This is a genomic window from Sphingobacterium endophyticum, assembly GCF_009733535.1.
GTDB lineage: Bacteria > Bacteroidota > Bacteroidia > Sphingobacteriales > Sphingobacteriaceae > Sphingobacterium > Sphingobacterium endophyticum.
Map to the genome: position 1 here is coordinate 230686 of NZ_SMMI01000005.1, position 51435 is coordinate 282120.

General features: G+C 34.8%; 38 protein-coding genes (1 of these 38 only partly in view). 12 read left to right on the plus strand and 26 right to left on the minus strand.

What is annotated here, in order from left to right; all coding sequences use genetic code 11:
• From E0Y80_RS08990 to E0Y80_RS09000, 3 genes are all read right to left on the minus strand, one after another.
• Nucleotides 1-1243, minus strand: partial view of an IlvD/Edd family dehydratase gene (locus E0Y80_RS08990; protein WP_156307330.1) — the 5' portion only. 464 nt of this gene lie to the left of the window's left edge; the window shows 1243 of its 1707 coding nt (coding positions 1-1243); it begins with the start codon at nucleotides 1241-1243; its stop codon lies beyond the left edge, outside the window.
• A 102-nt stretch (nucleotides 1244-1345) separates the two neighbouring features.
• A complete protein-coding gene (locus E0Y80_RS08995; RefSeq protein WP_156307331.1) occupies nucleotides 1346-2221 on the minus strand; it encodes a sugar phosphate isomerase/epimerase family protein in 876 nt (291 codons plus the stop codon).
• A gap of 262 nt (nucleotides 2222-2483) precedes the next feature.
• Complete coding sequence (locus E0Y80_RS09000) at nucleotides 2484-3806, minus strand: MutS-related protein (RefSeq protein WP_156307332.1); 1323 nt, start codon at nucleotides 3804-3806, stop codon at nucleotides 2484-2486.
• Nucleotides 3807-4175: 369 nt separating this feature from the next.
• On the opposite strand from E0Y80_RS09000, the gene E0Y80_RS09005 reads away from it, so the two are divergent.
• Nucleotides 4176-5042, plus strand: coding sequence for a mechanosensitive ion channel family protein (locus E0Y80_RS09005; RefSeq protein WP_197091529.1), 867 nt, complete (start codon nucleotides 4176-4178; stop codon nucleotides 5040-5042).
• 45 nt (nucleotides 5043-5087) lie between these two features.
• On the opposite strand, the gene E0Y80_RS09010 is transcribed toward E0Y80_RS09005, so the two are convergent.
• Nucleotides 5088-5987 carry a helix-turn-helix domain-containing protein gene (locus E0Y80_RS09010; RefSeq protein WP_156307333.1) on the minus strand — a complete coding sequence of 300 codons (900 nt, stop codon included), beginning with the start codon at nucleotides 5985-5987 and terminating at the stop codon, nucleotides 5088-5090.
• A gap of 136 nt (nucleotides 5988-6123) precedes the next feature.
• Between E0Y80_RS09010 and E0Y80_RS09015 the strand changes: the two genes are divergently transcribed.
• From E0Y80_RS09015 to E0Y80_RS09030, 4 genes are all read left to right on the plus strand, one after another.
• Nucleotides 6124-6525: a GlcG/HbpS family heme-binding protein gene (locus E0Y80_RS09015; RefSeq protein ID WP_156307334.1), complete on the plus strand. Its 402-nt coding sequence runs from the start codon at nucleotides 6124-6126 to the stop codon at nucleotides 6523-6525.
• A 38-nt stretch (nucleotides 6526-6563) separates the two neighbouring features.
• Complete coding sequence (gene fdhA / locus E0Y80_RS09020; protein WP_156307335.1) at nucleotides 6564-7757, plus strand: formaldehyde dehydrogenase, glutathione-independent; 1194 nt, start codon at nucleotides 6564-6566, stop codon at nucleotides 7755-7757.
• A 363-nt stretch (nucleotides 7758-8120) separates the two neighbouring features.
• On the plus strand, nucleotides 8121-10031 hold the full coding sequence (locus E0Y80_RS09025; protein WP_156307336.1) for an FUSC family protein: 1911 nt from the start codon (nucleotides 8121-8123) through the stop codon (nucleotides 10029-10031).
• A 65-nt stretch (nucleotides 10032-10096) separates the two neighbouring features.
• Entirely contained in the window at nucleotides 10097-10597 is a 501-nt protein-coding gene (locus E0Y80_RS09030; RefSeq protein ID WP_156307337.1) for a DinB family protein, read from the plus strand.
• A 28-nt stretch (nucleotides 10598-10625) separates the two neighbouring features.
• Here the strand turns inward: E0Y80_RS09030 and E0Y80_RS09035 are convergent, their stop codons facing one another.
• Nucleotides 10626-12119, minus strand: coding sequence for a sulfatase (locus E0Y80_RS09035; RefSeq protein WP_156307338.1), 1494 nt, complete (start codon nucleotides 12117-12119; stop codon nucleotides 10626-10628).
• A gap of 88 nt (nucleotides 12120-12207) precedes the next feature.
• Here E0Y80_RS09035 and E0Y80_RS09040 point away from each other — a divergent pair, with 88 nt between their 5' ends.
• Both E0Y80_RS09040 and E0Y80_RS09045 read left to right on the plus strand, forming a co-directional pair.
• Nucleotides 12208-13128 (plus strand): hypothetical protein, encoded by a 921-nt coding sequence (locus E0Y80_RS09040; RefSeq protein ID WP_156307339.1) that lies wholly within the window; start codon nucleotides 12208-12210, stop codon nucleotides 13126-13128.
• A 240-nt stretch (nucleotides 13129-13368) separates the two neighbouring features.
• Nucleotides 13369-13686 carry a hypothetical protein gene (locus tag E0Y80_RS09045; RefSeq protein ID WP_156307340.1) on the plus strand — a complete coding sequence of 106 codons (318 nt, stop codon included), beginning with the start codon at nucleotides 13369-13371 and terminating at the stop codon, nucleotides 13684-13686.
• 79 nt (nucleotides 13687-13765) lie between these two features.
• Here E0Y80_RS09045 and E0Y80_RS09050 read toward each other — a convergent pair whose 3' ends face one another.
• Together E0Y80_RS09050 and E0Y80_RS09055 are read right to left on the minus strand one after the other, a co-directional pair.
• Entirely contained in the window at nucleotides 13766-15760 is a 1995-nt protein-coding gene (locus E0Y80_RS09050; RefSeq protein ID WP_156307341.1) for a hypothetical protein, read from the minus strand.
• A 30-nt stretch (nucleotides 15761-15790) separates the two neighbouring features.
• A complete protein-coding gene (locus E0Y80_RS09055; protein ID WP_156307342.1) occupies nucleotides 15791-16732 on the minus strand; it encodes a glycoside hydrolase family 43 protein in 942 nt (313 codons plus the stop codon).
• A 325-nt stretch (nucleotides 16733-17057) separates the two neighbouring features.
• Here E0Y80_RS09055 and E0Y80_RS09060 point away from each other — a divergent pair, with 325 nt between their 5' ends.
• Entirely contained in the window at nucleotides 17058-17348 is a 291-nt protein-coding gene (locus E0Y80_RS09060; RefSeq protein WP_156307343.1) for a hypothetical protein, read from the plus strand.
• Between the two features lie 270 nt (nucleotides 17349-17618).
• Here E0Y80_RS09060 and E0Y80_RS09065 read toward each other — a convergent pair whose 3' ends face one another.
• From E0Y80_RS09065 to E0Y80_RS09130, 14 genes are all read right to left on the minus strand, one after another.
• Complete coding sequence (locus tag E0Y80_RS09065) at nucleotides 17619-18188, minus strand: hypothetical protein (protein ID WP_197091531.1); 570 nt, start codon at nucleotides 18186-18188, stop codon at nucleotides 17619-17621.
• Nucleotides 18185-20899 (minus strand): GH116 family glycosyl hydrolase, encoded by a 2715-nt coding sequence (locus tag E0Y80_RS09070; protein ID WP_156307345.1) that lies wholly within the window; start codon nucleotides 20897-20899, stop codon nucleotides 18185-18187. The genes E0Y80_RS09065 and E0Y80_RS09070 overlap by 4 nt, the downstream gene beginning before the upstream one ends.
• A gap of 19 nt (nucleotides 20900-20918) precedes the next feature.
• Nucleotides 20919-21128: a RagB/SusD family nutrient uptake outer membrane protein gene (locus E0Y80_RS20990; RefSeq protein ID WP_156307373.1), complete on the minus strand. Its 210-nt coding sequence runs from the start codon at nucleotides 21126-21128 to the stop codon at nucleotides 20919-20921.
• Nucleotides 21129-21226: 98 nt separating this feature from the next.
• A complete protein-coding gene (locus E0Y80_RS09080; RefSeq protein WP_156307346.1) occupies nucleotides 21227-22837 on the minus strand; it encodes a RagB/SusD family nutrient uptake outer membrane protein in 1611 nt (536 codons plus the stop codon).
• Between the two features lie 45 nt (nucleotides 22838-22882).
• Nucleotides 22883-25831, minus strand: coding sequence for a SusC/RagA family TonB-linked outer membrane protein (locus tag E0Y80_RS09085; RefSeq protein ID WP_156307347.1), 2949 nt, complete (start codon nucleotides 25829-25831; stop codon nucleotides 22883-22885).
• 274 nt (nucleotides 25832-26105) lie between these two features.
• Nucleotides 26106-27050: a bifunctional Delta(1)-pyrroline-2-carboxylate/Delta(1)-piperideine-2-carboxylate reductase gene (locus tag E0Y80_RS09090; RefSeq protein WP_197091532.1), complete on the minus strand. Its 945-nt coding sequence runs from the start codon at nucleotides 27048-27050 to the stop codon at nucleotides 26106-26108.
• A 34-nt stretch (nucleotides 27051-27084) separates the two neighbouring features.
• Nucleotides 27085-29319 (minus strand): S9 family peptidase, encoded by a 2235-nt coding sequence (locus E0Y80_RS09095; RefSeq protein ID WP_156307348.1) that lies wholly within the window; start codon nucleotides 29317-29319, stop codon nucleotides 27085-27087.
• Between the two features lie 3 nt (nucleotides 29320-29322).
• Complete coding sequence (locus tag E0Y80_RS09100) at nucleotides 29323-30732, minus strand: APC family permease (RefSeq protein WP_156307349.1); 1410 nt, start codon at nucleotides 30730-30732, stop codon at nucleotides 29323-29325.
• A 17-nt stretch (nucleotides 30733-30749) separates the two neighbouring features.
• Complete coding sequence (locus tag E0Y80_RS09105) at nucleotides 30750-32516, minus strand: DUF885 family protein (RefSeq protein ID WP_197091533.1); 1767 nt, start codon at nucleotides 32514-32516, stop codon at nucleotides 30750-30752.
• Nucleotides 32517-32540: 24 nt separating this feature from the next.
• On the minus strand, nucleotides 32541-33800 hold the full coding sequence (locus E0Y80_RS09110) for an NAD(P)/FAD-dependent oxidoreductase (protein ID WP_156307351.1): 1260 nt from the start codon (nucleotides 33798-33800) through the stop codon (nucleotides 32541-32543).
• A 17-nt stretch (nucleotides 33801-33817) separates the two neighbouring features.
• The gene (locus tag E0Y80_RS09115; RefSeq protein WP_156307352.1) at nucleotides 33818-34816 is read right to left on the minus strand and encodes a 4-hydroxyproline epimerase; all 999 of its coding nucleotides are present in this window, start codon (nucleotides 34814-34816) and stop codon (nucleotides 33818-33820) included.
• Nucleotides 34817-34822: 6 nt separating this feature from the next.
• Nucleotides 34823-36319, minus strand: a complete 1497-nt coding sequence (locus tag E0Y80_RS09120) for an aldehyde dehydrogenase (NADP(+)) (RefSeq protein ID WP_156307353.1) — start codon at nucleotides 36317-36319, stop codon at nucleotides 34823-34825.
• 86 nt (nucleotides 36320-36405) lie between these two features.
• Nucleotides 36406-37308 (minus strand): dihydrodipicolinate synthase family protein, encoded by a 903-nt coding sequence (locus E0Y80_RS09125; protein ID WP_156307354.1) that lies wholly within the window; start codon nucleotides 37306-37308, stop codon nucleotides 36406-36408.
• Between the two features lie 108 nt (nucleotides 37309-37416).
• Nucleotides 37417-38283, minus strand: coding sequence for an AraC family transcriptional regulator (locus tag E0Y80_RS09130; RefSeq protein ID WP_156307355.1), 867 nt, complete (start codon nucleotides 38281-38283; stop codon nucleotides 37417-37419).
• Nucleotides 38284-38515: 232 nt separating this feature from the next.
• Between E0Y80_RS09130 and E0Y80_RS09135 the strand changes: the two genes are divergently transcribed.
• The 3 genes from E0Y80_RS09135 to E0Y80_RS09145 all read left to right on the plus strand — a co-directional run bounded on the left by E0Y80_RS09135 (nucleotide 38516) and on the right by E0Y80_RS09145 (nucleotide 43917).
• Nucleotides 38516-41245 (plus strand): DUF5695 domain-containing protein, encoded by a 2730-nt coding sequence (locus E0Y80_RS09135; protein WP_156307356.1) that lies wholly within the window; start codon nucleotides 38516-38518, stop codon nucleotides 41243-41245.
• Between the two features lie 99 nt (nucleotides 41246-41344).
• Nucleotides 41345-42739, plus strand: a complete 1395-nt coding sequence (locus E0Y80_RS09140) for an aminopeptidase P family protein (RefSeq protein WP_156307357.1) — start codon at nucleotides 41345-41347, stop codon at nucleotides 42737-42739.
• Between the two features lie 110 nt (nucleotides 42740-42849).
• Nucleotides 42850-43917 carry a fatty acid desaturase family protein gene (locus tag E0Y80_RS09145; protein WP_156307358.1) on the plus strand — a complete coding sequence of 356 codons (1068 nt, stop codon included), beginning with the start codon at nucleotides 42850-42852 and terminating at the stop codon, nucleotides 43915-43917.
• Nucleotides 43918-43993: 76 nt separating this feature from the next.
• On the opposite strand, the gene E0Y80_RS09150 is transcribed toward E0Y80_RS09145, so the two are convergent.
• The gene (locus E0Y80_RS09150; RefSeq protein ID WP_231596002.1) at nucleotides 43994-44422 is read right to left on the minus strand and encodes a cold-shock protein; all 429 of its coding nucleotides are present in this window, start codon (nucleotides 44420-44422) and stop codon (nucleotides 43994-43996) included.
• A gap of 152 nt (nucleotides 44423-44574) precedes the next feature.
• Nucleotides 44575-45312: a GntR family transcriptional regulator gene (locus E0Y80_RS09155; protein ID WP_156307359.1), complete on the minus strand. Its 738-nt coding sequence runs from the start codon at nucleotides 45310-45312 to the stop codon at nucleotides 44575-44577.
• Between the two features lie 124 nt (nucleotides 45313-45436).
• Between E0Y80_RS09155 and E0Y80_RS09160 the strand changes: the two genes are divergently transcribed.
• Complete coding sequence (locus tag E0Y80_RS09160; protein ID WP_156307360.1) at nucleotides 45437-46729, plus strand: glucosidase family protein; 1293 nt, start codon at nucleotides 45437-45439, stop codon at nucleotides 46727-46729.
• Nucleotides 46730-46756: 27 nt separating this feature from the next.
• On the opposite strand, the gene E0Y80_RS09165 is transcribed toward E0Y80_RS09160, so the two are convergent.
• From E0Y80_RS09165 to E0Y80_RS09175, 3 genes are all read right to left on the minus strand, one after another.
• Nucleotides 46757-49093, minus strand: coding sequence for a GH92 family glycosyl hydrolase (locus E0Y80_RS09165; RefSeq protein ID WP_231596003.1), 2337 nt, complete (start codon nucleotides 49091-49093; stop codon nucleotides 46757-46759).
• Nucleotides 49090-50391, minus strand: coding sequence for an MFS transporter (locus E0Y80_RS09170; protein ID WP_231596004.1), 1302 nt, complete (start codon nucleotides 50389-50391; stop codon nucleotides 49090-49092). The genes E0Y80_RS09165 and E0Y80_RS09170 overlap by 4 nt, the downstream gene beginning before the upstream one ends.
• An 18-nt stretch (nucleotides 50392-50409) precedes the next feature.
• A partial coding sequence (locus E0Y80_RS09175; protein ID WP_197091534.1) for a glycoside hydrolase domain-containing protein occupies nucleotides 50410-51435 on the minus strand: 1026 nt, incomplete at its 5' end.

Genomic DNA, 51435 nt, shown 5'->3' on the forward strand with positions numbered 1-51435 from the left:
CAATTTTCTTTTTATAGTCTTCAATATCTTCAAAGACAACAGCCTTTCCTTTATGTTTCATTAATTTAGCGGTAGCAGCGGACGGTTTTATAACCGCACCATTTTCACAAAGGTTTCCTTTTAGGACCACGATTCCTGATTGTTTATTAAAGGGTGTATTCACAGATGAAATTACGTTTTCATTCAAGCTTTTCTGGTTTGCCGAATTTTCATTGATAGTCTTTCCATTAACGGTTAAAGCATCTTTATTTAAAAATTCTTGAATACTATTCATAACTGCGGGAATCCCTCCGGCATAATAAAGATCTTCCATAAAATATTGACCAGAAGGCTGAAGATTAGCTACGAGCGGAATATTTTTAGAATAATGATCAAAATCTTCAAGTTTTAACTCGACTCCGATTCTTCCTGCGATTGCCATTAGATGAATAGCAAAATTTGTAGATCCACCGATTGCCGCATTAACTTTAATGGCATTTTCGAAGGATTCTCGTTTCAAGATTTGGGATATTTTGATATCATCTTTAATCATTTGGACAATTCTTCTTCCGGAGAGTCTCGCTAACACTTTCCGATTGGAGTCTGCTGCAGGTATTGCAGCATTATTAGGTAGAGTGAGTCCCAATGCTTCAACCATGCTAGCCATTGAAGAGGCGGTTCCCATAACTGCGCAATGACCGATACTACGGCACATTCCAGCTTCAGCCAAATTCATTTCCTCCTCAGTAAGTAATCCTTTTTTTGACTCATCAGCAAATCGCCATAAATCACTTGTTCCAATATCCTTTCCTTGATATTTTCCCGTAAGCATGGCGCCCCCAGATACAACAATAGTTGGCAGGTCTACACTGCAGGCTCCCATAACTAAAGAAGGAGTAGTTTTATCGCAGCCGCATAACAAGATAACACCATCAATTGGATTGGCACGAATAGATTCCTCCACGTCCATGCTAGCTAGATTTCGAAACAACATAGCAGTAGGTTTCATTAATGTTTCACCAAGCGACATGACAGGAAACTCTAATGGAAAACCTCCAGCTTCCAATACTCCTTTTTTAACAGCCTCTGCTAAATCGCGAAGGTGTGCATTACAAGGTGTTAATTCCGACCATGTATTACATATTCCAATAACAGGTTTCCCCTCGAACATATCTGCTGGAATACCTTGATTTTTCATCCAGGCACGGTAAATAAAACCATCCTTTCCTTTTCTTGCAAACCATTCCTTGCTTCTTAACTTCATAATGAACTGTTTATTTTTTAATCAATATTTTTATTAATCATTTGGCTAAAAATTTTAAAGAAATTTTATTCCTTTCTAAATCATAGGCTAAATGAAAATTGTTTATTCTTGTGATATTTTGGTTATATAATTTACAGATTCTTGTACATCTTTTAAGTTATTCTCCCAATCATGTTCGCATTCGATAAAGATGTAACCAGAAAAAGCTTGTCGTTTTAATTCTGCCATTACTTTTGGATACTCTATAATTCCATTACTTATATTAACATCCTTGGCATTAATATTTCCGAATGAATCCAAATCTTTCACATGTAGACTGATAATATTCCCTTCCAATTTTTTCAAACATTCTACAGGATCGAGTCCGCTTCGTACCCAATGGCCAATGTCTGCGCAGATTTTTAAATTTCCGCGGTCCTTAATAGCTGATAATGCAGAATCCGGATGCCAATATTTACTGATTCCTTTAGCATGTTCATGGATGGCAAATTTTATATTATTTTCACCCGCAAGCCTATTTATGTCGTCCAAAAATGAAATATCAGGTTCTCCTACTAAAAATTCCAACCCTAAGCGTTTTCCCTGCCTGAATAATTGCTCCCATTCAGCAAGAGTTTTAGCATCTGCATACATGGAAACCATTTTGATTTTATTTGAATCTAAAATCTCCTTTAATTGCAATAGGTCTTGTTCAGGTAAATTAGCAATTCTTTCATTTCTATAAGACTCCCCTAATTCATGAAATGAAAAACCTTCGACATAATTAACGCCTGTAGACTTTGATTTTCTTACTGCCTCTTCGAAAGAAAAATGATTAAATGAATATAAAGCAACCCCAATTTTAACCGATAGGTTTTTTAAAGAATCTGAATTGGTTTCAATCTTTTTATGAGCAGTGGAATGATTGCATGAAATAAAAAAAATGCTTAATACTAATATATTCAATACAATCAGGATGGGGAATATTCGAAATTTCATAAGATAAATTTTTATTACTGATTTAATACATTGAAATAATGAATTATTCAATTTGTTTATATGGTTTAATACTTTTTCAATTGTTTTGAATAAGCATTATTAAAAGATTGAAACTAAATTTAAACAAAAAAAAATACACCCTCACTATGATTGAAGGTGTATTTTTTGAAATAAATATGTTACTGTTTATTATTCTGAACTAATTTTCAATTATTAAATTGAAAGTGTTGTGAAAAAAGACTTTGTTGTAAATTTTTAATTTTTAGGCTTTCAATTTATCGATTGATTCAAAGGCACCACTTTTCTTAAGCAACCACATTCCTAATTTTTCTTCAGCAATTCCTTCTTTTATTTTGTAAGTAAAGATTGGCAATCCATCAGGGTCTGATTCAATATTCATTTTAAAGAATCCAACTGCCGGGATTTTTTTTAATTCATTAGCCAATTCTGTAATATGCGAGGAGACAATAACATAAGGACCGTCCACGTCTGCAAGATTTTCAAGCACTTTTAAAATAGCATTTGAAGCATCCAAATGGTTTGTACCCTTGAACAATTCATCTAAAATAATAACAGCATTGGAATCCTTTGGTAACTGGTCAACAATCGTTTTCAAACGCATAGCTTCCACATAAAAATGGCTGTAACCAAGGTCTAAATTATCTTGAAGATTTATACTTGTAAATACCCCATCTATGATATCAGTTTTAATAGATTCTGCGGGCACAGGAAAACCAATGTGGGTAAGGTAAAGGGCAGTTGATATAGTTTTAATGATGGATGATTTACCTGCCATATTTGCACCAGTAAGAAACCAGACCTTTTTATCTCTGGACATTCTTATATCATTATTAACTGGATTTTTATGGAAAATATGATAAACACCTTTCATCTCAATTGCCCCAGTTTGGTTTTTCGGAAAAACTTCAGGATAGCTAAAACCATTTGCTTTAGAAACTTTGGCTACTGATAGATAAGCATCGATTTGATAAAAAAAAGTAATAATTTTCTTGATCTTAGGTGCTAGGGTATATCTGATCATTTTGTCGAAATTTTCAATATTGAAAATATTAATTCTCAATTTCTCAGCATCATATTTCTTGTTTTTGAAAATCATGGCAAGACAATCTTCAATCAACTGAATAATTTCTTCTACATCGGCATAAGCAACATCATGATTAATTTTTTTATAATAATTTTGGCATTTAATCATAAAGTCACATGCCTCAATGATTGATCTTTTCCGATAGTAGTAAGCAGGGGTTCTTACCCCAACAAAATCCATTAAGGTTAATGAAGCAGTTCTTCCTGAATGTGATGATCGAACATATTTTTCAAGGTCACTTACGATCACTCTATAAAATAAAAAGTCTTCATCTGCGACTGGCTCTAAACGACGTATTTTTATTTGTCTATCTTTTATTTCATTAACATCAACAATAGGATTATAAAATATATCTCTCAGAAAGAACATTCCTCCATCCGTAATGGTATGATCAAAGTATTCCAAAATAGTCCGGCTGTGCCTATCTCGTAATTGAATGTCTTTTAAAGTTTGTTCATCTATCAAAAATTTATCGCTCATAACTATTGTATAATTTAGGTTTTTCAAAGATTGATAAAGCCATCGTATTAAAAATACGATTTTTGCCTAATGAATATTGTTATTTTATTAATATGATGCATTTAAGCGATAAAATGCATATTAAAAAAGCATTTATTCATTAAAATTTTTATTTCATTAATGTTCCAATATTACTAATTCTTTCAATCCATTTATTTCGGATTTTTCCAGTTGACAGACTTATTTGAAATCAACTCTAATGATTATGTTATAACAACTAAAACAGATTTTCTCTTATTATTTAAAATTAGTAGAAATCTATCCACAACCTTTATGTATTGTGGCATGATTATTCTTGATGTGATTTTCAAAATACTACAATACATTATTATGGAATTACTACAAATCAACACTGAAATTGAGGCTTCAAATCAACTTTTAGATCAAGGAGGAATTTGGATGCTAAAAATTAAGGACATGGCTCTAGAATATGCACCTAAGGTTCTTGGCGCTATTTTAGTTTATTTAATTGGTCAATGGATCATTGGTCGAATTGGAATTTTAATTAAAAAGGTTTTATCGAACAAGAAGTTTGACATCTCACTGCAAAAGTTTTTAGTTTCCATTGTCAAAGTAACCTTAACGGTATTAATGTTTTTGGCGATAATTGGCATGTTGGGGGTAAACATTACTAGTTTTGCTGCACTATTAGCGGGAGCTGGATTAGCAATTGGAGCTGCATTAAATGGATCTTTGGGGAATTTGGCTGGAGGAGTCATGCTTATGATTTTCAAACCCTTTAAGGTTGGTGATTTAATTGAAGCACAAGGAAGCGTTGGTTTAGTAACAGAAATTGGAATTTTTAATACAACCCTTTTGTCTCCAGAAAACAAAACGATTATTCTTCCTAATGGAGCTCTATCAACTGGAGTAATCACAAATTTTAACACACATGGAAATTTAAGGGTAGATTTAAAAATGGCGATTGCCTTAGATCAAAACATTGAATATGCACGTGAAGTTGCAATTGGGGCAATGAAGCAACATCCGAATGTATTGAATGAACCTCAACCTGAGGTTAGCGTTTTGGAAGTAGCCAATGGCATGACCACTTTAGCAATAAGACCCTACACTACCCAAGATAATTATTGGAATGTATTTTTTGAAACCCAAGAATTGGTGAAAAATGCTTTTGACCAAAACGGAATTAAGGGTCCGATTCCACATACAGTTATTATAAATAAGTCAAATAATTAATTATTGAAAATGAGATAAAATTGCCCTGACAGAAGTTAGGGCTTTTTATTTACCAAACTTTTTTATGAAATCCCCTGGGGTGCAATTATGAAACGCTTTAAATTGCTTGACGAAATAACTTAAAGAACTAAATCCAGTTTTGTAGGCAACATCTGAAATATTTGAATCCGTCTGTAGAAGTAAATTTCTGGCGTTAACCATTCTTTCTTCCAAAATATAAGTTCCAGGAGTCTTACCACAATATGCTTCGAACATACGATGCAATTTGCTTTTACTACAATTCCCAATTCTCATTAATATTTCCGTATTCAGAGTCTGACCTAGATTTCCCTTAATAAAGTTCTTGATTGCATGCAATTGGCTATTAACTAATATTGGATTCTTAGCTTGGATATGTTCCTTTTGCGATTCAATGATTCTGATTAATAAAGATTTTAATAGAAGATCGCTCAGGGCGATATTGGGTTGCTCCTGTGTAGCAACTTGTAAAAGTTCACTAAATGCCCTAACAAGCCCCGAATTATTATTGAAATGAAAATTGGAAAAATCCAATGACCAGTTTTCACCTTCAGGGTAATTCTGGTTTAAAAATTCCAATTGTTTTTCTATCGATTCTTTAGAGATTAATATAGTAGCACATTGAACTGGGTTTTTTTCATCCGCTTCTGGGAAATCAGCAAAAATAGTTTCTCCTTCTGGAAGTACTAACGACGATCCTGGCATAAACTTAAATTGTTCGGCATCTTTAGTATGAACGGTTTTATATCCTCGAATCATACTTGAAATAGATAGTCCTTCATAAGTGATTTTCACTTTTGTTGAAGATTGGAAGGTTTCAAAGATATTTATTTCAAACTCGCCACAATCGAAACGTGTTTGATTTTCTTGTCCACTCCTCAGATGTTCGGGGGTTTGGATGGACAATAGGTCGATTGTATAACTCATATTTAATCCTGATTAACGCTTTTACTAAGTTAAATTTTATTTTGAAACTATCTTTATACTTAATGAAACTATACTTACACCAATCCAATTTCACATGAGATAACTTTAAGGTATATAAACTTAAAATATCAATACTATGAGTAACATCACATTAGAACAAGCAAGAAAAGTAGTTGATGCAGCTATTAAAAAATCGCAGGAATTAGGTGTAAAAATGAATATCGCAGTAGTTGATTCAGGAACAAATTTAGTGGCCTTTAATAAAATGGATGACGCTTGGCTAGGTTCAATTGACATCTCACAAAAGAAAGCTAGAACAGCTAGGTATTTCAACATGGATACAGGGGAAATCGGGAAATTGTCACAACCGGGAGGATCTTTATATAATATAGAACATTCAAACAATGGATTGATAACTTTTCCTGGAGGAGTTGTAATTAAGGATTCAAGTGGGAATATTATCGGAGCAGTAGGAGTTAGTGGCAGTACGGTCGAGGATGATCATGCGGTAGCTGCTGCGGGAGCATCGGCCGTGTAGGTCCAATATTTCTATTCACCTTATTAAAATTATTCATTATGTGTCAAAATCATGGAGTAGTGTACATGGGGCCGGGTGAGGTTCAGGTACAAGAAATAGATTACCCTAAACTAGCATTAGGGGACAGAAAATGCGAACATGGAGTCATTTTAAAAATCGTATCTACGAATATTTGTGGATCTGACCAACATATGGTCCGAGGTCGAACGACAGCTTCAGCGGGGCTTGTACTTGGTCATGAAATAACAGGCCAGGTAGTTGAGGTTGGGAGAGATGTAGAATTTATAAAGGTTGGAGATATTGTTTCAGTACCCTTCAATATAGCGTGCGGAAGGTGTCGAAATTGCAAGGAAGGCAAAACAGGAATCTGTTTGAATGTAAATCCTTCGCGTCCTGGAGCTGCCTATGGTTATGTAGATATGGGTGGATGGATTGGAGGTCAGGCGGAGTATGTCATGGTTCCTTATGCTGATTTCAATTTATTGAAATTTCCAGATAATGATCAAGCTATAGCATATATCAAAGATCTGACTATGCTTTCTGACATCTTCCCTACTGGATTTCATGGCGCTGTATCCGCTGGTGTAGGCCCAGGATCAATAGTATATGTTGCTGGAGCTGGACCCGTAGGGTTAGCCTGTGCAGCGAGCTGTCATCTTTTAGGGGCAGCTGTTGTCATTGTTGGCGATCTTAATGAGGAAAGATTGGCTCAGGCAAGGAGTTTTGGATGCGAAACAGTAAATCTTAATACTGATGTAGAATTATCAGAACAGATTGCAGCGATTGTAGGTGTGCCTGAAGTTGATTGTTTTGTGGATTGTGTAGGTTTTGAAGCCAGAGCACATTCACATAGTGGGAATTCCGAAGAACAGCCGGCGGTCGTATTAAATCAAGCAATGGAAATCACAAGGGCTGGTGGAGCGATAGGTATTCCAGGACTTTATGTGACAGAAGATCCAGGAGCGGTTGATGGTGCAGCAAAACAAGGAAATCTTAAAATTAGATTTGGGCTAGGTTGGGCAAAATCACATTGTTTCCATACAGGTCAATGCCCGGTAATGAAATATCACAGGCAATTGATGAATGCAATACTATATGATAAAATTAAAATAGCAGACGCAGTCAATGTACAAGTCATTGAATTAAATGAGGCACCAAAAGGTTATGCCGATTTTGATAAGGGGGCAGCAAGAAAATATGTTATCGACCCTCATGGAATGATTCCTGCATAATTTAAGACCACTACATCTACACTTTAAAACATGGCCCCAGCATAAGTTGGGGCTATTTTTTGAATAATTTTATCAATAAAAAACATAAAATCGAAATATAAAAATCAAAACTAAACAGAATTAAATAAAGAAATATAAATGTAATACAAAATATTATTTTGATATAAAAATATTACTCAATATCATATTTCAAAATATGATTGATTTTATTATTTTTGCGCATTAATAAATAAATTCAATTATAAAATATTGGTTTCAGCTTCATTATCAAAGGTTAAGACATTTCTGAAAAGTGAATCAAGCCTTGATGCACTTCGAAATATTTTGGTAATTTTAATTCCAAGCATCCTTATCTTTTATTTTTTGGACGGGCATATCGCTATTGCATTTGCTGTTGGTGTTTTATTGGCTGCATTAACTGATGTTCCAGGAAATAAAAATGATAAATTATCAACAGCCATCTATTGTCTACCTATCTTTTTTATTACTTCAATAACTACTTCATTTGCTCTATTTTATCATTCCTGGACAATCCTATTATTATTGGGGGCGTTTGGTTTTCTCTATACAATCATTGCTGTTTTAGGTTTCAGGGTTAATGTTGTAGGAAATCTAGGGTTAATTGTGGCAAGTTTTACCATAGGATTAAGACCTAATGATCCAATTCAGTTTAGCTTAGCAGTTACTGCTGGGGCATTGTTCTTCTTTATTATTTGTATTATTCAGGTTTATTTGACCCCGAATAGATCATTGAGGTATGCTGTTGAAGGAGGCATTAAAACTATGGGCAACCTAATCCGCTTGAAAGTAGACTGTTATGATGAAAAGGTTTCTTTAAATATTGCCTATAAAGCATTAAGTTCCTTCCATGTCAAGGTAAGTGATCAACTTGAATCTATCCGATTTATTTTATTAAGGGATAAAAAACTTCATTCTAAGCATGATGAAGAGAGCAAAATTTGGCTTGCAAAATTATACCATTTAGTTGATCTCTATGAATTGTTAATGGCGATTGATAATGATTATGAGGAAATTCGAAACACATTGCGGGGAGGAAACACCTTAAAATTAATTCGTCAATCTCTTCATTTACTTTATAAAGAAACTCAAAGATTGACCGCCACCAGCTCAATTAAAAAAAATAGACCAACAAAAAGGTATAAATTAGAGGAATTACTTCTCCAATTAGAGACTGACCAAGCAGATGCAACTCCTCAAAAATGGACATTAATATGTTCCATTAGCACTCAATTAAGGCATGTTTCAGATATTCTCCAAAAATTTGAAGTTCAGCAAGAATATCATGAAAATACCTTGGTGGATAGTAAAAATTACATTGATTTTGTTGCTCCAAAAAGTACTTTAAAAACTATAATCAACAATCTTACCTTTAAATCGCCAATATTTGCTTATGCCATTCGCATGTCTGCACTACTTATGGCAGGTGGTTTGATTGGCTTCTTATTGCCAGAATATCGCTACGCTTCCTGGATACTCTTAACAATTATACTTGTAGCTAGACCGAGTTATACCAATACCCAAAAAAGAAATTATCAAAGAATTATTGGTTCCATAATAGGAATTGCAATTAGTTTATTACTATTAATATGGATTGATAACATCTTGGTTCTAATAAGCATTGCGGCGTTTTGTCTCTATTTATTTTTATTATTCAACAAACCCAATTATCTGATCTGTGTAATTTTTATTACGATCAGTATTCTTTTGGGACAGCATGTTTACGAAGGAGAAATTCAGGACATTCTTGGCAGTAGATTTGTCTTCACTTTATTGGGATCAATATTTGCAGTCCTAGGATGCCTAGCAATTCCAATTAATCATTATCGTTCGGTTCAGCAGAGTACAAATTCATTACTACAACATTTTCAATCTTATTTATTCAAGATTCAAGAAAGCTATGAATCAAAGAATCTGAATTTTTACGATTTAAGGTTGTTTAGGAAATTTACACAATCCTCATTGGCACAATGTTATGATGCATTAGAACAACTAGCCAAAGAACCGCTTAGGGGCAAAAGTTTAAAAGAAGATATTGTTCATTTCCAGAATTTAGTTTATCGCATCAATGCCCTACTCGTTGGATTGTCTGTAAACATGACTAAACTTGGCTTAACATTAAATCCAGAACTAATGGATGAAAAAATAAGGCATATAAATAACTTAATCTTGCAAGCTGAAGAATTATCAAAACAATTTTCAAAGGATAGAAAAGCAAAAAACAGCCTTGCGATACCCTATAAATCTTCGGAATAAATCTTGTCTTAAGACAAGTCATTTATGATCAATAATTAGGAAATTAGTATAAATTATCACTAATTATGGAAATCAATCAGCAAATATCCAAAGTACTAAATGATACATTTGACCAAACCATTAAAATGGTTATGTGTCTATCTGAAGAGCAAATAAATACAATTCCAAAAGATCAAGGCTGGACAGTTGGACAGATTGCAGAACACATACTTATCTGCAGTTCTGGAATTCCCGATAATAAAACTGAAGAAATTAATCGAGCATTTGATGATCAGGTCCCTGCAATAAAACAAATTTTCTTAGATTTTAATGTGAAATATGATGCAGACAAAAGTCTATTACCAAGACAGGATCATTATAAAAAAGAGGAACTTGTTTTGAAGTTAAAAGATTGTAAAACCAATTTACTTATTGATATAAAAGACAAGGACCTCATGCTTTTATGTAAGGATATGGAGTTTCCTCGGATGGGGTTTTTCACAAGATTTGAGTGGTTAAGTTTTATTACCGTCCATGTACAAAGACATAATCATCAAATGGAAGAGGACATAAAAGAGTTGGACTAAATCTTGCTTTTTTCCAGAATTAATCAATTTAATTAATATTCTTTTTTTTCGGCATTGGGGCTTGATTTCTCTCTAAGATAGATTTCAGTTCCAACTTCAATTCTTCTGCCTTTGAAGGCATGCCCGGATTTTGAATGATATTATCTTGTTCGCCCAAATCATTTTGAAGGTCATATAATTCAAAGGAGTCATTTCTTAAGGACCATATTAATTTATACTGTCCTTTTCGTATTGCTGATCTATAATTATATCCATCACCATCCGTTGCTGTCCACTTATTTGGTATATGAAAAACCAATGCACGATCTTTTGTTACTGTCTTCCAATTCTTTAGTCCCTTCAGCATACTTATCCCATCAATGGTTTGAACGGTTTTGGGAATTTTTATACCCGCTATTTCAAGAATAGTAGGAAACATATCTTCAATGATCACAGGATTAGAGTTTCGAACATTTTTTCCATCCTTATTATTTCCTTTAATAATTAAGGGTACTCGAATACCACCTTCATAAATAGATCCTTTACCAGACCTTAGGGGTTTATTATGAGTATATGGTTTTCCATCTCTTGAGGGTACATTGCTAAGCCCGCCATTATCACTGATAAATACTAAATAAGTTTCATCTTCAATCTTATTTTTTTCTAAAAAATCCAACACATCACCTAAACTCTTATCCATTCCTACAATCATAGAAGCATATTTTGCTTCGTTGGAGGACATTCCTTTGTCGATATATTTTTGAATAAAGCGATGATCTTCCATTAAGGGATCATGAAGGGCATAGTGACAGAAATTCAAGAAAAAAGGGATATGGTTTTTGACAGGAAATTCTAAGGTCTTCAGGGCTTCTCTCGTTAATGCTTCTGTAAGGTTAATATTCTGACCAAAATACTCTTGTAGGTTTTCAACAGCATGGTAATCACTTCCAGTTCTACCGAAATTATCTTCTCCCCAATAACTTGCAGGGCGTCCTGTTGAGGTTCCGGCGATATTCACCGTAAAACCTAAAGAATAAGGGTTTGATCCCGGAGTACCTGCAGATGCCCAGTGCGCCTTGCCTGCATGAATTGTAAAATATCCATGGTCTTTTAAAATCTGCGGTAATGCTGTTGCATATATTGTGTGAGGAATATTAGGTTCAGGGCTCATTCCGTTATGGTTCCATACAGGTTCCTGCATTTGATTATCCTGGTTGCCAGTAGGCTTATCTTTCATTGGGGCCGTCCAATTTGTAACATGATGTTTGCTAGCATTCATCCCAGTAATTAAACTGACACGTGTAGGTGTACATACAGGGGTACTATATGCATCAGTAAAAGCTACCCCAATTTTTGCCAATCGCTCCATATTTGGGGTATGATAAAGCTTATTGAAATCACTTTTCTCATTAGCAAATGGATAAGAAGTGTCCTGCCAACCCATATCATCAATCATAAAAATAATAATGTTGGGTTTTTTTTGACCAAATAGCTGAAAAGAAAATAGACAAAGAAATAAAAAAGACAAAAGGTATTTAGGCATAGGATTAGATTGAAATGGGAAGATAAGAAATTTTAAAATAATGAGAAATTCTTTATGCAAATGAGGGAAGATTTGAATCAATATTTATATGAGAACCATTATTGTTATTTTATTTTGTTTTATCATTTTCAAAGGTTTTGGACAAACAGATCCTAAGATTAAGTTTCTTCAGAAGGAATTTGAAAGATATTTTGATGGAAAATTAAAATTGGGAGAAAAAATAACGATAGCTTTCATAATTGATTCCAATAATAATTTAATTGTTAAGGAGAATAATGAATTTCGAAAACTGATAGTTCAAAAGATTAAACCAAATAAAAATATTTTCTTAAAAAATAATTATCATTCCTTTCACCTTTTAAATGACTCGATTAGAAATAGGATATATTCTACCTATTTTTATGAAGGAGTTGGAGATTTTACTCAATATTATATGCAACTTTCATTTTCAGGAGGTTTTAATAGATTTAAGAAATTAATAAATCAGGATTTTAGAAAAAAAATTGATCTTAATAAAATTGATGAATATGATTGGAATAAGCCTTTAAAATTTATTGTTAATGCTGAAGGTAATGTGAAATTTATTGAAAAAAATAATATAGCCACATTAATTGACAGTATGTATTTAAAGAAATGGCATCCTCAAATATATGATGGGTATCCAACATCGTCCTATGTAAAAACTTCAATTATAAAAAAAGTCGAATATATGGAGCATGGTATGATCAATTTTGATATAGAAGAATCCAAGATTGTATTACCATCAATATTTCAAAATAAAATTGTTGCAATTCAGCCTAAAAGATTTGGTAAAATTGATTCCGATGTTATTGTTTCATTTGTAATTACAAATAACTGTATATACTCCCCTCATATAGAACATGGAGATCATGAAATAGCTAAAAATTTAATAAATTTTATTATTTCTGAAAAAAATAAATCGAATAAAATTTTCCAATTGAATTCATTTTATCCTGAAAGGTACTTTTTTTATATTTTGGATATTTGACAAGATAGAAATTCCTTCTTATGTTTCTTTTTTGGATAAAATTTCTAGCTGATTAAAATAGATGAAATAGTAATTTCAGAACAAAATCATATTTATATAGATTATTAATTTTATTAAAGTTCCTTTAATTAACCTAATAAGTTGAAAAGACACTTTTAAAGAAAAAGTGAAATAATAAAATTATTAGCAATATTTAAAAAATTACTATTATATTTAGCATACACTAATTGTTTTAATTTTATGAGAAGGCAAACTTTATTTATTGAAAATTTAGGTTCTATTTTATCTATTCTTATTTCAATTCAGGAATGGATAAATAAAAACTCAAATTTATCACCTAAAGAAGGAAATGATTTTCTATTTAGGATAATTACTTGGATAATAATGCTTGGAGCATTTGTTCCATCTATTGATATAGGAATAAAACTTGTTAATCTATTTAATCATTTAGAATTAAACCCAATTATTTCTTTTGTTTTTGGATTGAGTATACCAGTTGCAGTTTTTTATCCATTAATTTTAATGTATCGAGAAGATAAAGCAGTAAATTATGGTTGATGGGGTAAATTCTGGTTTTTTCAATAAATAATTAAAAAGAAGTTGAATATTAGTTCAACTTCTTTTTAATTATTTTTACTTATCTAAAAAAATCTTCTACCCTATTAGGCGAAAGCATTTGCCAGAGGGATGCGACGGTCCATCCGGGAGCGAATATATCGTTATAAAAACCTTTACCATTCTTTCCATAATCCCAATTTGTATGTTGGACAACCTCTGGGTAATACCCAACTTTTGCAATATTGAACATATGATCTGGTCTAGGCATTAATTGTAGCATTGAAGATTTAATAACCTTTGAAAAATCAGAAAATCTACTTTCCTTTCTCTCCTTCGCTAACCATTCCAATACGGCAGCAAATTCAAAAATAAAAACATCAATATGGTTATTTTCCACTGACACATTCCCCCATCCTCTTGATTGAAATCCAACATCCCCTAGCATTTGTCCCTGAGCGAAAGGAACATCCCAGGTATAATACCAAGTAAGGCAAAAATATGCCGCTTTCATGCTTTGGTCAATATAATGTTGTTTTTCATTTCCTTTTGTTACCATTGCAAGGTAATGCATTGCTGTAGAAGCATATAAAGAAGCCTCTTTATCTTCACAATTGGCATCAAGGGTAGATGAAAAGTAATCTGATTTATTAATGATTTCGTTTTCTAGATAGTTTCCTGATTTCTTTGCGTGAATTAGATAATCTTTATTCTTAAAATATTTATACGCCATGGCTAATGGAAGCGTAGCTGAAGGAGTACTTCCTCCACTTTCATCTTTAACTACAAAATTATCATCAAATTTCCTCGGAAAGCTACCATCTGATTTCTGAAGCTTAGCAAAATTCTCCAGAATAGTTTGTATTCTTTTCTCCCATTGAATATGTTTTCTACCTTTTGTCTTTTCATAATGTAAATAATTCAAAATGGCAAATACTCCCTCAGACTGTCTTCGAATACTTAAATTGGTTTCTTCCTGATTTTTTGTAAAATCAACATATTCTCTGAAAAAACCATTATTTGTAAAACCATGTTTCAGATAACTATCAAAGATCGAATTAGCCTGGTCAATTAATTTTTGATCTCCGTTTTGTTCCGCATATTCCAAGGAATTATAAGCATTCAAGAGTACACGTCCGATAAAACCGACTTCGGTTGCGCCAGTACTCGTACAATCATCAGTCCGCATATGAACTCCTGAATAATACTTCAGGTCAAATTTGCTCATGTAGCTTTCTCGAAAGAAGTTCGACAGAAATTTTTTGGCTTCATCGGTACTTAATTTAGGTGCCAATGGCATTGGTTTTTGGATATCATAGGAATAAGTCCATGTTTTTGACACAAAATCACTGTAATCATGAGCTACACCCTTTGATATCTCCCAGGTCAATCTGCGTGTTTCACCCTTTTCCAATTTTTCAAAGGCTATGATTTCAGGAATTAAAGTTAATTTACGGATATATGATTTCGGGGCTTCATGATAAGGAAAACCAAATACTAAAGCCGAGGATCCGGATTCATTCTTGAAGCCAGTATATCCTAAATCAGTTTTTGAACTTAGTATGACTTCCCCTGATTGATGTTGTGCAATAGCATCTTGGTTTAATTCATCTAACCGAATTACTGAATAATAAGAACCATTCTGCGAACTAAAAATACCAGTCAATGGTGTACTTAACCTATCTTCCCGCACCTGCCAACTATCACTTGTTGCAAATGATGGAGCTTCCTTGGGAGATCTCAGGTTCTTATGATACCAAAACCCAGGCATTAAAAACTCACTTTCTGAGTGTTTATAATCAAGGATTTTATAGCTGTTCTCAAAATTATAATATACTTTCTCCTTGGCTGTAATTATCACTTCAAATCGTGTCTTATTGGTACTTTCAACCATATTCTGTTTAATATCAACAGGCATATTTTGTTGAGCAATAAGGGAGGTTCCATTTGATTGGAGTTCGATTTTTCTTGAAGGATTTCCAGGAGATTTAAAAGTAATAGATTGTTTCATTTCCTGGGAATGTGCTGAATAGCAAAAAGCTAGGGCAAATAAGGCTAGTTTGAGGTTAATATTCATTTTATATAAATGTTATCAAGATTATATCGTTTATTTCAATATAGGGTGCATAATATCAGCAATTTTCATAATTGGTATTTTATCTTGTGAAAAACTTACTTCGGCAATATACATCGCCCTAGGGTGAATTTTATCTTTAGAATGATGGGCATGAAATACGATTTTTAATTTCCCATCCTTATCCTTAAACATAGCACTATGTCCTACACCTACCAATCCATTTGGCATTTGAAGAATAGGGTTCTTATTGTATTTTCTCCAGGGTCCCATGATAGAATTTGAGGTAGCAAAGCCAATTCCATAATACTGACTTTCATAACTGTTTGCAGAATAAGTCATGTAATAAATCCCTTGATGCTTTATTACAAATGACCCCTCATTAACCCTTGGCCAAACAGTTTCCCAATCTTGAGAAACATGTATACTAGGCTTCATTGAATTCGTATCGATAGTTATCAAATCTTTTTGAAGCTTTGCTACCCAGATATTAAGCCCATCGTTAAATCGGTCAAAAAACAAGTAAGGTTTTCCATCAGAATCAATGAACAAAGAATTGTCTATTGCTTTTTCGTGAGGTAACATTGGAACTTTTTTTTGTTGAACAAATGGTCCCAATGGAGAATTTGAAGTACCAACGCAAATATGTTCATTTGCAGAATAATACATAAAGAACTTTTTCTTTTCTTTAATATAATATACTTCAGGAGCCCAAAACCATTTTCCACCCCAAGAGTCCTCAGAAGAAAGTGCCAATTTTGATTCCTTTTTCCATTCTTTAAGATTGTCTGAAGTATAAACTTCAATTCCTTGTGATGAATTTGTGCCATATGCATAATATTTTTCTTTATATAACATTATAAAGGGGTCGCCAAGAGGAACCAGATTATCCTGTTCAAATTCAGTTGAAAAAACTGAATTAGTGAGCAATATGGATGAAATTACCAAACTTAAATAAAGGTATATTCTTTTCATGTATTTAAAATTCAATATTGGTATAGGTGTATCAAATGTAATTTGAATTAAGTTACAAATTATTTAATAATTGTCTATTTCCCAATACAATAAAACCGTAGAAAACAGATTAATAAATTGATGGAAATTATAGGAATTTGAAGAGAATAAACTGCTTCACTTTTTAAATCATCGATAGATGTTTAAACATGTTACCGATTATCAATAACAAAATGAAAAACAGGTATTTATATTCGGTAATTATTGTAACATACATATGGATATATGGGAAACCGTAATGTATTTCTTGTTAAAATATCTACATTAGTTTCATCACACTAACACAATGGAGACTACAGATTTTAACGTTTGGCTAAACCAAAATGTTAAGCTTTCTAACATTAATCAAGTATGGACATTGTACCATGCTGTTCGTACCGAAAGCAATGAATTTTTTTCATTCTCGATTATGAGAGATGAGGACCGATTATTAATAAAATGTGCTAAATCCGAAAATATTCTGATCATTGAAAATCATGAATTAAAAAATCGCTTTCTGCATACTTTAGAATATCCATTTCTTTATCAAGGTGGTATAGATACCGCAAAAGAATTGAGTAAGGATTGGGTATCCTAATAATCATTAATTTCAAAAATAAAATAAATTAGGCATTGCTTACTTGTCAATCTATTGCCTTAAAATTTTGTTTTTAACCTCTAATTGAATCGAAAATAAAAAATATGGAAATGGACATTTTGTCGTTTCTTAGAGTCTTTTTTGATTCTTTTTTCACTAGTTTATTAATTAAAGATTTTTTCTTCAGTTAAAGAAGGAAAAAGCGATCGAAGAAAATTCTTTGATCGCAAAAATACCTAATAAATAAAAGCCTTAATCTTTAGAAGAAGATTATTTCTTGGAAATCATCATTTCTCTCAATTGATTTTCTGAAGTTTCATTCCAATATTTACATTCCAGTTCCATAAATATGGAACTATAAGGAATGGTAGTTTCTGATTTCAAAACAAGAATCTTAAATAAATTTGAAGCTGAATCCATTTTTGAAAATACGTCTTGATGCAAAATAGAGGAATATGCGTTATTTGGATAAATGGTATACAATTCTTCTTTAAATTTATTAGAACCAGGTGATAATTCGTCATTAAGCACATCTAACTCGAGATCTTTATACAAAATCGGTTTTACATGGCTTTGCGAATCTAATTGTGCCTTAACTTCATTTAATACAGATAACAGGGGTTCATTTGTTTCAATTATTTGAATGTTTTCACTGGCAAGTTCAGGAAAAGCCTTATCCACAATAAGCACCCAATTTCGGTGTCCAAGTTTGGGTAATTCTGTTGCTAATTCCACCTTCCAATTTTGTTTATCCTTATTTGCTTTTGGTTCCTTCGTATGTTGCTTACAGGAACCAAGCAAAATAACAACGTAAAATAAATATTGAATTAATCCTTTCATCCTATTTGAATCGTTAGTTCCTCACCCTGATTTATTTGAATTGATTTATTAAATTTAATTTTAGCCTTTCCATTTTCCACGGCCACTTCCTTAACAACAGTATTTTGTCCCATTAGAAGTACTTTAACATCTTGAGTAGGAATTTTAGATTTCCCTATCGCATTCAATGTGATCTCTTCAACCTCTAAGAGCCCTTTCTCTAATTTTAAAATTGCATTTAATTTTTCCGAACTAGATTTTTGAGAATAACTTCCCCAACCTTCAGAACCAGTAAATGCGGCTTTAAAATCTTGAGGATTTATTTTTGGATCAAATCCGATTTGTTTTTTAGGTCCATGGAATGTAAATCCACAGGCATTGATAAAAGTTCCATAACTCGCCATTGCTCTTGCATAATGATCGCTGCATTCAATTTCATTGAAAGGATTTCTTTTAGATGCATGGTATCTTTCATGAATTTTGCGTGTTAGGATTAGGCTTTCATCAATCATCCCCTCTCCCATCATATGTGCGGCAACTTGATGTTCAAATCCACTCATACATTCATGGAAATATCCAAGTTGCCAGGTTTCATTTTCTCCATATGCTTTTTTTTCATTCTTTGGATTAGTATTCATCACCATTCCAGCATCCCCTGCTAATGCATAAGGTCTTCCTTGAAGATGTGTTTTAATATAAGGTCCAACATCCGGTGTGAAATTATAATTCCATAAAGCCCTCAGTGCTGACATTGTTTTTTCTTTCGAGTTGATTCTTGGCAATCCTAACTGAAATGTCCATGCCTGTCCATAAACCTGATCGATATGACATGTGTTATAGGAACCAAGTTTCTTTCTTCCAAATTCCTTGTTGGGACAATGAATATAATACTCGCCATTAAAGAGCTGTTCATCCATATTTCTCGATCCTATTTGGAAATAATCTGCACATACCTTTTGGAAAGAAGAGTCTCCCATTTCTGCTGCCATCCGTTCCGCAGCTTTTACTGCCGCTAAACAAAGTCCAACTATCCATGCAATTTCCCCTTCCCAAACCGCATCTAAGGTATTTTCCATCGGAGTATCAGTCATTCCATCACCGTTCTTATCCTGATTTAAAATAAACTGGGTTGCTTTTTTAATGGATTGCCAATTTTTTTTCAAGAAGGTATTATCTTTACTTGTTTGATGATCACGAAAACATCTTAAGATAACTCCTGCCTGTCCATCAATTGCTGGTCTTGATTCATATTCTGCCCTAAAAATAATTGCGCCTGAATCTGGCTTGAACCCAACTCCAAAATCAGTTTGTTCTCTTAAATTACGTTCAAGTCCAGGAAATATCCTACCCATTGACTGTCCATATTGCCAAACATGTGTGCAAGTACCGGCACAGGCTCCTACTCCTTCCCAACCCCAAAACCTTCCGGTTCCAAAACGCATTGTATTTGCTGTGGCTAGTGTACCTATATTGACAAATGTCCTGTCAATAAACCAATTTGGCAAGGTCGTATCATTCCAGGTTTTCACCCAACTCAATGTATCTGCATCCAATTTTGATTTATTAATTGAATAAAACTTCAATACTTCAGCAGCATCCTTAAACTTTGTCCCATACCAATATCCTTCTTTTGCATCAATTAGATGTTCTCTGAGTTTCGGATGAGGATTATTAAAAAACCAAGAAACGGTATAATCAAAATGCTCTTTGCCTGATCCATTTAACAATCTACTGGAACTAATAGCCGCTATTTGCATGCGCCCAAATTCATCAACATGATTATCAATATTATTTTCAACAGAATCCGGGGATATCGGCCATTGTTCAACTTTAGTACTAACCTTTGCGTTTGGATCATGGCTCATAAAGGCCATATTCCCATGGTCTCCTGCAGATTGAAACTCAACAGGAACTTGATCTGCTGAAAAATAAACTAGCTTGGATCCAGAATTCACCTTATCTATCCTAGCTACCTTTTTTACATCATTAAATTCTTTCCTGCCCTTATGAACTCCATTTTCCATCCATCCTATGAGCTCAACTTCAATATTTTGATCAAATTTATTTTTGATTTCAATATGAAAGTTAGTTAATGGCAATGAAGAATTATCTTCATCCAGGGGAATAAAAGGAGAAAATGCCGTTAGTTCAACATCAACAGGAAATGAATTACTAGAAAATATCACTTTACAAGATGGGTAAGATGGTTCAAAAATCACTTCGTCCCAATGGCTTTCTTTAAGTTCTTTTTGAAGGACTTTTCCATCTCTTTTCACCGCTACCAAAAAACCTTGTTCAAATTTTCGCAAATTATCAGCTATTGCAGGTTCAACGAATGCAGATCCGTCCCTAGGCCTAACACGAACCATTTCTTTACCATTATCCCATTGGATTACTTTTCCTTCAATACCTTCTCTTGAACCGTCGTAAGCATCGTTGAAGACCTGCCATAACCAAAGTCTCCCGTCACCCCCAATATATACCGTACCTGTATGAAGCCCTCCTACTGGCATTCCGATATACTTTAATTCATTTCGACTTTTTTTATATTGAAGTTTTTCATCCTTTTTATATAAGGATTTTATCCAAGATGAATCATACCCTTTATCTAATGGTATATTGTGAATCACTTGATTCCAAGCAAACATGCTTGTAGACCAAACTGGAAAATTAACAGCAATCACTCCTAAGCCTAATAAACTTGTATTCTTCAAAAAATTTCTTCTATCCATAATTATTTTGCATTAATTACTACCAGCCTGCGTTTTGAGGTAATAAATTTTGGTTTCTATCAATTGCAGTTTGCGGAATTGGCCATAAATAATGTTTACTCTTATCAAACACACGATTTTGAGCTAAATATTTAGGCTTAGTCCAATCGCCAACTTGGTCTTTTTCATTACTATTAATTCCATAAGCAGGCTTATTTAATACATCCTCAGCGATTTTCCATCTTAATATATCGAAATAACGTTAGTTTTTAAAACATTAAAAAAAAATAGCCCATTCCAAAATTTTGGAATGGGCAACCTTCACTAATACTAAAACTATTTACTAACTTAATATCCTGGATTCTGTTTTAAATTTGGATTTTTGGTAATCTCCGCATTTGGAATTGGAAATAAAGTTCGTGCTTGTTCATTTGCATGAGGTTTGTGATTAAACCAAGACTTTGTTTGAAATACGCCAAACCTGATAATATCTTGCCTTCTCCTAGCTTCCGCAGCAAATTCCCAACCCAACTCGTCTAAGAATCTTCCATATTTAATGTCTGCTCCACCATTCGAAGTGGTTACTGTATTATTCTTTTCTTGCCATCCATAATTATAAGAACTTCCTTGCATCAATTGTGCAGCAGTTACTCTGGCTTTGGTAGGATTTTCTTTGAAAGCTCTTTCTCGAACTTGCGTTACTAAAGTCGCAGCTTCTTCGGCTTTATTGGTCCTTAATAATGCTTCCGCTTTCATTAACAAAACATCTGCATATCGAAGCATTGGATAATCATTATCAAGATTGTTTGTAGCTCCTTGTTTGATTGCATATTTACCTATGCGATAACCAGCATTTGAAGCTGCAACGGTTCCATCTCCACCAATTCCAGGAACTTGTTTTACATAATTGATGACCTCCTGTCCTGTACTTGAATTTAATTGCGGTCCTTGGATCCAAGAATCATAAAGACGAGTATCATCCTTATCATAGGTATCAATAAATTGAGGCACTGCACAATTTCCGCCCCAAGGACCGGCAGCCATACTATAAACTAAGCGGCTTAGAGGGTCCAAAGTTTTCATATGTATTTGATTTCCTGTTCCATAGACTTCGTCGTAGGGAACAGCAAAAATAATTTCTGGCGAGTTCTGATTGGTTGCAGAAAAGATATTCGGGTAGAGCTCATCCAATCTATATTGATTGCTATTGATAATTTCATTCGTTTCCTGAATGACTTTGTCCCATTGAGCAGTGCCAGTATAAACTTCGGCATTCAGATATACCTTGGCCAATAAAGCTTTTGCTCCCCAGAAATTGATTCTACCATACATTGAGCTCACTTCTTTTGATAACAATGGCATAACCTCAGTCAATTCTTTTACTACAAAATCATAGACCTCTTTTCGTGTCTTTTGCTGAGGTAAGCTATCGTCACGATAATCTGTTACAATAGGAACATTTCCATGATTATCTAATAATAAATAATAAGCTAAAGCTCGTGTAGCTCGCAATTCTGCAATTGCTGCATTTCCAGTTTCCTCTGGTAAAGCTAACAAGCCATCCTCAATTTGCATAACCACCATGTTTACTTTTGTAATCGTAGCAAATGCCTGATTCCAAGTGTTGTATGGTTGCCACTGCTCGGAAGTCCAGGTATGTTGATGCATCCTGCGGTAAGTTCCTCCATCATCCCAGCCATTTGGTCTAACAGGAGTTATGATATGGTCAGCACTTTCTTCTTGAAGATCGAAGTATCCTTGCCACCCAAACATGAGTGCACGCAAAGAACTATAGGTTGGAGCTACAATAAATGGAAGATCCCTTTCTGTCGGATTTACCGTACTTCCTAGAACCTCTGAATAAACTTCTTCATTCAAATCTGTACATGAATTGAAAGTGAGCGTGGATCCGAACAAACCACTTAGAAGTAGAATATGTTTAAATTTTAAGTTTTTCATTTTCTCATCGTTTAATTTGATTATTAAATAGTTATCTCGACAGGATTAGAATTTTACATTCAAGCCAATTGTGTAAGTCCTTGTGGTCGGATAACGATCACGATGTTCAATTCCTGGTGCAAATTGAAAATCTCCTTCAAAGCTTGTAGCTTCAGGATCTAAACCAGAATATTTAGTAAAAGTGACTAGGTTTAATCCAGATACATAAATTCTTAGATTGTTAATGCCTTTAATAGCCTGTGGCTTAAACGTATATCCTAAGGTAAGATTGTCTAATTTGAAATAATCTGCATTTTCAATATAATGAGATACATAAACCAAATCATTATTTAAAACCTTTCCGTCAATAGGATCATAAGCTGATTTTAAAGCATTGTAAGCTTTATTAACTGGATTCTCATAATACATTCTAGGCATGTTCAACATTTGGTGACCAAACGCACCTCTCCAATTCAAAGTCAAATCAACATTCTTAAATTGAAAGTTATTGTTCCATCCTAGGTTAAAGTCAGGAATTCCATTTCCATAATATTGTCTGTCCTCAACGCTGGCATCCGCAATAGGAATAACTTCCCCATTCTTAGATTCTACTAACCATTTTCCATTATCATCCAATCCAACAGTTTTCCATACATAGAAATCTCCAATACTTCTCCCAACTTCTACACGGTGGGTAAATGTTTGAATTGGCTCTCCAGTATATCCAGAATCAAAATATTCTTGAGTTACGCCAAATCGATCATTTGACAGATTAATTAACTTATTTTTATTACTAGAAAATACAACTCCTGTTTTCCATTTTAGGCCTTCTTCTTTTGTTAGAACATCTACATTTACTAATGCCTCAAATCCTGAGTTACTCATTTCACCTGCATTGATAAACATGGTAGAAGTCAAATATGGAGGAACTGGAACTTCGAACCAGTATAACAAATCCTTAACCCTTCTATTGTAATAATCCAATGATCCATATACTCTATTGTTTGCAAAACTATAATCCACTCCAACGTTGAATTCATTTTTTCTTTCCCATCTCAGGTCTGGATTAAAGTTTCGAGCCGGAACAAACCCAGGCACCCAATTTCCATTGATATAAGCGCCTTGAGTTAAGGTATAATTATAACTGATCTGAGAATTGTAGGGTGATCCAGCAATAGTCCCTGTAACCCCATACCCTGCTCTCCATTTTAATTGGTTGACTACTGTTTGTTCTGCAAAGAAATCCTCCTTCGCCATATCCCAACCGATAGAAACAGCTGGGAAATTACCCCATTTGTTATTTTCACCAAAAGTACTCGACCCTTCTCGGCGTAAACTAACCATCGCCATATACTTCTCTTTATAGTTATAAGTTAATCTTCCAAAAAATCCAACAAGGGTCGACTCTTGTTTGTAACTTTCCATTGTAGCCAAACCCTCTTTTAAGGCTAAACCAGATTCCAAAAAGTTATAACTGTATTGATCGGTAGGAAAATTGAAGTTATATGCATAAAAATTCTCAAAAGTGTTTCTTTGCCAACTGTAACCTCCCAACACATTGAATCGATGATCATTAAAAGATTTGTTATAGTTAGCAGTTAACTCCATCAAATTCTCAACTCCAGCTTGAGTAAATCTTCCTGCAGTACCATTTAAATTATTTTTAGTTGTATTAATATGATCAAATGTGGTACTTGTGCCAGTTAAATCATTGTCCTGCACTCTTGAAAACAAAGCTTTAAAACTCAAAGCATCAATTGGCCGGTAATCCAATGAACCATTCAATCTGGTTTCTCGGAAAATACGGTCATTTGTTGTTTCATTAATCATTCCAAGTGGATTATCATACATATAAGCATTATTCTCCTGCCATTTACCTTCGTCATTATAAATTCTATCTGTAGGATTTCTAATCATAGCTTGTCGCCACATATATTCAGAACTTCCCCCTTGAAGTGCTTTGATACTATTACTGATAAGTTGAATTCGACTTCTTAGTTTACCATCAAACATTTCATGGTTTAAATCAGCGCGAATATTTAATCGCTCTTGTCCACTCTTCAAAAGAACCCCATCCCAATCTCTATAATTTACCGTACCTGTGAAATTCGTACGTGCATTTCCACCAAAAAGAGAAAGGTTATGATTATGTGAAAAAGGATTTTGAGTAACTTCCTCTATCCAATTTGTGTTATGCCCTAAGTCTTCATAAGCTTTACCTTCGGAGATCAAACGACGATAATCATCAGCATTAAGAAGGTCTGGAACTCTGAATAAGGTCTGTAAAGAAGCATAGTTATTATATTCAATTGTAGTTTTACCATCGGTAGATCTATTTTGGCGCGTAGTGATAAAGATTACACCCCCAGTTGCTCGGGTACCATAGATCGCTGCAGCTGATCCATCTTTCATCACGTCGACAGACTCAATATCCTCCGGAGCTACAGAATTAAAATCCCCAGGCACGCCATCAATAATAACTAATGGATTTACTGAGCCTTGAATGGAATTCAATCCCCTTAGATTAATTTGGGTAGATCCATTAGGATCTCCACTCGGTGTTGTGATGCGTAATCCGGCCACTTTGCCTTGAATTAATTGACCAGCATCTTTAACAGCACCTTGATTAAAACTTTCGGATTTAACACTTGCTACAGATCCGGTCGTCTCCCCTTTTTTCTGCGTTCCATAACCTACAACAATAACTTGCTCCAGATCTTCCGAAGACTCATCCAGTGTAATGGTTAATTTTGTCTGGCTAGCTAGTGATACATGCTTGGCATTATATCCTAAAAAACTTGTGCTTAGTGAGGTGCCTGGTATATATTCTAAACTGAAATTACCATTGGCATCTGTAATAAATTTTTGATTGGTATTGCTTAAGGAAATTGTCACTCCCGACAACTTCTCCCCTGTTGAATTTACAACCTGACCATCTAATTTAATTTTATCCTGAGCAAATAAAATTTGAATCGTGGCAAGCAGCATAAAAATAAGTAATATTGGTTTCTTCATAATGGTTAAATGTATTTTAGACAATTATTCCTAAGATAGAGACGATTTCTTATCGAGGTAACACAGATTTTACCTAGTACTAATCATTTTTTAACCCTTATTTATGAAAGAATTAATCACATTTTAAAGAAATTTTAATTAAAAATCACCGTTGAATAGCATTGATTCACAGTTATATATAAAAAAGGGAGTGAAAATCACTCCCTTTTTACATTTTTTAGATCCGTACTATCAGTTCTTAATTTCTTAATATATTCAAATATGAATGGCTGGATTATTTTGCAATCGATTCATAAACCAATAAGGCAGCTGCAAGATCTTCAATAGCTAAACCTGCTGATTTAAATACTGTTATTTCCTTTTGATTCTGTCTTCCGGAATGCATTTCGGTACATAACTCTACCAGGTTCGCTTTTATGGTATTTGGGTCTAATATCCCAGTTTTGATAGGAATAGCCAGCTCTCCTGTTTCATGCAAAGCACCTTCTCTTGAGTCTACAAATATTGAACTTTTCTTGATGGCATCATCATCTGCTTCTCTTGTATAAGGGGTGTGAGAACCGATTAAATCCAAATGTGTACCTTCTTTTATCCATTCTCCTTTTATAATTGGGTCTTTAGAAAGTGTTGCGCTTGAAATAACGTCAGCAGATTCAATTCCTTGCTGTAAATCTGTGGCAAGAGTTACATTATTGTAGCCAGTATTTCTTAGTCCTTCAATCAATTCGCCAGCTTTTTCTTTGTTTCTGGCCCAGATATAAATTTTTTTATAATTCCTTACCACTGAATGTGCTTGAACTAAATGCTTAGCTACCCCTCCACTTCCAATGACCAGCAATGTTTCGGCATCTTTCCTTGCTAAATAACTCGCCGCTAATGCAGAAGTGCATGCTGTCCGAACAGATGTTAATTTGGAGGCATCCATTATTGCTAACGGAACACCAGTTTGAGAATCAAAAAGCGTATATAATGCATGAATTGCTGGAAGATTCTGATTTGAATTTGTCGGTGCAACAATCACTTGTTTACAACCTAAATATTTATCGGTCCAAGCCGGCATTAAAATCAATGCATTATCAGAACCATCAGCTCGATTATAAAAATGATGATGTCTTACAGGCATATTAAATTTCGAAATGAAAATCTGACGTAATGCCTCTAACATCTTATCATATTTCAATACAGAATCAATTGTCTTGTTATCAATATTTATCATCATTCTTAGCTTTAATATTTTTAAAAATTACTAATTATTAATAGAGATTCCAGGCAGGAGGATTTACGTCTAGCAGGTTTTTCACAAAGAAATCCCGTCTTTTCTTTTCACCATAATCACCTCCAGAGGAGTGCCCCATTCCTGGAACAACAATCAATTCATGATCTTTACCATTTTTAATGAGTTGATTAACCAATTGATATGTTGAAGCAGGATCAACGTTATCGTCCAGCTCACCGACGATAAGCATCAATTTCCCTTCAAGTCGGTTTGCATTTTCAATATTTGAACATTCTGCATAATGAGGTCCGATTGGCCAACCCATCCATTGTTCATTCCACCATATTTTGTCCATTCTATTGTCGTGACATCCACAAGATGATACGGCAACTTTATAGAATTCTGGATGAAATAGTACAGCACCTGTGGAAGATTGACCTCCAGCTGAAGTTCCGTAAATTCCAACTTTTTCTAAATTCATTGATGGATACTTTGCCGCTGCTGATTTCATCCAAGCTATGCGATCAGGAAACCCGGCATCCTTTAAATTCTTCCATGCTACATCATGAAATGCTTTAGACCGATTGGAAGTCCCCATCCCATCAATTTGAACAACAATAAACCCTAATTCCGCCAATTCATACATTCCGGATAGACTTGTAGAGAATGACTTCGGTACGAAGGAACTATGAGGGCCCGCATAGATGTATTCAATCACGGGATACTTTTTATTTGGATCAAAATTATTTGGTCTAATTATAATACCCCAAATATCTGTTTTACCATCCCTCCCCTTTGAATTGAAAACCTCAGGTGCTTTCCAACCAGAAGAAGTTAATTCTGTCAAATCTCCTTGTTCAAGCTCCATCAATACTTTTCCATTATGTGAATCTCTGAGTACTGCCTTAGGTGCTTCATCAACCATGGAGTAAACATCGATGAATTTTGTGAAATCCTTATTGAAATATCCTTGATGATTTGCAGTTTCAGAGGTTAATTCCATTAATTTATTCCCATCAAACCCAATTGAATAATAACGAACTAAGTAAGGATCTTCATTTTTATTCTTTCCGCTTCCCTCAAAAATTATTTTTCGATTTGCTTCATCTACATATATAACTTTCCTAACAACCCATTCTCCTTTAGTAATTTGATTTTTCAGCTTTCCTGTTTGGTAATCAAATAAATATAGGTGATTCCAGCCATCACGTTCTGAGCTCCAGATAACTTCATTCGTTTTAAGAATATCTTTTCTAAACTTCTTCCCGCTGTAGTCAATAAAAGTTTTGCTAGTCTCAGAAATTATTGGTCTTGTAACCCCAGTATTTGCATTTAATTCCAATAATTCATAACGTTGATGACCTCGTTGATTATATTCAAATGTTATAGCATTGTTGTCGGGCCTCCAGTTGAAATAAGATAATGAAAACTGATTTTCAACCTGCTTAGGATCTACTTCCACTACTTTACCAGTCTCTATATTTACAATTACTGGATAGTATTGAGATAAAGCATCTCCAGGTTTTGCATAATCACGGTACTGTAATTTGGGCTGTAATTGGTCTGTTGGTGAGGATTCCAATAGGGTCAATTGTCGAACTTCAGCTTTTCGAACTTTTGAGCTACTTAATTTTTTAGAATCATCGGCCCAATCAATTCGGGCTGAATAATAAAAACCAGGACTTCCATCAAAAGTTAATTGTTTTTCGCTGTTTAAGTCATTCTTTTTTCTGACATAAATATTGTTATTCTTTATATATGCCAGATAAACTTTGTCAGGTGATTCAATAGGTTCGCCTTTACTATCATCCCATTTCGCACCCCAATATCCTCCAGAACGGTTTGAATCTCCTAAATCTTTTTGAATTGAAAGCTTATTCTCCAAGATATTCCATCGCCAAATCTTCTTTTTTTCAGTAAATTCTATCTCATTGTTATTAATAGGTTTCAAACCAATCAAAAAACTAGAATTAATCGGAACAGTCTCTGAAAGCTGAGTACTCATCTGTTTCGATACCTCATCCAAATCAATCTGCTTCTTATTGACAGACTTACTGTCAACCAAATACAGAAAACTCTTATTATCTTTTTGTTTTACACGATAAATAAAGTTTTCTCCATCATCAGACCAAACGATTTGTTGGGGAATATTATATACTTTTCCAAAGTTATTTCGCACTTCTTTCGCACGTTTATAATCATCCAATGTCCCCTGCGCTGTAGCAGAAAATTGAAAAATTATTAGCAATAAGGTCGTTATTCTCAATTTCATTTTTTAAGAATTTTTAGGTTTTACAAAATAGTAAAGAGGTATTCCCAATAAGGTAATAATAATTCCTGGCCAAGTAAATTGGGGTTTATAAATTACTAACAACAAAATAAACGAAAGTCCCAAAACAATGTAAATTGCTGGAATAAAAGGAAACCCGAAGGCTCTGTAAGGTCTAGGTTCATTCGGTCTTTTTTTGCGGAGTATAAAAATTCCAATGATGCATAAGACATAAAAAATGACAACAACACAGGTTATCATATCCAATAAATCACCGTATTTCCCAGTTAAACACCAGACGCAGGCAATAAATCCTTGTAACCATAAGGCATATCCTGGAACGGCATGTTTGTTCAACACTTTTGTTTTCTTAAAGAATAATCCGTCTTTAGCCATTGAGTAATAAATCCTTGCACCTGCCATAATCAATCCATTATTACAACCGAATGTACTCACCATAATCATAATGGCAAGTATTGTAATTCCAAAAGGTCCGAAGATTTCCTGTGCAGCAACCATAGCTACACGATCTTTTGGTGCACTCGCCATTTCTTGCATACTTAATACTCCGGTGTACATAAGATTGGTCAATAAATAAATGAAGGTTACAATGATGGTTCCCAAAGCCAAACTAAGTCCAATATTACGTTGTGGATTTTTAATTTCTCCAGCAACGGCAGATGAAGAATGCCAGGAATCACTACTGAATAATGCGCCGACCAATGCCGCTGAGATAGCACCGAGGCCGGCCATCAAAGTATAGTCCGCGGTAGATCCATCCGCATTCAATCGGCTTAAATTCCATGTGCTGTCCGACGACCAGTTAGCATTCCATATCTCTTTATCAAAAGCCGCAAACCCAAACATGACCAATATAATTAAGCTTAAAATTTTAATGATAGTCAGTGTAGTTTGTACAGTTTTCCCATTTTGAACTCCAAGGGTATTGATGAAAGTCAGCAATAAAATAACTCCTATGGCAACAATTTGTGCAGAGGAGATATGATAATTTCCAATTGTCAATAAATATACATCTTCATCCAAGTATGGAAATAGGTAAGCAGTAAACTTTGCAAAGGCCACACCCACAGCCGCAATGGTTGCTGTCTGAATGACTGCGAAAAAAGTCCATCCAAAAGTAAAGCTGACTAATGGTCCGTATGCTTCCTTTAAATAAACATACTGTCCACCGGCACGAGGAAACATGGAACTGAGCTCCCCATAGCTTAATGCAGCTGCTAATGTCATAAACCCTGAAATTGCCCAGACAACCATCATCCATCCCGCAGAACCAGTATTTCTAGCTATATCCGATGAGACAATAAAGATTCCTGAACCGATCATACTCCCAGCAACTAACATCGTCGCATCCAGTAAGCCTAATGATTTTTTAAATTCTTGGTTATTGTTATTCATAATTTAGGCATGGAAGGTTAAAATTTATAGAATTTCCATTTTGCCTGATGGTTAGGGTCAAGATTTTGATTGGTCAGAATTGCTCTTAACATTTCCATAGGCATATAATTTTCTTTAATAACTCGGTCATGGAATTCCTTGTAGGACATTTTTCCTTCTCCAACCAGTTCATCACTAATACTTAGAAGTTGTAGACCTCCAATCATATAAGCTAATTGATATAATGGGTCATAAGACCCTTCAAACGAACGCTTTACCTCCCCGTGTGCATTCGCTGGTTCATGTCCAACCTGATCTACTAGATAATCGATACATTGCTGTGGAGTCCATTCACCAGTATGAAATTTAATACTGAAGGTAATGCGGGCACATCGATGCATACGCCAAAACAACATCCCAATTCTTTCCTCAGGCGTTTTTGGGAAACCCATTCTGTAAAGCAATAACTCCCAATACAAAGTCCATCCTTCTGTCCAAAATGGTGTATTGAAATGATCCTCACGGTAAGGTTTATATCTCCTATTCATAAAGTATTGAAGATGATGGCCGGGAATCAATTCGTGTTGTACAGTTCCTAATGAAAAATATGGATTATTACCTCGCATACTCATCATTTTTTGGTCGTAAGTCATGGTATTCGTCGGATATGAAATACTAATCTCTCTACCCCCAGTAAAAAATGGATTGACCAACTGGCGCTCAGGTGTCATCATAATCATCCCCCAGGTTTCGTCTGCCAAAGGTGGAATATCGATCAATTGATTATCTTTAATGAAATTCTGAGCTTTATCATAAAGTTCATTAATCAGTTCCGGTTGTTTTCCTTCTGGAACATAAGAATTCTTGACCTTCTCCTGAGCCTTTTTCCAGTCATCTCCAAACCCCATTTCTTTAGATGCCTTTAATAATTCTGCTACGCACCATTGCCACTCTTTGTCTGCAATTTTTAAAAGCTCATCAGAGTTGTAGGCTATCATTTCATCCTTCAGCATTTTATTCAATACAGCCTTGCCAACTGGTTTTCCTGATATTTGGCTTCCATCCTCAAATGGTTTAAGGTTTGTTTTTGAAGAAAGTGCTGCTTTGTATTCACTTAGTTTTGATTGAAGTGCTTCGTGAGATTTTGGTGCCCACCATGTGAATTCCGGTTCATATCCGTTGTAAAAATCAAATGAACTCTCCAACCGTTTCTTTAACGATTCAATAAGTTCTATTAAATAATCAACATCTGCTGATTCAATTGATTTTATGTTTTCTAATTTCTTAATCTCGGTTTCTACTTGTTCTGTAGCATTTTCCATAGAAGTCGCTATCTCTTTAGCATTGATAGATGCACCCCTTCTACGTTTTTTTTCAAAAGATAAAATGGTTTCTGCAAATGGTACGTAGGGTTTTACTCGATTATGGATCACTAATGTTTCCTTAAGCTGTTCTTCATGCTTCCTAATTTTTTGGTTTAGAAGTATATAATCTACCTGACCATTGGTATTTAGTTTTTTATAATCAAAGGCTTTAAGTTTATTGATATATTCTTGATCCAAAAGAAGCAATCGGTCTATTTGTTCCGGCGAAGCAGATGCTCGCTGGAATCCCCAACCTTTTGGCATAGGGCCATAAAAATAATTGATGGCTTGCAAATCATGACCATATTGAATAATAAACGGTTCAATAGGTGTTGTATGCGTGTACAAATCCATTTCTTGTGCGATTATAGTTGAACTTGACATCGATAGAATGCCAATCCCAATAACTGTTTTAACTGTTTGGTTTATTTTGTTTTTCATAATCATTATTTAGGTTCAATGGTTTTATTGAAAACGATCTGGACTAAATCCAGAAATATCCGAAACAGGACTTTGGCCTGATAGTATATGGGCAATTGATTTCCCAAATGCTGGGCCTAAACTCAACCCCATCATACCTCCTCCACCTGCAATACTCACATTGCTATATTTCTTGGTCCGCCCTAAATATGGTAGTCCATCTGGAGAACAAGGTCTGTATCCGAACCAAACATCGTTTGGATACTCAACTTTTAAATCTGGATAATATTTTGGAATAGATTCCACAATTCCTTTAACTCTATTGCTATAAATTTTATCATTTGCTGGCCCTAATTCCATAGTTCCACTAAACCTTATCTGATTATTCATCGGGGTAACAGCAACGCGTGCCTCCAAAAGCAAGGCTGCATGAATCATGGAGGTACCTGAATCTGGGGAATACATAAATGAATATCCTTTTCCTGGCATTAATGGTAATTTCAAATTTAGCTTTGAACCTAATTTACCGAGACTTGCTCCGCCTGTGACTACAATCTCATCGGCTTTGAATTCTCCTTTATTGGTTTGAATAGAAGCAATTCGGTGACCAGATTGCTGAAATCCCTGAACTTCTGTATGGAAATGAAATGCTACTCCTTTGGACACCAAATATGCTGACAGTAACTGCATAAGTTTTGGTGGGTACATGATTCCATCACATTGATATAGAACACCTCCTAACGTATCAATCCTTAGATTTGGTTCCAAAGCCTGTACAGCATTACGATCTAAAACCTGTGTATCTAAACCTAATGAACTCGCTTTTTCGGCTAGTTCAATTTCTTCATGTTCTACTTCCTTAGATTTATAAAGCATTAAAATTCCGTTTTGTCTTAATTCAAAGTCAAAACCTTCCTTAGATGCTAATTGATCGTATAGTTTACTGCTCTCAAGGTTTAAATCACGAATAGCTTCAGCATTTCTTTCAACATGCTTTTCGTTGGCATGTTTTAAAAACTTCATCCCCCAATCGATTAGAGAAAGATTTAACGATGGACGCACATAGAAAGGACTTTTGCTATCCAACATCCATTTTACTCCTTGAGCTACAATTCCGGGAGCCGCCAAAGGAGTAAAATGACTGGGAACAATCATTCCTGCATTCCCAAAAGAACAATTATTCGCTCCGTCATCTTTTTCCAAAATTGAAACTTGCCAACCTTCATTTACTAAATAATATGCAGCAGATAAACCAGCTATCCCTGCGCCAATTATTATGACATTTCCTTTGTTATTATTTAACACCTTTTATAATTCTATGTTTACATCACTTGAAATCCTTCTTTATAGGGGTCTTCATCGTCAATAATTATTTGACTATAACCTGTTATTCTTGCCCAACCTTCAATAGATGGTACAATAGCAGATCTTTCACCCAGCGTCGTTTCAGCTTCAATTCGACCTATGAATTGTGAACCGATATAACTTTCATGGATAAATTCATCACCAGCCTTAAGTTTACCTTTGGCATACCATTGGGCCATTCTCGCGGAGGTCCCAGTCCCACAGGGAGATCGGTCTAATGCATTTTCCCCAACTAAAACAGCATTTCTTCCAGTTGAATTTTCTTTTGTAGGTTTTCCAGTCCATTGAATATGGCTTAAGCCATGGATATTTTCATTTTCAGGATGGATAAATTCATACTTCTCATTTAATAGTGATCGGATCAATTTTCCATAATGAATTAATTTGCTAGCTGAAAAATCACTGATATCCCTAAAGTTCTTTTGAGGGTCGATAATGGCATAGAAATTCCCACCATAAGCCACATCTGCAACAATTTCCCCCAAATCTGGACAATTAACTGTCAACTCGTCTTTGTATAAAAACGACTTTACATTGGTTAATTTCACTGTTTTTACCTTTGGCCCTTCTTGAACATAATCAATCAGGATTAATCCTGCAGGCGTTTCTAAACGTAGCTTCCCCGGTACTTTTGGAATTACTAAACCCTCTTCAATTGCTATAGTTACTGTGCCGATTGTACCGTGACCACACATTGGTAAACAACCACTGGTTTCAATGTAAAGCACCCCTGTATCATTGTTAGGATCGGTGGCCGGATAAAGGATACTTCCGCTCATCATATCGTGTCCACGTGGTTCAAACATCAGTCCTTTACGGATCCAATCATATTCCTCCATAAAATGAAGCCTACGTTCCATCATGGTATTTCCATGCAAAACAGGTCCTCCTCCTGCAACTAACCTTACTGGACAGCCACAGGTGTGTGAATCGATGCAAAAAAATGTTTTCTTCATCTTTTATTAGGATTGAGAGTTTATAGGATTTTGTGTAGATGAGCCATTAACGATACGTTGAATGCCAAGTGTATTTTCATTTTTCAATTCTTCAGGAAGAAATTCGTTTGGCCAATTTTGAAATGATAAAGGTCTTACAAATCTCTTAACAGAATCAGGACCTACCGAAGTGAATCTAGGATCCGTGCTTGAAGGAAATGGACCTCCATGCTGCATCGCATAAACGACTTCAACCCCCGTTGGCATTCCGTTGAATAATAATCTTCCAGCTTTATCCTTAATAATATTAAAAATGTTTAGATGCTCTTTAACATCTGCTGAAGTTCCTGCAAATGTTATGGTTAGTTGACCATTTAGTTCTTTTGCTATTTTCTCAACTTCTTCATAAGTATCTGCCTCGATTAATAATCCGAATGGACCAAAAACTTCTTCACTTAATATTTCATTCTCCAAAAAATTCTTCGCATTGGTATGTACCACTGTAGGTCTGCCTTGTCCATTTTCTGCAAGGGTATTTGATTCTGAAAGTACTTCAACAGAAGGTTGGTTGCTTAAAAGAGATTTATTTTTCTCGAAATGATCATAGATACCTTGATTAAGCATTTTCGCAGGAGAAATTCCTATCACAGCTTCCTGCAAAGCCTTTTTAAATTTATTCAAGCCATCACCTTTGACTGCAATAAATAAACCTGGATTTGTACAAAATTGTCCTACTCCCAAGGTTAATGATGCAGCATAATCTTTAGCAAGTTGTTCGGGGTTTTCTTCAAGGATATGAGAAAATGCAAATACAGGGTTAATACTGCCCATCTCTGCAAATACCGGAATGGGTTCTTTACGTTGGTTTGCAATATCAAAGAGTGACTTTCCACCCCAATATGAACCTGTAAACCCAACTGCTTTGATTAACTCATGTCCTACTAAATAGGCGCCTATTTTAGTATTTGTTCCTTCAACTTCATTTCCTAACACATGACCAAAAACCCCTTCTGGCCATCCAAATTCTTGGACTGTCTCCAAGATCACTGCAGCCATTATACTAGATGTTTTTTGATGACCAGAATGTCCTTTAACGATAACAGGACATCCAGCAGCAATCGCACTTGCAGTATCACCGCCTGCCGTTGAAAAAGCAAAAGGAAAGTTGCTAGCCCCAAATACAACAACAGGACCAATTCCTATGCTATATTTGCGAATATCATTCTTTCCTTTTTCTGGATTTGCAAGATCAATTCTTGCTTCCGTATAAAGTCCAGTGGTGATCGCATCGGCATAACTTCGCCATTGCCCTATCGTTCTCCCCTTTTCTCCCTCCAATCTTGGAAAAGGCAGGGCAGATTCTTGATTTGCCGTTTCAATTAATTCAGGCCCTAATTTTTCAATTTTATCTGCAACCGCATACATAAAGGCTGCCCGGTCTTTGACTGTGCTGTTTTTTAAAAATTGATAAGCCTCAGCTGCCAATTCAACACATCTGTCTAAGTATTCTTTCTTTTGGTTCATAATCAATAGGGGTTATCATAAAATTGAACTGTAGGTAAGGTTCTTTAACCATACCTACAGTTTCTCCTATTGCAAGTCGAACAGAATTAATTTAATACTGGACGATTTGCAATTCCATCTGCAATTATCTTTTCAACGCGTTCTGCCTCTGAACCAATTAGTGGTAATCGAGGTGCGCGTACATGTGGGGTACAAATACCTTCAGCTGTAGCAGCTAATTTGATATACTGTATAAGTTTTGGGTGAATATCTAATTCAAGTAATGGCATAAACCATCTGTAAATTTCAACTGCTTTATCAATTTCTCCATTTAAAGCTAGGTTATACATCGCCATTGTTTCATTCGGAAATGCATCTACCAAACCCGCAACCAGTCCGTCTGCTCCTAAAAAAATAGTCTCCAAAGAAATGGTATCAACCCCGCCTAATACTTTAAAACGGTCTCCGAATCTATTTTTCATACGAGTAATGTTTGAAAGATCACGCGTAGACTCTTTTACAGCAACAATAGTTGGGCTAGATTTTAGTTCTTCGAACATATCCAGCGAAACATAAGTAGCATAATCTACCGGATTGTTATAGATCAATATCGGAAGGTCTGTAGCATCTGCAACGGCTTTAAAATAAGTAACTACTTCGCGATCGTCTGCTTTGTAGCGCATCGGTGGTAATAACATTAATCCATCTGCTCCTAGTTCTTTAGCTTTTATTGCAAAATCAACTGCATTTTTAGTGGTGTTTTCAGCAATATTAAGGATTAAAGGAATACGGCCTGCCACAACTTTCTTAGCATAACTCAACAATTCGAATTTCTCATCGTTTTCTAAGACTGCAGCATCTCCTAAAGTTCCTGCAATAATAATTCCATGTACGCCTGCAGCAATTTGCGCTTCCGTGTTCTTAGCAAACATTTCAAAATCGATCTCCCCATTCTCTTTAAATGGAGTTAATACCGCCGGGTAGATTCCCTTCCAATTTAATTCAGCCATAGTCAGTTTAATTGTTTAAATAATAATTGTACAACCAAAACTACCGACTAAATACATCGATGTCTAACCGCCTTTTAATAATTGTTTACTGTATATTAACCTCTTGCTTTATTGATATAGAAAATTCTTGTAATTAATTGCATATTCTTTTGGAGAAGTACCTATAACGCTCCGAAATACCCTATTGAAGTTCGTAATGCTATTAAATCCGCTGCTATAGGCAACAATCGACACACAATCATATTTATCATTGCCTAATAATCGACAAGCCTCACGTACCCGAACTTCGTTAAGATAGGAAACAAAGGTCTTCCCTGTACTTTTCTTAAAATATCGACAGAAAGCTTGTGGGGTAAGATTTGCTTTCTCCGCAACATCGCATAAACTTATGTTTTCTTTAAAATTGTCTTCAATATACCGACATAGCGTATTTATTTTAAACCCTCCCATAACTTCATGGTCAGCATGTGAGACTCCTGATAAGGGGGTCAAATCTGAAGAAACCATATTTAAGGATTTCAATAGGTAAAAGAAATTGACTAACTGATCCATTCGATCCGATTTCTTTAGTATTTCAATTCGCCGTCTTATTTGTGATAAGTGCTGTTCAGGTACCCGAAAACCTCTGCAATTGTTACTGATAAATTCCAATAATACATGTAGCTCCGGCAAATTCAACATATTCACCAAAGCACCTTCTAAATTGAAAAACACAGAAATGGATTGAACAACACCCCCGCTAGTATCTTCATTCTTAAAAACGTGAGCTTGGTTGGACCCAACTAAAAAAATATCTCCTTTCTGAAAATTATGCAAATTATCATCGACCAATAATTGACCAAATCCTTCGACAATCCAAATAATCTGATATTCAACATGTCTGTGCATATAAGGATAAAACTTATCTAATATGTCTTCCTGCACAAATACAGTCCTATCCTTAGGTACTGGAACATTATATTGTATTGGTTTCATAATTTAAATAGTTTATTAAATGTCAATTTAACACTAAATTTATATATTAAAGGAATATTAAGCAAAATAATTCAACAAATTGGCGAATAAAATGCCATAGAAAGCTAAAATCCGGCTCTACAAAAAGAATATAATCATCCATATTTGTAACAGGACACCGACTTATGGTGAATACTTTTAAAAGAGAGATTAATTAAATTGATTATTAATAGTCATCCATACATCTAGCATTATGAAGTTAAAAAATTTTTGTTATTTACTCCTCACTATCGCTCCAACTTTTTGCGGAACTAATATTTTTGCTCAGCAAAATGAACATCCCGTATGGAAGGCTACAGCTCAGAAACCTGCCACTCTAGGCATTGATATGGGTAATAAATCATTTGACCTCAAAAATTTTAAGCTACAAATTTTGAATTCTTCACAAACATTATCTTCCTTAAAATTTCTGAATGCTGATCCTGAATTTGATTACACTGTAACAGAACTCTTAAATAAAAGAGATAGAAATGGCTTTTTCCATATTGGTGATATAAACATTTCTTTAAAAACTGATCAGACAAATGACTGGAAAGCATACTCCTCGGCAAAGGACCGTAAAAATGTTACCGAAATTACACCAACAGAACACTCTTTTGCTGCAGCTGACATCACCGCAACCTTGGATGGTATCCCATTACAAGTTATTCGTAAATGGGAGAATGTCGAAGGAGATTTAGTTTTAAGTTTTGTAGTTACGAATACAACGAATCAAACCTATGAAATTGGTGGACTAGGAATTCCACTTCCCTTTAACAACAATATGGATTGGAAGAACTTGGATGAAGCACATGCTAAGAATGTATTTTTTGATCCTTACATCGGAAAAGATGCAGGCTATCTTCAAGTAAACAGGTTGCATGGCAATGGTGAAAGTTTATTGGTTCTACCTTATGAAAATGCTGCTTTTGAAGCCTATAACCCCCTAAATTCTGATCCAACTCCACGTAGCATAACGTTTGAAGGATTTCACGAATGGATGGTTCACAGTAAAGCATTAGCAGAAACTGAATGGAAAGGTGTCGAACAATGGAACAGCCCCACTTCATCCATACTCAGACCAGGGCAAAGTAAAACATTCGCTTTAAAGTTCACATTAGCACCTAGCATTAAGGAAATTGAAAATACACTTTTATTAAATAATCGTCCTGTTGCTGTTGGAGCTCCAGGTTATGTTATTCCAATGGATAATCCTGGAAAACTTTTCTTAAAACACAATAAAAAGGTCAAAAATATCGAAGTATACCCGAAAGATGCTTTAACTGTTAATCACCTTAAAAAGACTAAGCACAATTGGAATCAATATGAAATTGTAGGAAATAATTGGGGACGTGCTAGGTTGACCATCACATATCAGGATGGTATCCAACAGACCATTCAATATAAAGTTATTAAACCAGAAAAGGAGGTTGTGAGTGACCTAGGAAAATTCTTAACCGAAAAACAATGGTTTGAAGTTCCGAATGACCCCTTTAAAAGGTCCCCCTCTGTAATCACTTATGATATCGAAGAAAATCGTCCTGTAACACAGGAACAAAGAGCTTGGTACGCAGGATTAAGTGATGAAGCAGGTGCTGCGAGTTGGTTGGCAGCCATGATGAAACAAATCATAATTCCAAATAAAACGGAAATTGAAAAACTAAAAAGATTTGTAAAAGAAACCCTCTATGGAAGAATCCAACATTCCGACGGAGATAAAAAATATGGCGTAGTGAAAAGTCTTTTCTATTATGAACCTGATTCCCTACCTCAGGGTACTTATAGAAATGATATCAATTGGAAAGTATGGTCAGCGTGGCCAAAAAAAGAAGCCGACAATATTGGAAGGTCTTATAATTATCCCCATGTTGCTGCAGCACATTGGGTGATGTATCGCTTGGCTCGAAATTACAATAACCTGGTTTCAGAAGAAACTTGGGATACCTATTTAGACAGGGCATTTCAGACAGCAATTGCCATGGTAGAAAAAGCACCTTATTATGCACAATTCGGTCAAATGGAAGGTAGTATTTTCTTATTAATACTAAATGATTTACGAAATGAAGGATTAACACAATCTGCAAATCGTCTAGAGGCAGAAATGAAAAAACGTGCAGACCATTGGAAGACTCTAAATTATCCTTTTGGTAGTGAAATGCCTTGGGACTCCACAGGACAGGAAGAAGTATACTTATGGTCAAAATATTTTGGTTTTGACGAAAAAGCACAAGTTACCTTAAACGCAATCTTAGCTTATATGCCTACTGTCCCACATTGGGGTTATAATGGTAGTGCCAGGAGATACTGGGATTTCGTTTATGGTGGTAAACTATCTAGAATTGAACGTCAATTACATCATTATGGGTCCGCATTAAATTCTATTCCCGTATTAACTGATTATAGAAATAATCCTGAGGATTTTTATTTATTGCGTGTTGGGCATGCAGGAATGATGGGAGCTTTAGCTAATGTAACTCAGGAAGGATTCGGTCCCGCAGCATTCCATTCCTTTCCTTCGACCCTTGCCAATGATGGAATTACTGGTGATTATGGATCTGGATTCTATGGATATGCAGTAAATTCTGGAACTTATATCATTGATCACCCTGAGTATGGCTGGTTGGCTTTCTCTGGCAACCTTATAAATAATAAAAACTTGATTGAGGTACAATTAACTAATGCATCAAAAGGGAGGGTATTTCTTGCTAAAGAAAATCTATGGATAACTTCTGATGCTGGTGAAATTGACCAACTAAAATACGATGTGAAAAATAAGAAAGTTTGGCTAGCGATTAATTCAAATAATGGTCAAAATCTAAATGCTACGCTGTTACGCATAAATCCAGAAAGTGGATATGAATTATCAGGCTTTAATAAAGATGCTCAAGGTAGGTACGTAATTCCAACAAATACCAAAGAAATTCAATTGAACAAAATAAAGTAAAGAATCATAATATAGTTTGTTAAATACCTTAGTATTGAAACTGCGGTCTTAATTTAAGTTCCGCAGTTTTTTAATTAAATTCGTTAAAAAAAAGAATTCATGTTTTCAACAACTACATACCAAAATAGAAGAAACCAATTGGCAAAAAAAGTTTCAAATGGTGTAATATTACTCTTGGGAAATATCGAAAATCCAATAAATTTTGAACACAATGCATATCCCTTCCGACAGGACAGTACTTTTCTTTATTATTTTGGAATAAAAGCTCCTAACCTAGCTGCCATAATTGATGTAGATGAAGACAAAGTCACAATCTTTGGAGATGAATTAGATATGGATGCTTTGGTATGGACCGGCAGACAGGAAACCTTAAAAGATAAAAGCTTAAAATCAGGAGTTTCTGAGACTCGTCCTTTTAAAGACTTAGAAAATTATATTCTTAAAGCAAAAGAAGGCCACCGCGCTATTCATTTCCTTCCTCCATACCAATCTTTTAATAAAATATTACTAAGCAGGGTTCTAGATAGGCATTTAGATGAATTAACACCTTCCGAAGAATTAATTAAAGCAGTCGTTCAACAAAGGTCAATCAAAGAAGCCCAAGAAATTATTGAAATTGAGAAGGCATTACGGGTGTCCAGCGAAATGCATTTATTGGCCATGAGAATCGCAAAATCTGGCATGAAGGAATATGAAATTGTAAATGCTATTCAAAAATATGCGGCCGATCAGAATTTCACCTTTGCCTATCCCCCTATCGTAACGATTCATGGAGAAATTTTACATAATCAATTTCGGGAAAACACCCTGGAGGAAGGACAATTGATATTGAATGATTCAGGTGCAGAAACTCCAATGGGTTATGCTGGTGATTTAACCAGAACTTTTCCGGTATCCAATAAATTTACGGATAGGCAACGCGACTTATATAATATTGTTTTGCAATCCTATTATGATGCTCGCGACCTTCTAAAACCTGGTATAAAATTCAAGGAAATTCATTTGAAAGCTGCAAAAACATTGGTCGAAGGATTGATTGACGTGGGATTAATGAAAGGTAATGCGGAGGACGCTGTGGCAAATCACGCACATACAATGTTCTTCCAATGTGGACTTGGTCATATGATGGGATTGGATGTTCATGACATGGAGGATTTGGGAGAGCAGTACGTTGGATATACTGAAAATGAACCGAAAGATAAAAAGACTTTCGGATTAAAATCCCTGCGTTTAGGAAAGGAGCTGGAAGCCGGTTATGTACTGACTGTTGAACCTGGAATTTATATCATTCCTGATTTAATTGACATGTGGAAGGCCGACAAAAAACATCAAGAATTTATAAATTACGAGGTATTGGAAAGTTATCGAAATTTTTCTGGTATACGCATTGAAGACAATTTCTTAATTGAGGAAAATGGATATAAACTATTGGGACCGGATTTGATAAGAACTGTAGATGATATTGAAAATTTTAAGCTTGAATCTGAAGGTTAATTAATTGAATAAATTGACGCCTTATAAACAAAGAAATCAACAGAAAAATGTAAGTTTGCTCATGCTTATCTATTGATGGTTAAGTTAGAGCAAATTTTTTATTATTTAGAATGAAGTCTACAATTAAGTTTAATAATATAAACACCTTATTTTCAAAGTCTTTAAAACAAAATATTAATGATTATTTCAATAGTAGCATCCAGAAAAAAACAGGTAATAGAAAGTTGTTTTTAAAAGCTACAATTCTCATCCTTAGCTTCATTATTCTTTATTCCCTATTAGTTTTTGTTCAGCCTCATTGGTTGATTAGCATTTTTTTATGCATTCTATTTGGAGTTAACCTAGCTGCAATCGGGTTTAATATTATGCATGATGCTGGCCATAATTCTTTTTCAGGGAATAAACAGGTAAATAGCATTATGTCTTATTCACTAAATTTATTGGGAGGTAATATTTATTTCTGGAAACAAAAACATAATATTGCGCATCATACCTACACCAATATTGATGGAGAAGATCCTGATATCGAAGTTAGTTTTATGCGAATTCATCACGATCAGGAACTTAAAAAACATCATAAATATCAACCAATTTATTTTATATTTTTGTACGGTCTATCCTATTTAGCATGGATATTTTACCAAGATTATGAAAAATATTTCCGTCAGAAGAAGACTGGATTAAAGGATAAATTTGATTTTGATTTTCCTTTAAGAGAAAAGGTGATTTTTTGGATCAGCAAAGCAATTCATGCAATAATATTTATTCTTATTCCCATTATTTTTGTGGGCTGGATACAGACTTTATTAGGTATATTAATCGTTGGAGCCGTATGTGGGATCTGTCTAGCTATAGTTTTTCAGTTGGCACATGTTGTGGTAGGCACTGAATTTAAGTCAGGCGATCAACCGAAAATTGAAGAGGAATGGATGATCCATCAAATTCAGACTACTTCTAATTTCTCCACTAAAAATAGCGTGTTGACTTGGTTATTAGGTGGTTTGAATTTTCAAGTTGAACATCACCTTTTCCCAAAAATAAGTCATGTACATTATCCCGCACTGAATCGAATTGTTCGAGAAACTTGTGAAAAGCATAACATTAAATACAATGAATTTGGATCTTTTTGGCAAGCCCTGAATTCTCATGTACAGGTTATCAAGCAGATGTCTGTATAAGTAAGTTATTTGATATAAAAAAAGCAGCAATTATTAATAATTGCTGCTTTTTTGCTTTATATCTTTGAAAATAATACTAAACTAATTCAACTTCAGAAATTTGGTTTCCCTGCTTAGTACGAATAGATTTATACTTGACGTTCTGATGTAAAGCGAGAACTTTACCAGCGATAGTATCATTAAAATAAACTGTTTCTCTGGTATCATTATCTCGGATAAAACCATAGTGTCCGACCTCATTATAGTAAGAAACCTTTCCAAATAAAAATTCATCCTCAGGATCTTTAGGTCGTTCTAAATCTTCTGGTTTAAACTTGTATTTTTCAGTTGGCGGAGTATCTGAGATATTACCAAACTCATCCACATAAGCGAACATTTCTTCTAAGGTTTTTCCCTTATTATTATTTGCTTTGTTTTGCTCGCGCTTTTCTTGCTTTTCGTTAAGCTTCTGTTGTTTTCTTTTTGCTAGTTCTTTTTTCTTGAATGTAAGTTGATTTCTGGGCATTAAAATGAATTAAGTTAAATAATGAAAGGAGTATGTCTTAATTGCGCTGGAATGGCTGAGGAATAAGATATAGATGCCTTCTTGAATGAATACAAAGATACAAAAAATAACCGACAAAAACGAATCTGCGTTATCCTCTCTAGCGCTCCAATTTATCCTTCTCCTCTTCTGCTTTCAACTTTATAGGTAAAACTTTCTGCCCGATAATAACCTAAATTGTATTCAATGGGTTTACCTGATTGGTCAAATACAAACCTCTTGCGTGATAAAATAGGTTCCCCAATTGCAATTTCTAATTTTTCCGCAATAAACTTATTTGCAGCCTTTGCATCAATTTCCTCCTGTGATAAATCAGCTATGATTTGACATTGTTGTTCTAAGATATCGTATAAAGGAAGCTTAAAATCTTCTTCTCCTGTTAAACCTACTCTAGGATGAAAATAAGAGATAAAATAAACAAATGGATCTCCTGGCTTTCCTCGAAGCCTTTCCAATTTTAATACTTTTTGCTCCTCAGAAATCTCAAAAAACTTAGCAACAGCAGGTTCTGGTAAAACCCATCGAACATGTAATTCAAAATTCTTTACTTCCAATCCCCTATTTTTCATCTCCTGAGAAAAACTTAACCAATTTTTTGACTTCGAACTGAACTTTTGTTGTGCGACTTTTGTCCCAACTCCCTTTTTTCTAACCAATAGTTCTTCATAAACCAAACGGTTTATGACCAACCGCAAGGTTGACCTTGAAATTGCTAATGTTTTTGCTAATTCAATTTCATTTGGCAAATATTTTCCATCTTGATATTCTGGCCGTTTTATTAAATCTCTTAACAAGCTTTCAACCTGAACATGTAAGGGAATCGAACTGTTGTGATCTATCTTAAGATTCATGTTATTTTTATTGGAACTTAAAGTAAGAGAATTCTTTTTTAAATACCAAATTATGTATGTTTGTGTATACATATGAATACATGCCAAATGTTTTATGTTTAAATGAATTTAACCAATAAAATCAATGAAAAACTTCATTTTAACCCTTGGAGTAGCAGTTTTTTTATCTGCTTGCAATTCCAATACTAACTCCAAAAATCAGGACCAGCAGCAGACAATCCCAACAGACAGCAACTATTTAAAAGTTAAGGAGATGGCAAAAGAAATCGTAAAAACGGGATTTAATGCAGGTGATGGTTATCAAGAAGTCTGGATTCGAGATTATAATACTTTCATTACTCTTGCTACCGAAGTACAACCTCAAGAACAGATCAAAAAGAACTTATTAGCCTTTTTTGAACTTCAAGGTGATGATGGAAATATTGCTGATGGCTTTGTAACTAAGGAAAGTTTAAAAGGAAAATCAAGTGATTATTACAGCATTACCTCAACTTTAGCACCAGCATTGGCAGCTCATAAAAACACCGTTGAAACTGATCAGGAATCATCACTGATTCAAGCTGTATATAAATATATTCAAGCTACTCAGGATACTGATTTTTTAAATCTAAAAGTTGGAAACCTATCTATTGAACAAAGGATGGATATGGCAATGCAATTTTTAATGGAACATAGATTCGATAAAAGCCATGGTTTATTATGGGGCGCAACAACTGTAGATTGGGGCGATGTTCAACCTGAACACGATTGGGGTGTACATCTTGACAGCAGCTCACATTTGGCAATTGATATTTACGACAATGCCATGTTCTTAATTGCATTAGATAACCTAATGGAACTCTTCCCATCAAAGAAAAGCAATTGGCAATCTATTCGAAATGATATTGCAACCAATACAATGAAACACCTTTGGGATGAAAATAATCAAAAATTTATACCTCATATCTATTTAAAGGGTTCTCCTTTTCCAACAGATTTTGATGAGAATAAAATATATTTCCATGGGGGAACTGCAATTGCTATTGAAGCAAATTTACTTTCCAAAGAACAGATTAAAACGTCATTAAACAAAATGATCAGCAATGTAAAAGAATCAGGAGCAGCAACCATCGGTTTAACCGTATATCCAACCTATCCAGAAGGTTATTTTAAAAATAAGGGTATGTATCCATATGGATATCAAAATGGTGGAGATTGGACTTGGTTTGGTGGACGTATGATTCAGCAATTGGTTAAAAATGGATTCCGTAATGATGCAATAGAACAACTAAAACCAATGGTAGATCGAGTAGTTAAAAACAATGGATTTTATGAATGGTATACTAAAGATAATAAACCTGAAGGTTCTGGTACATTTAGAGGTGAAGCTGGAGTACTTTATGATGCTATTCTATTATTGGAAAAGACTGGGAATTAATCCCAGTCTTTCAAAGGTTAGGGTTGATTAATGATATTTATCTTTTGCCACATTCCCCATTTCTAATTCAAGAATACCCCCTGAGGTAATTGCTTTGAAAGGAATAAATGGTTCCTGTAGTTTTTTGTTGTTTAACTTCATGTTTTCAATATAATTCCCGACAGCATTTCCATCTTTTTTCTTAATGACAAACTCTTTGCCTGAATAGTATTTAGGATTTAAAGTGATGGTTATTTTATTAAATAAAGGGGAAGACAATCCCATTTTAGAATTAGACTCTGTAAGTCCAGCCACATCAAATAACCCGATTCCTCCCAATACATACCAAGCACCTAACTGACCTTGATCCTCATCTTGGCCATATCCATACCCATGTACACCTTCTGTCCCATAAAATTTATTGCAAATTTCCTGAACCCATTTCTGTGTTAAAGAAGGTCTTCCAGCAAAATTGAACATCCAAGCAACATGAAGGTTTGGTTGATTACCTTGATTGTACATTCCTTCTAAACCACTAAAGGCATCTATGGTTTTTCCTCCTCCAAACTCCAATGGTTCAGCTTTAATAAATATACTGTCCAACCGATTATTAAATTCCTCTTTCCCGATTGAACCAATCAATCCTTTTGCATCATGCGGAACATAAAAGGTATATTGATAAGAGTTTCCTTCTTGAAAACCTCTCCATGCTTGACTTGGATTAAAATTCTCGACAAATTTTCCATCTTCATATTTTGGGCGAATCAACTTTAGCTCAGGATCAAATAAATACTTCCATCCATGAGAAAGCTTATTGAGCTTTTTATAATCTGACGTTTTCCCTAATGCCTTTGCAAACTGACCTACTGCATAACTACTAAATGAATATTCTAAAGTATGTGATGCAGAAAACATCCATGATTCATGGATCTCATTATCTGACTTATCAATTTGTCCAACATATCCATTTTCAACAAATCGACCTACATCCAACTTGCCGGCTCCTCGAGGTCTATCTTTACTTTCAATTTCATTTTTTAATGCCGCCTCATACCCTAAAGCAACATCAAAATCCCTAATACCTTGTAAATAGGCACTGGATATAACAAGACTTACAAAATTAGTCCCGACACCAGAAACATATTTACTATTAGCAATTCCATCTGCCAACCATCCCGAATCTTTATAAACCAAAAGTTGGGAGTTGACAAATTCCGAGAGATATTCAGGATATGCAATAGCCCAAACCTGTGTTAAATTCCAAAATGCTCCCCAAACCGCGTCTGTATTATAATGATGATGTATAGGTTCGCCATTATCTCCTAATGCAATATGACCGATGGATCCATCATTCTTAGGGTAAGATCCAACAACATCACTTGCCAATCCTCTTCCTAATAAAGCATGGTATAATCCAGTGTAGAATTTTGTCATATCCTCCTTCCTCCCTCCTTCAACTTTAATTCGATTTAACATGCTGTTCCATGTTTCTTGATTATATCTCCTTGCTTCATCAAAATCTCTTTTCCTTCCTTCTGATAGATAGTTAGATTTAGCAGCATCAATTGATGTGTAGGAAAGACCTATTTTGATCTCTATGGATTCTCCTTCGTTCGTTGAATAGGTGAAATATGCTCCGCTTGATTTACCTGTTATTTCTGATTTATTTTCAAAGACTTTCTCACCTTGAAATACACCATACTCATTCGCATCCTTATTCAATTCAGCAAAAAAATACATCCGAATATCAGCACCAGATTGATATTTTTCAACATAAAAAGGTGAAGTAATTACATAACCTTCTACCGTTCCGTCGGGATTGATCTTAATTGATGCATCTTTAACCGGGCCACTTTCTCCCATCATATTTCCTATATCAAATAAAATATGAGATTCATTACTTTTTGGAAATGTATACCGATGAAAAGCAACTCTTTCTGTGGCAGTCAACTCGGCTTTTATGGCATAGTCCTTTAATAATACACTATAATATCCTGCCTCAGCAACTTCATCTCTTCTATCAAACGATGATCTATATCCCGAGTGCGGAATATCTTCTTTCCCAGGAATGGTTTTCAATACACCTTTTGTCGCCATTAATGCTACTCCACCAATTTGGAATTCGTGGAAATTGGGGAAATTTTCTATCGTACGATCCCTATAATCATAACCAGTTGCCTCCCATCCACTTTTATTACCTAAAGTCCCATTGGTTGAAGGGCCTGGCTTAGCCATACCAAATGGCATTGCACCAGGAGCAAAATGAAAGTACCGAGCGTGCGCAGTACCTATTAATGGATCTACATAATCGATTGGATTTTGACCATATACTGTAGTAAATAAAGTAACCCAAAAGAATATACCCGAAACTAAATTTTTCATCATCGTTTATCCATATTTAATAATTCATGAATTACGTCGGGACTTTTCCCTTTAGTCTCCGGTAATTTTCGAATTACGAATACAAACCCCAGCAAACAAACTAAACCCAAAAATAAAAATGTTCCAGAAACACCTACGTCATCCAAGAGAAATGGAGTTATCTGCCCCATTAAAAAATCTGATACCCACATAGCCAAAATACTCACTCCCATCGCTTTCGCTCGGATATTACTTGGAAAAATCTCAGAAGCAACTACAAACTTCAACGGTCCTATTGAAAAGGCAAAAAATGCCAAAAAACAGACCACTGATATCACCAAAAGCCAACTTTCAGCCATGCCAAAATAAAAAAGCAAACTAGTCAAAAATAAAGAGGCTGCCCCTCCAATTGTTCCGACAAGATATAGTGGTCGACGACCCCAACTATCAACTTTCCAAATCGCTATTAAGGTAAACAACATGTTTGCAACGCCGATAATAATCTGCCCATAAAGGGAATTATCTAAACTAAAACCTAAGGTTTTTAAAATCGTAGGACCATAATAAATTATCACATTGATTCCACAGAATTGGGAGAATATAGGTAAGAATAAACCGATGACCATTGCTTTCCTATAAATCGGTTTTAACAATTCTGAATATCCTGATTGGTCTGATTTACTTTGATCCTTTGACCAACTTGGGCTTTCTGGTACTATCAATAATCCAATAAAAAAAGCTAAGGAAGGTATGACTGACATGCCAATCATAGCACGCCATTCTTCTTCAACAAAAACATATTGAAACAATGAATGTGAAACTATTTGACCTAATTCATCTTGATATTTAATAATTAACGCATTGGAAGTATATGCGAGGACTATACCAAAGGTCAAAGCTAATTGGTAAAATGTAACCAATTTCCCTCGATCCTTTATTGGAGCAATCTCAGATAGATACAAAGGGACTACATTGGAAGCAATTCCAATTCCTATTCCCGTAAGAATTCTAGTCCATATAATTAATGAAAATGATTCTAAGAAAATACATGCAAAAGTTGCTAGAACAAAAATTGCTGCTGCTGTTTGCATAGTCCTTTTTCTTCCATATTGATCGGAAAGAGATCCTGAAATTAACACACCAATGATACAACCCAATAGAGCAGATGAAACAAACCATCCTTCCATAAAGGTATCTAAATGAAACTGCATCTTCACTAGCGGAAGTACCCCAGAAACAACGGCCATGTCGAAGCCAAAAATAAAGCCACCTAAAGAAGCTATTATGGCAATAAATGCAAGCTGTGAGTTTGATATTTTCACATTTCGATTTTTAATAATTTATTTAGCTAAATCCTTCTGTTCAGCCATATTTCTCAATCCCCATTGTTTATTTGGTTCACTTCCCATTTCCAACAGAAGCTCACCTCCATTCAATAACTCCTCTGCCTTAAAATTAAAACTATCTAGAGCCTTTCCATTTAAGGTCGCACTTTGTACATATAGATTTTCTTTACTATTGTTCTTAGTCCTAATGATAAACTGCTTACCCCTACCATACTGCTTCCCTAAATCAATTTTTATCTCCTCAAACATTGGGCTTCCTATTTCATACATAGGTATACTATGGGTTCCTCCATCTATCTGGAACAATCCAATTGCGGTCATCACATACCAAGCACTCATCTGTCCTTGATCCTCATCCCCTAAATAAGCATTAGAAATACCTTGACCATAATATCGTTCTGCAATCGAACGGCTCCATTTTTGAGTCAACCATGGCTTACCCAAGTAATTAAACAGATAGGCAAAATGCATGGACTGTTGATTACCTTGAACTACTGGATAGTCCCAATATTGATCATTTGGACCATTATACCTCCATTTTACACTTTCATCAAATCCCCATTCCAACCGTTTTGAAAAAACATCCGAACCAATCCAGTTCGCTAACCCTGGAATATCCTGAGGAACAAAAAATGTTAACTGCCAAGCATTCCCTTCCACATAATGATGGTTTGCACCAGATTTAAATGGATCAAAATCCTTTAACCATTCTCCTTTTGAATCCTTCATCCTTGCATAACCCGTCTCAACATCAATTGCATTCTTCCACCAATTTCCACGATCATTGAAATACTGATAATCCGCATCTTTATTTAAGGATTTTGCAAATTGTCCGACTGTCCAATCATCGAAACTATACTCCAAACTGTTGGAAAATCGCCCCAAATCAGATGGTACATATTTATATTTTAAAGTTTTCAGGAAAAAGCTGTATCGGGTGAATACTAAGCTTTTATAGAGATTCTCAAAGAAGTCAGGTAACGATTTGGTAACGGTGCTTATTGCTTTGTTCTTCAATAC

Coding starts and splice junctions, on each gene's coding strand:
- E0Y80_RS08995 (WP_156307331.1), bottom strand. CDS start 2,221: ATGAAATTTCGAATATTCCCCATCCTGATTGTATTGAATATATTAGTA.
- E0Y80_RS09000 (WP_156307332.1), bottom strand. CDS start 3,806: ATGAGCGATAAATTTTTGATAGATGAACAAACTTTAAAAGACATTCAA.
- E0Y80_RS09005 (WP_197091529.1), top strand. CDS start 4,176: ATGGAATTACTACAAATCAACACTGAAATTGAGGCTTCAAATCAACTT.
- E0Y80_RS09010 (WP_156307333.1), bottom strand. CDS start 5,987: ATGAGTTATACAATCGACCTATTGTCCATCCAAACCCCCGAACATCTG.
- E0Y80_RS09015 (WP_156307334.1), top strand. CDS start 6,124: ATGAGTAACATCACATTAGAACAAGCAAGAAAAGTAGTTGATGCAGCT.
- fdhA (WP_156307335.1), top strand. CDS start 6,564: ATGTGTCAAAATCATGGAGTAGTGTACATGGGGCCGGGTGAGGTTCAG.
- E0Y80_RS09030 (WP_156307337.1), top strand. CDS start 10,097: ATGGAAATCAATCAGCAAATATCCAAAGTACTAAATGATACATTTGAC.
- E0Y80_RS09035 (WP_156307338.1), bottom strand. CDS start 12,119: ATGCCTAAATACCTTTTGTCTTTTTTATTTCTTTGTCTATTTTCTTTT.
- E0Y80_RS09040 (WP_156307339.1), top strand. CDS start 12,208: ATGAGAACCATTATTGTTATTTTATTTTGTTTTATCATTTTCAAAGGT.
- E0Y80_RS09045 (WP_156307340.1), top strand. CDS start 13,369: ATGAGAAGGCAAACTTTATTTATTGAAAATTTAGGTTCTATTTTATCT.
- E0Y80_RS09050 (WP_156307341.1), bottom strand. CDS start 15,760: ATGAATATTAACCTCAAACTAGCCTTATTTGCCCTAGCTTTTTGCTAT.
- E0Y80_RS09055 (WP_156307342.1), bottom strand. CDS start 16,732: ATGAAAAGAATATACCTTTATTTAAGTTTGGTAATTTCATCCATATTG.
- E0Y80_RS09060 (WP_156307343.1), top strand. CDS start 17,058: ATGGAGACTACAGATTTTAACGTTTGGCTAAACCAAAATGTTAAGCTT.
- E0Y80_RS09065 (WP_197091531.1), bottom strand. CDS start 18,188: ATGAAAGGATTAATTCAATATTTATTTTACGTTGTTATTTTGCTTGGT.
- E0Y80_RS09070 (WP_156307345.1), bottom strand. CDS start 20,899: ATGGATAGAAGAAATTTTTTGAAGAATACAAGTTTATTAGGCTTAGGA.
- E0Y80_RS09080 (WP_156307346.1), bottom strand. CDS start 22,837: ATGAAAAACTTAAAATTTAAACATATTCTACTTCTAAGTGGTTTGTTC.
- E0Y80_RS09085 (WP_156307347.1), bottom strand. CDS start 25,831: ATGAAGAAACCAATATTACTTATTTTTATGCTGCTTGCCACGATTCAA.
- E0Y80_RS09090 (WP_197091532.1), bottom strand. CDS start 27,050: ATGATGATAAATATTGATAACAAGACAATTGATTCTGTATTGAAATAT.
- E0Y80_RS09095 (WP_156307348.1), bottom strand. CDS start 29,319: ATGAAATTGAGAATAACGACCTTATTGCTAATAATTTTTCAATTTTCT.
- E0Y80_RS09100 (WP_156307349.1), bottom strand. CDS start 30,732: ATGAATAACAATAACCAAGAATTTAAAAAATCATTAGGCTTACTGGAT.
- E0Y80_RS09105 (WP_197091533.1), bottom strand. CDS start 32,516: ATGAAAAACAAAATAAACCAAACAGTTAAAACAGTTATTGGGATTGGC.
- E0Y80_RS09115 (WP_156307352.1), bottom strand. CDS start 34,816: ATGAAGAAAACATTTTTTTGCATCGATTCACACACCTGTGGCTGTCCA.
- E0Y80_RS09120 (WP_156307353.1), bottom strand. CDS start 36,319: ATGAACCAAAAGAAAGAATACTTAGACAGATGTGTTGAATTGGCAGCT.
- E0Y80_RS09125 (WP_156307354.1), bottom strand. CDS start 37,308: ATGGCTGAATTAAATTGGAAGGGAATCTACCCGGCGGTATTAACTCCA.
- E0Y80_RS09130 (WP_156307355.1), bottom strand. CDS start 38,283: ATGAAACCAATACAATATAATGTTCCAGTACCTAAGGATAGGACTGTA.
- E0Y80_RS09135 (WP_156307356.1), top strand. CDS start 38,516: ATGAAGTTAAAAAATTTTTGTTATTTACTCCTCACTATCGCTCCAACT.
- E0Y80_RS09140 (WP_156307357.1), top strand. CDS start 41,345: ATGTTTTCAACAACTACATACCAAAATAGAAGAAACCAATTGGCAAAA.
- E0Y80_RS09145 (WP_156307358.1), top strand. CDS start 42,850: ATGAAGTCTACAATTAAGTTTAATAATATAAACACCTTATTTTCAAAG.
- E0Y80_RS09150 (WP_231596002.1), bottom strand. CDS start 44,422: ATGCCCAGAAATCAACTTACATTCAAGAAAAAAGAACTAGCAAAAAGA.
- E0Y80_RS09155 (WP_156307359.1), bottom strand. CDS start 45,312: ATGAATCTTAAGATAGATCACAACAGTTCGATTCCCTTACATGTTCAG.
- E0Y80_RS09160 (WP_156307360.1), top strand. CDS start 45,437: ATGAAAAACTTCATTTTAACCCTTGGAGTAGCAGTTTTTTTATCTGCT.
- E0Y80_RS09165 (WP_231596003.1), bottom strand. CDS start 49,093: ATGATGAAAAATTTAGTTTCGGGTATATTCTTTTGGGTTACTTTATTT.